The following is a 55495-nucleotide window of genomic DNA, read 5'->3' as shown; positions in this document are numbered from 1 at the left end:
CGCCTTGGACTCACCCTGCTCCGGCACGTAATTCCCGTTCGCGGCGTCCCACTTGGCCTTCGCCGCCGCCGGATCGGACAGTGCCTCGAACTCCCAGAGCAGGTCACGCCACTCCTGGGCCGGGCCGCCGTTGTTCCGTTCCATCTCGGCGATGTTCCGCTTGATCGCCGCCTTCTCGCGGGCCAGGTGCAGTGAACCGCCGGTGACCGGGAGGACGTTGATGCCGTGGATCTCCTCCGGGTTCGCGGTCCACCAGGTGGCGTACGCGCCGCCGCTGCCCCAGACCATGCCGACGGTGTCGTGGCCGAAGGAGGCGGGGAAGACCTCCTGCGAGGCGTCGAACCAGTACTGGGTGATCGCTTCCGACTCCGTCGTCAGCAGATAGCTGCCGAGGTCGCGCAGGGCGGTGTCGCCGGTCGCCGCGCCCCAGAGGACGAGTCCCGCGCTGAGGTTGACGGACTCCGACGAGGACTCCTGGTTGTTGCCCGCCGCGAAGCCCTGGTGGCCGGAGGCCCAGCTGTGGCCCGCGTACACGTCGAAGCCGCGCAGGAAGGGGTAGGCGGAGTCGTTGCGGCTGGGGTTGGCGGTGTCACGGATCAGGTGCTTGATCATCGTGCCCCAGGCCGAGTCGGCGGCCCAGCCCTGGTCGTACTGCGCGATGATCGCCGCCGCGTAGACGTAGTAGCTGTAGTGGAAGTGGTGGTCGTTGAGCTCGGTGTCGCTGCCGTACGAGGCCGGGTAGCCGGTGAGGGTCTTCCAGTCCTTGTCGTAGCTGAACTCACTGGCCCCGCCCGCCGTGAACCACTCCTGGAGCCGGCCCTTCATCAGGCCGAGGAGCTTGTCGCGGATGGCGGTCTCGCCGATCTGGTCGGCGACGGGCACCAGCTGGGCGAGACGGCCGAGCGCCTTGCCGGTCCAGTAGGTGTCCGTGGCCCCCGAGAACGGGTCGGACGCGTTCGCGACCTCGTTGAGGTACCCGGTCAGCCGCGCCTTGTCGACACCACTGGTCGCGGGCAGCGCGGGCACCACGCCGCTGGTGCGCTGGCTGGTGGTGAAGGAGGCGGACTCGCGCACCTTCATCGTGCCGCGCGGCGACACGTACGTGTACGGGGTCAGCGCGTCGGTGGTGTGCAGCCACTGGTGGCGGTAGAGGGCCTGGAGCGTGCCGCGCTCGGTGCCCTCCTCGGCCTCGGTGGTGAGCGTGTAGGTCGCCCGCACGTCGCCGCCGGTGGACTGCCACGCCACCCGGGAGCCGGTGACGAAACTGAACGCGTACTTCCGGTAGGTGGCGAGCGCGTCGGTGGAGGGCAGGACCGCGAGCGAGAAGTAGTCCTTCCCGCCGAGGCCCGCGGTGATCGTGGAACCGGAGATGTTCCAGTCGCTGCCGGTCGGGGCGAAGAGTGCGTAGTGGTGACCGGCGACCGTGATGCCGAGGACGTTGCCCTGGTCGGAGAAGACCGTGGGCGCGGAGGCGGTCGTGACGCGGGCGTCGCCGCCGGAGCCCTTGGCGTACACGAAGGGCATGCCGTGCCCGATGGTGGCCCGGAAGGTGCGGGAGCCGTCCGCCCAGTAGGGCGTCACCGTCCAGTCGGACCAGTCGTCGGCCTTGGTGTCGGGCGAGTTCAGGCCGCTCAGGCCGACGGTGAGGTCGGCTTTGTGGGCGTACTCGTACTGCCTGCCGTCGCCGACGATCGCGGGAGTGGTCGGGTAGCCGACCTCCAGTCCGCCGGAGGTCGCCTGATAGGTGAGCGGGTGGCCGTACATGGGGGTGGAGTACGGGTTGTCGCCGTAGCGCTGGAAGGCGAGCGAGGACCACCAGTCGTTGGTCGGGACCGGCTTGTCCTTCGCGGCCGCGGTGACCTTGGGGGTGACGGGCGTCCCGGTGTTGGTCGTCGGGCCCGAGGTGCCGGCGGGGCGGGAGTCGGTGTAGCTGCCGGAACCGGCGGGGATGGTGGCGGCCGCCGCGGGGGAGGCGGCGGGGCCCAGGCCCACGGCGGCCACGGCGACGGCGAGGAGTGCCGCCGCAGCGGGTCTGGTGGTGATTCTGGGAGCGCCTCTGGAGGCGAGTCCGGAGAGGGAGGTTCGCACGAGCAGCACCTCGATCATGGGGGGGGGCGAAGAGCGCATTCGAGAGCGCTCTCAAGTGCCAAGGAACGTAAAACTCCTGAAACGTGAGTGTCAAGAGAACGCACACGCCTGGCAGTTGGGCGTCGATGGGACGGGACGCCAAGCCGTTATGCGTTCGAGTCTTGACGGGGCGAGGGCGGTGGGGGACGCTCCAGATCAGGTTTTGAGAGCGCTCTCAACGCGCTCGGTTCATCCCGAAGCCAAGGGAGGCTTCCCATGCCCATCGCCCGAGCCGCCAAGAGAGCCACTGCCCGCCTCGGCGCGGTCGTCCTCGCCGGGGCGCTCCTCGCCGCCTGCGGGGCCGGCGACTCGCCGGACTCCGCCGACGGCGCGGGCGGAAAGGTCACGCTCACCGTCGACCTCTTCGGATCGTTCGGCTTCAAGGAGGCCGGGCTGTACGAGGAGTACGAGAAGCTCAACCCGGGCGTGAAGATCAAGCAGAGCGACACCCAGGACGAGGCGGACTACTGGAAGTCGCTCCAGACCCGCCTCGCGGGCGGCGGCGGTCTCGCGGACGTGCAGGGCGTCGAGGTGGGCCGGATCGCCTCCGTCACCCAGCAGCAGTCCGACAAGTTCCAGGACCTGAAGGAGTTCGGGGCCGACCGGCTCAAGGGCGAGTTCGCCGAGGCCAAGTGGTCGGCGGCGACCACGAAGGACGGCAAGATCCTCGGCCTCGGCACGGACGTCGGCCCCGAGGCGATGTGCTACCGCACCGACCTCTTCGAGCAGGCCGGGCTGCCCACGGACCGCGAGGAGCTCGCGAAGAAGTGGGCCACCTGGGACGGCTACCTGGAGCTGGGCAAGGAGTACAAGAAGAAGGCCCCCGCCAAGAGCGCCTGGCTGGACAGTGTCGGCTCGCTCTACGGAATCATGATCGGCCAGGAGGAGGAGCGGTACTACGACGCTTCCGGCGAGCTGATCTACGACAGGAACCCGGCGGTCAAGGAGGCCTGGGACACCTCGGTGGAGGCGGCCGAGGTGGGCCTGAGCGCCAAGCTCGACCAGTGGTCCCCGCAGTGGAACCAAGCGTTCTCCGCCGGTTCGTTCGCCACGATCCCCTGCCCTGCCTGGATGCTCGGTTACGTCAAGGGCCAGGCCGGTGACGGCGGCAAGGGCAAGTGGGACATCGCCGAGCTGCCCGGCGGCGCGGGCAACTGGGGCGGCTCGTACCTGTCGATCCCGCGTGCGGCCAAGCACAAGAAGGAGGCGTACGCGCTCATCGAGTGGCTGACCGCCCCCGAGCAGCAGGCGAAGGTCTTCCAGAAGCAGGGCAACTTCCCGTCCTCGACGGGCGCCATCGAGACGATCGCGGACGCCGAGGACGAGTACTTCTCGGGCGCGCCCATCGGCCGGATCTTCGGTGACGCGGCGAAGGAGTCCCCGGTGCAGGTGCTGGGTGTGCACGACCAGAACGTGATGCAGCAGATCACGAACGCGCTGAGCGAGGTCGAGCGCAAGGGGGTCTCGTCGGACAAGGCGTGGCAGACGGCGAGGAAGGGTGTGGACAACGTGATCGGCTGACGCCGGGACGCGCTGCCCTCCTCTTCCTTCCTCCCCGGGGCCGGTCCACCCGGTGCGCACTACGGTGGCCCGGCCCCACCCCCGTACCTCTCTCCCTTTCCGTAGCTCATCGCCCCCCACCCCCCTTTCCCTCCCCTCCCGACCCCGAAGGGCCGCACCGTGTCCCTCACCGCCACCGCGAAGGCCGGGCCCCGCAGCCCGGCCGGGACCGGGCCCGGTCCCGACGACGGACGGGCCGCCACGCTCCGGCGTACCTGGCGCAAGGCATCCCCGTACGCCTACATCGCCCCCTTCTTCACCCTGTTTCTCGCCTTCGGGCTCTTCCCCCTCCTCTACACCGCGTTCGTCTCCCTCTACCGGGTCGAGCTCCAGACGAGCGGCGAGATGGAGTGGCGGGGGATCGCCAACTACACGGCGCTGTTCACCGACGAGTACTTCTGGATCTCGCTGCGCAACACGTTCACCATCGGCGTGCTGTCGACGGTCCCGCAGCTGGCGATGGCGCTGGGCCTGGCCCACCTGCTCAACTACAAACTCCGCGGCCGGACGTTCATCAGGACCGCGATCCTGCTCCCGTACGCGACCTCCGTCGCCGCCGCCACGCTCGTCTTCGCGCAGCTCTTCGGCCGGGACTTCGGGCTGATCAACTACGCGCTGGGGCTGGTCGGTTTCGACCCGGTGGACTGGCAGACGGGCACCGTCGCCTCGCAGATCGCGGTGTCCAGCATCGTGGTCTGGCGGTGGACGGGGTACAACGCGCTGATCTACCTGGCGGGCATGCAGTCGATCCCGCACGAGCTGTACGAGGCGGCGGAGATGGACGGGGCCTCGCGCTGGCGCCAGTTCATCCACGTAACGCTTCCCGGCCTCCGCCCCACGATCATCTTCACCGTGATCATCTCGACGATCGGGGCCACTCAGCTCTTCGGTGAGCCGCTGCTGTTCGAGGGGTCGATCTCGGGCGGGATCTCGCACCAGTACCAGACGCTCGGCCTGTACATGTACGAACAGGGCTGGGGCTTCTTCCACTTGGGCCGGGCCGCGGCCATCGCCTGGGTGATGTTCGTCCTGATCGTGGTGCTCGTCGGGGCCAACGCCCTGATCGCGCGCCGCCGCGCACGCAAGGAGGCCGGCCGATGACCGCGCTCGCCGCACCGCCGACCGCCCCGGAAGCGGGCCGCCCGCCGCAGGACCCGCCGCCCGGTGAGCGGGGACGTGGGCGGGGACGCAAGGGGGGCGCGGGCCGCACCATGAAGGGCGGCTGGCTCTCCTACCTCATCCTCGGCTTCGCCCTCCTGATCTCGGCGTTCCCCTTCTACTGGACGATCGTCACGGCCAGCCGCTCCAACGCCGACATGGCGAAGGTGCCGCCGAGCCTGCTGCCCGGCCCGAACCTGATCAAGAACTTCGAGCAGGTCCTCGAAGAGGCGGACATCGGCAAGGCGCTGCTGAACTCGCTGATCGTGTCGAGTTCGATCACCATCGGCACGGTGCTGTGCTGCACACTGGCCGGATTCGCCTTCGCCAAGCTGAAGTTCAAGGGCCGGGGCGCGCTGCTGACGCTGACGATCGGGACGATGATGATCCCGCCGCAGCTGGGGGTCATCCCCCTCTTCATGCTGATCGCGAAGCTGGAGTGGGTGAACCAGCTCCAGGCGGTGATCCTGCCGGGCCTGGTCTCGGCGTTCGGGGTCTTCTTCATGCGCCAGTACCTGGTGCAGTCGCTGCCGGACGAGCTGATCGAGGCAGCACGGGTGGACGGGGCCTCGACGGCCCGGATCTTCTGGTCGATCGTGATCCCGATCGCGCGGCCGGGGATGGCGGTGCTCGGGATGCTCACGTTCATGACGGCGTGGAACGACTTCTTCTGGCCGATCATCGCGCTGTCCTCACAGGAGCCGACGGTGCAGGTCGCGCTGCGGCAGCTCGGCGGCGGTTACGTCAACGACCAGTCGGTGGTCATGGCGGGCACGCTGCTGGGCACGCTGCCGGTCCTGCTGGTGTTCGGGCTGCTGGGCCGACAGATCGTGGGCGGGATCATGCAGGGCGCGGTGAAGGGGTAACGGGACCCGGCACCGCACGGTGCTCGGTCATGGACTGACCGGACGCCCGGCTCCCCTCTCCTCCTCCCCTGCTCCCGTCTGTTCGCCTCCCTCCCTCCCCCTCCCCCTCCCTCCCCCTCACCTCTGGAGTGTCAGTCTCATGACCGCTGTCGATGCCCGCCCGGCGACCGCCACGCGTGACGCCGCGGGACTCCGCTTCCCCACCGCATTCCGCTGGGGGACGGCCACCGCCGCCTACCAGATCGAGGGCGGTGCCACGGAGGGCGGCCGCACGCCGTCCATCTGGGACACGTTCAGCCGGACGCCCGGCAAGGTGCGCAACGGCGACACCGGCGACACGGCCGCCGACCATCTGCACCGGATGCCGGACGACGTACGGCTGATGAAGGAACTCGGCGTCACGGACTACCGGTTCTCCGTCTCCTGGCCCCGCGTCCAGCCGACCGGCCGGGGCCCGGCGGTGGAACGCGGCCTGGACTTCTACCGCCGCCTGGTGGACGAGCTGCTGGCGGCCGGGATCAGACCGGTGGCCACGCTCTACCACTGGGACCTGCCGCAGGAACTGGAGGACGCGGGCGGCTGGCCGGAGCGGGACACGGCGCACCGGTTCGCGGAGTACGCGGGCCTCGTGGCGGGGACGCTGGGCGACCGGGTCACGACCTGGACGACGCTCAACGAGCCCTGGTGCGCGGCGTTTCTCGGGTACGGGAACGGGGTCCACGCCCCCGGCCGGACCAGCGACCTCGCGGCCCTGCGCGCCGCCCATCACCTGAACCTGGCGCACGGCGCGGGCGCGAGGGTCCTGCGCGACCGCCTCCCGTCGACGGCCGAGATCTCGTTGACCCTGAACCTCCACGCCCTGCGCCCGCTGACGGACACGGAGGCGGACCGGGACGCGGTACGCCGGATCGACGCGGTGGCGAACCGGATCTTCCTGGACCCGGTGTTCCACGGGCGGCTGCCGCAGGACCTGGTGGAGGATACGGCGGCGGTGACGGACTGGTCGTTCGTACGGGACGGGGACCTGGAGCTCGCGTCGACCCCGATCGACTCGCTGGGCATCAACTACTACTCCCCGAGCGTGGTTTCGGCGGGGAGGTCCGAGTCCCCCTCTCCCTGGGCGGGCGCGGAGGAACATGTGGCGTTCACCCCGGCCCCCGGTCCCCGCACCGCGATGGACTGGCCGGTGGACGCGAACGGCCTGTACGAGCTCCTGACCCGCCTCCGCGACGAACTCCCGGACCTGCCGCTCCTGGTGACGGAGAACGGCGCCGCGTACGACGACTACGCCGACCCGGAAGGCCGGGTCCACGACCCGGAGCGGGTGGCGTACCTGGAGGCGCACCTGACGGCGGTGCACCGGGCGATCGCGGACGGGGTGGACGTACGCGGGTACTTCCTCTGGTCGCTGCTGGACAACTTCGAGTGGGCGTACGGCTACAGCAAGCGCTTCGGCATCGTCCACATCGACTTCGCGTCCCAGCGCCGCACGGCGAAGGACAGCGCGCGATGGTACGCGGAGGTGATCGCACGGGGTGGGCTGGAACGGGGGTAACTGCCGGGCGGGGGTGACTGCCGGGCGGGGGCTGGTGCGCCTGACTCACCCCGCCCACCGCCCCGTGAGGAACGTCAGCGCGACCAGTGTGGTCAGCGGGGCGGCCACGCACAGGTACGCGGTCCTGAACCACGGGTGCCGCAGGCTCAGCGCCGCCAGGCCGATCCACAGCGGCCACCACAGCAGGGTCGCGCGGGGGATGGACGTGTACCAGTACGACGTTCCCAGCGCCCACAGGCTCAGCGCGACGTACACCGCCTCCGGCCAGCGGCGATACCGTACGAGCAGCGCGACCAGGGCCAGACCCACCAGCATCGCCGCCAACTCCGCCTGGAACATCGCCGCGTAGCCAGTCGTATGTACGCCGTCGAACGCCGCGTGCCACGTGTTCGCCCACGCCTCCCAAGGGGCGTGGAAGGTCCGGTACCAGCCGCGCTCCTGGGCGTGTTTCCACGCCATCCAGTCGCCCGTGTGCGCGTGCAGGTACCAGCTGTACACGGCCGGGGGCAGCGCCGGAAGCAGCGTCCAGCCCGCCGCCCGCCAGTCCCGGTGAGTCCGGGCGGACAGCACGAAGAGCAAGGCGACGGCGGCGGCGAGGAACAGGCCGCTGACGCGCACGGTCGTCGCCAACGCCACCAGAACGGCCGCGAGAGCCCACCGGTGCCGCAGCGCGGCGAGCCAGGCGGGCAGGGCGAAGGCGAGGAACAGCGCCTCCGTGTACCCGGCGGCCAGGAACACCGCGCAGGGAGAGAGCAGGAAGAGGACGACCGTACGGTGGTCGGCTCCGCCCTCGGGCAGGTACGTCCGCGCGATACGGGCCAGGGCAAGTACGGCCACCGCCCCCGCGACGAACGAGATCAGCAGCCCGGCCGCCGTCCAGTCGGGGACCACCGTGTGCACGGCACGCAGGAGCAGCGGGTACCCGGGGAAGAACGCCTCCCGGTTGTCCCAGCCGCTCACCCAGGGGCTCGCGCCGGAGGGGAAGTAGCCGTCGCGCGCTATGTGGAGATAGTGGTTCGCGTCCCACTGCTGGAAGGGGGCGAGGACCGGGGCCGCCTCCCGGTCTCCCGGGCGGGCGGGGAACAGCCAGCGGGCGAAGTGGGCCGTGATCCCCAGGGATATTCGGGTCAGGAGGTAGAGCCACAGCACCCTGCGGTCGGACGGGCTCAGGTATGCGGACAGCCTGCGGAATCGGTCGGTCCAGGGGGGCCGACTCGGCACAACGCACGCAGCGGCAGGGGTAGGAGTAGGGGCAGGCGAAGGGGAAGAGGAAGGGGAAGGTCGCAGGCCCGGCGAGAGTGTGAACATCGGGCACCTTTCGGACGCACCTCGGCGTGCAGGATCGCCCGGTGAGTCCGCCGGGGCACAGGAAGGAAAAGGGTCAGCGCTTACGGGAAAGCGGCACGGGGATCACGGGGGAAGCGTCGCCGCCTCCCCCGTCGACGTCGGCGTGGACGTCGGCGTGGACGTCGGTGAAGCCGACGCAGGTGGCCGCGTCGTCGGCACGCCCCCCTGCGTCGCGGGCCCGCCCTCCGGACCCGTCGTCGCCCCCGGCACCGTATTGCTGGGCACCGGTGGTGGCGGCTCGGTCGGTTGGCGGTCGGACGGTACGGGGGACGGGTAGCTGGGCGACGGGGTCGTGGCGGGGGCGGCCGGGGCGGGCCGCTCCGGCAGCAGGCCCACGCCGACCGCGCCGCCCCCGCCGACGATCAGGCACACCCCGACCGCCAGCGCGGCCATCCGGCGTCGCTGCGCCCGCATGCCGCGCTCGGTGATGCCGGACGCCGGGCCCGCCTCGGAGCGAGCCCGCCCGAAATCCCCCGCCTGCCGGAACAGCGATCGCAATGCGTCTTCGGACCCCTCGGCCCCCACGGGGTCCCGTGGTTCAGACATCAGGAGCCTCCTCCATGCGGGGGTCCTGCAAACGGACGGCGAGCGCCGCCCGTCCGCGAACCAGATGCGTCTTGATCGTGCTGCCGGAAAGCCCGGTCTCCCTGGCGATCTGCTCGACCGTGAGGTCGCACAAGTAGTGCAGGGTCAGCGTGCGCCGCTGCTGCGCGGGCAGCTCGCGGAGTGCGTCGACCAGCACCACGTGCTCCGGGTCCGGCGGCGCCACGTGCTCCGGCACACCGCTCCCCCGGCCCCAGGCGTCCGCCGACCTCCGCCGGAAACGCCAACGGCTCACCGCCAGACGCCACGCGACCGTACGGATCCACGCCTCGGGCTGCCCGTCACGCTCCAGCCGCCCGCGCCGGACCCACGCCTTGACGAACGCTTCCTGCACGACGTCCTGCGCCTCCTGGAGGTCGCCGGTCATCACGTACAGCTGGCCCGTGAGACGCGCGACCGCCTGGGCGTAGAACTCTTCGAACTCCTCGACGGTCAAATGTCGCTCCCGGGTCTTTCGCTTCACCGGGTATACGCCCGTCGCAGGTCATCCGGTCGACACCACCCACGAAGATTCGAGGGTGATCAGCGTCACGGAACCCGCATGCACGCCCACGAGCCAGGATCGGGAGGGATCAGTTGCCCGTACTCCCCACTTTCCTGAGGTAAAGAAGTCGAGAGTGCGAGAAAACTTGCCTTGATGGCTAACTTTCCTCGAACAGAAAACTTAGCCATCAAGGCAAGTTTTCCTGGGGCAGCGCATGCGGCCATGCGACTATAAGTGCATGACGGTCGACGAGCTGACCCAAGATGCCCTCTTTGAACAGGGTGCGGCCCGGCTGGCCGAGCTTCTCGGCCCCTCATGGCGGATCGACCGCCGCCCGGACGGCAAAGAGACGCACCGCAGTGGCAGCGACATCATCATGACCGTGCAAGGTGAGGGCGAGAGTTCCTACGGGCAGCTTCTGGTCGATGTGAAGCTCACCGGCGTGTCACCTCGCATGGTGGAAGAGGTCCTCCTGGCCAAGCTGGATCTGCTGCGGCAGCTCAACCACTACACGACCTTGCTGGTCATGGCTCCCTGGCTCTCGCGCCAGACCCAGAAGCTTCTGCGCAGACACGACATCAGCTACCTGGACCTGATGGGCAACGTGTCCCTACGCATCCCCCGGCCTGCCGTCGTCATCTACACCGAAGGGGCCACCCGGGCCCCACAGGCGCTGGCCAAGGAGCCGGGCAGGACCACACTGGCCGGACCGAAAGCGGGCAGGCTGGTACGACTCCTCACGGACGTGCACCCCCCGTACCGCGCGGGCGAGCTCGCCCAAGCCTCGGGGCTGAGTCTCGGCTACGTCTCGCGACTCCTGGACGCGCTGGAGGATCAGCTCCTCATCCGCCGGGACGGGCGAGTCATCACGTTCGTCGACTGGCCGAACCTGCTGCGGAGCCGCGCCGAGCGAGAAACGCTTCTCCGTAAGGGCTCGTACGTCGGCCTGCTGGCGCCGAACGGCATCCCCTCCGTGGTCGAACGCATCCGGCGCCTCCCGCCTTCGGGGCTCGACAAGATCGCGGTCACCGGCACCCATGCCGCTCACACCGTGGCCCCGCTCTCCGCGGGCGGGCAGCTCATGGTGTACGTCTCCCCCCTCCTGGACGAAGACGACCTCGGTGACGAACTCGGCCTCCTCCCGGTCGATGAGAACGCGGACGTCCTGCTGCTTCAGGCACGCGACCGGTCCGTCTTCGAACGCACCGAGACCGTGGAGGGCATTCCGCACGTGGCACTGAGCCAGGTCGCCCTGGACTGCCTGGCCGGGCCGGGCCGCATGCCCGCCGAAGGGGAGGCCGTCATCGAGTACATGAAGGGCCACCAGGACCTCTGGCGGATTTCCGGCATTCACGACCTGCTGACAACGCCTCAGCTCTAGGATTGCGCCACTGGCACTTTCACGGAGAGCATGAGGCACGGTGGCCAAGTTCCCTGACGACGTCGACCCCCGTCAGCTCACGGTCGTGGCCCGGCGTGTCCTCCTGGACGGACTCAGCGCACTGCGGGACCACCTTCCAGCACTGACCGTCGTCGGCGCCCAAGCCGTCCACCTCCGCTCTCCCGACGCGGCGATCAGCAACGCCCCCTTCACCTCGGACGGGGACCTCAGCATCGACCCGATGCTGCTGGGCGACCGCCCGCACCTGGACGCATCCCTCCGGGCAGCCGGGTTCGGCTTGAAGAACGGCCATCAGCCCGGACTCTGGGAGCGCCCCGAAACCATCGGAGACAAGGTGGTCCCCGTCGAACTGTACCTGCTCGTCCCTCGGCAGCTCTCTCCGAAGAACGGAAAACGCAGCGCCAAGGTCCCTCCGCACGGCACCATGTCCGCACGGTGGATCGACGGCCTGGAGGTCGCCGCGGTGGACCGCTCTCCCCTGCAAGTCGCCAGCCTCGACGCAGAGGACCCCCGCAGCATCATCGTGAACGTCGCAGGCCCCACAGCGCTCCTGGTCGCCAAAGCCTTCAAGATCAGCGATCGTCTGAGCGAGGCGGACAAGCGCCCCGACCGGCTGACCGACAAAGACGCCGGTGACGTGCTGCGCATCATGATGACCGCCTCACCCCGTCACATCGCCTCCCGGTTCGTCGAACTCCAGAAAGACGCCCGGATCGGCAACACGGCGACAGAGGGCCTCGAAAAGCTTCACGCCCTCTTCGGCGCCGCCGCCACCCCTGGTGTCGACATGGCTGTCCGCGCCTTGAGCGGAGACGTACCGGAACAGCGCATTCGTACCCTCGCACCCGCCTATGTCAGCCGCTTGCGATAGCGCCCGCGGGGTCGCCGTCTGTTGAGGGGCGCCCCTGCACGGGCGCCCCTCACTCCCCCAACCTCTTCTCCAACAACGTCACCCCGTACGTCCGCCCCCCGTCGCCGTTCTTCCCCGCCTGCTCGCCGACCACCACATACCCCGCGTCCTCGTAGTAGCGGCGGAGCCGGTCGTTGGACGTCAGGCAGTCGAGCCGGCACAACTCCCGCCCGTACGCGGCGATCCGGCGCTCGGCCTCGGCCAACAGCGCGCGGCCCGCGCCGGGCGGGGCGGTCCGGCGGTCGGTCATCAGGCGGTGGACGTAGCCCGCGACCGGCGGCTGCGGGCCCCAGGCGGGCTCGTCGTCCCACCACAGCTCCCAGGCCCCGGCGCTCGGCCCGTCCGGCCCGAGGGTGGCGATCCACACCTCGCCCGCCCGCAGCCTCGCCCGGAAGTGCTCGGCACCCAGATCGCCGGGCTTCCACTGCTCGATGCCGTGCGCGATCTGCCAGCGCGCGGCGGCATCCCGGAGGCGTACGAGCTCGGTCAGGTCACTCTCGGTCTCCTGCGCCCGGCGGAACGACAGGGTTGCGGGTATCAAGCTGGTGTTCGTCATACGGAGATGCTGCCGTACGCCGCGAGGCCACCGGTCGGCGGACCGGACCGCCCGAAGCTCAAGCCGTGAGATCCGAGCGCTCTTAACAAGGATGGGGTGGATGGGTCAGTTGTCCCACCCACCCACCCTGGCAATGAAGTTGACCGTTTGTGACCGACTTGCGACGCACGGTCGCCAGGCTCTAGCGTGCGGAAGGACCAGACACAAGAAAAGACGACCCCCGCCGGTGCTGAGAACACCGAACAGGGGTCTGACCAACGAAGACCACAAACAAGAAAAGACCTCCGTGGCTGACAACTACCTTAGTGCTGCCCCTACCACGCCGCACTCACCCCCGCACCCCATGGCCAACCCCGGCTACGGCAAGCGCTCCGCTCCCGGCGAACGACCGCGCACCGAACGCGACTTCGCCCACCTCCTCCCCCGCGACGCCGCCGTCGCCTCGTACATCGACCGGCTGCCCGACGGCTCCGACATCTCCGTGAAGACGCTGGCCAAGCACCTCCCGTACGGGCAGTGCGCCCTGGGCACCACCCTCAACCGGCTCCAGGCCGCCGGGCATCTGCGGCGCGGCAGCGAGTGCGTGATCACGGACAGGCAGATGTTCTGGGTCACCCGGACCTTCTTCTCCCGTACCGCCCGCGAGGACGCGTGGTGGAGCGCCTTCATCCGGGGCGACGTCCCGCCGGACGAACCCCGACGGCCCACCCGCTCAAGGGCGTTCATCCTGCTGGCCGCCCTGGGACGTACGGCCCCGGCGCTGACGCTGTCCGCCGCCGACTGCCTGCGCCTGGAACCCCGGGTCGGCGAGTGGTTCGCCCGGGGCGCGACGGAGGCCGAGCTGCTGCACGCCCTCACCGACGGACTGCCCGTACCCGTGCATCACCCCGCCCGCCTCGTCGAACGCCGCCTGCGCGACAAGCTGCCGCCCGAGCGGGTCCTGCCGGGCCCCCGGACCGTCCTGCGCACCCTGGAATGCGGCGAGTGCCGAGTCCCCGGACCGCCCGAAGCGCTGCTCGGCGGCCTCTGCCGACCGTGCCGGGGCGATTCCCCCGCTCCACCCGCCGGACCGCCCGGAGCAGTGCAGCCGCCGAGCGTACGGGACCGGATGAACGCGGTCCGTGCGGGCCTGGTCCCCCGGTCCGAGAGGACATACCGATGACCGTGCAGCTCGACCGCAGATCCGACGGGGCACGATGGAGGGGAGGAGGCGACGCCATGACCCCCAGCTCCGCCGATCACGCACCGCACGCCCAGATGTCCGTCGAGGAGTTCGAGCAGCTCGCCCGGACGGCCCCCGAGACCGTGACGCTTGAGCTCATCAACGGAAAGCTAGAGGTCAAGCCCGTGCCCGACGGCGACCACGGAACCATCTTCATGTGGCTGCTGCGTCAGTGCATGCAGCATCGCCCCGACCTCGACCTGCATCCGGAGCAGGGACTGATGGTGGAGGCGTACCGGCAGGGCCGCGCCCGCCCGGACGGTGTCCTCGCACCCCGCCGGCACTTCGCCGGACAAGGGGAATGGGCACCTGCCGAGGGCGTCCTGATGACCGTGGAAGTGACCTCCCACGACCACGACACCGACCGTCGCGACCGGAACGAGAAGCCTCACGGATACGCCGCAGCGGGCATCCCGGTCTACCTCCTGATCGACCGCGAGTCCGGGACCCTCCTCGTCCACAGCGAACCCGACAAGGGCCGCTACCGGCAGCAGCACTCCTACGACTACGGCGACGCCGCCGTCCTCCCCCACCCCGTCTCCATCACCCTGGACACCGAGGAGCTCAAGGACTACGCCCGCTGACCCTCAGCGCACCTCCGCCGCCAGCTGCGTAGTCGCCAGCTCGCGGTACAGGTCGTCCGAGGCCATCAGCTCCTCATGTGTGCCCGCCGTGCGGACCCGGCCCTCCTCCAGGACCACGATGCGGTCCGCGTGGCGGACGGTCGACAGCCGGTGGGCGATGACCAGCACCGTGCTCTGTGCGGCCAGTTCGAGGATGACATCGCGCAGCGCCTGCTCGTTGACCGCGTCCAGCTGCGAGGTGACCTCGTCCAGCAACAGCAGGCGCGGGCGGCGCAGCAGGGCGCGGGCGATGGCGATCCGCTGGCGTTCGCCGCCGGAGAGGGTGACGCCCCGGTGGCCCACCGCCGTGTCCAGGCCGTCGGGCAGCCGGGCGACCAGGGTGTCCAGCCGGGTACGGGCCACGGCCTCGGCCAGCGCCTCCTCCCGCGCGTCCGGGGCGGCGAAGAGCAGGTTCTCCCGCAGCGTCCCGGCCAGGACGGGCGCGTCCTGTTCCACGTACGCGAGGGAGGCTCGCAGCTCCGCCAGCGGCCAGTCCCGGATGTCCCGGCCATCCACGGTGATCGTCCCGCCGTCGTGGTCGTAGAACCGCTCCAGCAGGCTGAACACCGTCGACTTGCCCGCACCCGACGGGCCCACCAACGCCACCAGACCGCCCGTCGGTACGTCGAACGTGACGCCCTTGTGGGCCGGGGCGCGCTCGTCCCCGTACCCGAAGGTCACGTCCTGGAAGGTGACGCCCAGCGGGGTGCCCGCCCCCGGTACGCCCCCGGAGCCCGTCGCCGGTTCGCCCGGCAGCGACTCCACCTCGTCGATCCTCCGTACGGCGGCGAGGCCGCTCTGCAAGCCCGTCCAGCCCTCGACCAGGCCGCCGATCGGGCCCATCAGGTAGAAGAGGTAGAGCAGGAACGCGATCAGCGACGAGATCTCCAGCGAGCCCGACGCGACCCGCGCGCCGCCGACGCCCAGCACCGCCAGGAACGCCAGCTGGATCGACATCGTCATCGTGACGTCGGAGACCGAGGACCACTTCGCGACCGACACCCCCTGGTCGTACGCGTGCCGCGCCGCCTCCGCGACCGCCGCCGTCTCCCGCTCCTCCGCCCCGCTCGCCTTGACCGTACGGAAGGCCTGGAGCACCCGGTCCAGGGCCGCGCCCATCGCGCCCACGGACTCCTGCGCGCGGAGCTGCGCCCGCTGGATGCGCGGCATCAGCAAGGCTGTTACGGCCCCGATGGCGACGATCACGACGAGGGTCACGCCGAGCAGCGCCAGGTCCATGTACGCCATCAGCGCGACCGTGCCCAGCAGCATCAGAACGCTGTTGAACGCCTCGACGAGACCGCTGGACAGCACCGTGCTCAGCAGCGTCGTGTCGCTCGTGACCCGCGCCTGGAGGTCCCCGGGAGTCAGCCGGTCCACCGCCGGGACCTTCAACCGCATGATCCGGCCCACGAGTCGGCCGCGCGCCCGGAGCACGACGCCCTCCCCCGTACGGGCCATGAGATAGCTCCCGTACGCGGAAAGGTAAGCCCCTGCGAGGACGAGTGCGGTCAGCACGACGAGCGGCCCGGCGGGCGAGCGGCCGTCGGCGAACGTGTCCACCGCGTGCTTCGCCATCAGCGGCATCGCGAGCCCCGCCCCGGACCCGGCGAGCGACAGCAGCCCCGCCCCCAGCAGGACGCCCCGGTGGGGGCGCGCCCGGGCGAGGAGGAGACGGAGCGGGGAACGGCCCGGCACGGCCCTGGGGGCCGCCTTCTCGGAGCTGGGGGCCGCCTCGGTCCCAAAGGGCTCCTCGGGGGAACGTTTCGTCGCAGGTTCCGCCGCTCCCTCAGGCAGCCCGCCCGCTCCCGTCGCCCCCGTCGTCGTCCCCGCCGCCGCGCTCACCCGGAACCCCCTCGCGTACCGTCGTCACCACCATCAAGGGACGCAGATCCGCTGGTTCCGCCTGCTCCCCGACCGTGCGGCCCCCCGCCTGCACCCAAGCATGCGGTGAGAACGGCGGTGCCGTCCGGACCCCCGCGCACCAGTCGGGCCAGACCCCGGACATCCTGCACGCCAGGGCGATGGCGACCGAGCGCGGCAGACAGCCGTAACGGCCCGCGCAGCGGCGGCTGGTGGCGACGACCGCCTCGTACACCTCCAGCGTCTCCGCGTACGAGGCCGGGCGCGCGCCCCTGCTGCACCGGGTCAGCACCCGGCGCAGGCGGCCGGGCTTGAACCGGGCCAGGACGAACGCGGCGGCGATCGCCGTGCGCAGGCGCAGGCCGCCCGCTGCCGCGCCCCGGCGGGGCATGGTCATCTCTGTGGTCACGGGCGCAGGATCTTCGCGTCGACGAGCTGCCGGGTCAGCTCCGCCACGTCCGACTCCGCCTCGGCGCGCTCGACGTCGAACTCGGCGACGATCCGCTCGACGGCGGCCTCGGGGGCGTGTCCCGCCGCCAGGGTCTCGACGACGATGACGCTGGTGTCGTTCAACTGCCAGTAGCTGCCGTCCTTTTCGTCGAGGAGGACGCCGCCGTACTCGGTCGTCGTGACGGCTATGCCTTTTCTGAGCTTCACGGGGTCGCCTCGCTGGAGGGGGTGGTGGAATGGAGTGCGGGCCAGGCGTTCTCCGCCGTGCGCAGCCAGGTCTCCCCGGCCACGGTCGGGCTGATGGAGTGCTCGACCAGGACCGGTGAGAAGGGCTCGGCGGCGAGCCGGAGCAGACGGCGGGAGTCGACCAGGCCGTGGGCGGCGAGCCGGGAGTCCGCCCACAGCTCCGCGAGTTCCGGGGCGTGTTCACTCAGGCCCTGGTGTTCGTCGGAGGACATGTGGTCCTTCGTCGTCCGGGCCAGCAGCGCGTCCGGCACCACCCCGCGCATCGCCTCGGCGAGGAGTGGCTTGTAGCGCCAGGGGCTGATCCGCTCCGGCAGCCGGACGGCGAGGGTCGCCTCCAGGACCCGGTCGTCGTAGAACGGTGCGGCGACCGGCAGCCCGATCGTCATGCCGACGTCCTCCATCGCCTGGAAGTGCCGGGCCCCCATCCGTACGGCGTCGATGTCCACATGCCGCCCGCGCCACGGGTCGATCGGTTCGGCGTGCTCGGCGGCGGCCCGGAACTCCTCCATGATCAGGGCGCATCCGTGGTCCGTGAACCACGGGCGCAGGGACTGCCGTACGCCCCAGGAGAGCAGCGGGGTCCTGGCTACGGGCTGGGGTTCGGTGCTGACCGCGTCCGCGATCCAGCGGGGGAACGTGGAACGGCCCAACAGGGCCTTGAGCGTGGGCAGGAGGGGCCAGCCGAGCTGGTGGCGCAGACCGCTGAGGTGGTTCCAGGCGGTGAGGGGGTTGCCGTGGAAGAGGTCCTGGTAGGCGTGGGGCAGGCCGAGGAAGAGTTCGTCGCCGCCGTAGCCGGTGAGGTGGTAGCGGGAGCCGGTGGCGCGGGCGCGGCTCAGGAGCAGGTGCGCGCGGGCCCGGCCGGGGGCGACGGGGAGCGGTTCGTCGTTGAGCTCGGCGGAGGTGGCGGCGAGGTCGGCGTAGAAGTAGGGGGCGTCGTCGGCGGGGATGAGGTGGTGTTCCAGGGCGGAGGCATCCGCCGTGCGCTGCGCCGCCTCGGCTCCCCGCACCGCCACGCCCCGCTGCGCCGCCTCGGCTCCCCCCGCCGCCTCCACCGCCCTCCGCGCCCATGTCTCGTCCTCGCTGTAGCGGTCGCGGGCGGCCACCGTCAGCAGGGACAGGCTCGCCGGGCCGGTCTCCCGGGCGGCGAAGGTGAGGGCCGTGGAGTCCATGCCGCCGGAGAGCTCGCAGCTGATCCGGTCCAGGCCGCCGACATGGGCCCGTACGGAGGCGGCGACCGCGTCACCGAGTCTCCGGGCCCCCTCCGCCAGGGAGAGTTCGCCCGGCGGCGGCTCCCACCAGCGGTGCTCCGCGGGGCCGGGGACGGCGGCCGTGCCCGGTGCTGCGACGGGCAGGGCCAGGCCGTACCCGGCACCGGTCTCGTGGACGCCCCGCCACACGACGCGCCGGCTCAGGGGGTGCGGCACGAAGTCCAGCAGCCGCAGCGCGAGCGCGCCGTCGTCCAGGGGCGCGTCGATCAGGCGGGCCAGGACGGCGGGGCGGTCGGACGCGATGGTTCCGGCGTCCGGGTGCCGGGCGTGGTAGATCCGGCGCAGTCCGGTGGCGGTTCCCCGGACCCAGGTCTCCCCGGAGAGCCGGGCGACCACGTGGTAGAGGCCGGGCAGCCGGGCGAGGCGGGCCTCCAGGGCGGTCCGGCCCCGGGCGCCCTCCAGGAGCCCGGCGAGCACGGCGTCGGGGACCCGGTCCGGGCCGATGAGGACGAGGGCGTCCCCGCCCCGGGCGAGGTGGCTGACCTTGCGGACCAGCGGGCGGGCGACGACCCAGGGCCGGCCCGAGGGGTGGGCGACGGTCAGGGCGTCGCCCACCGGCGGGGCCGTCCCGGTCGCTCCCGGTGCGGGAAGCTGCCCGGCCGCCGCCGCTCCCGCCACGCTGTCCGGCAGGACGACGAAGTAGTCACGCAGCTGGCCGGGCATCTTCACCTTCCGGAAGTTCTCACACAGTGCAGGGGTAAGGGACCGGCGGATCAGACGATGCGCCGGGTCCAGTACTCCTTGTACGAGCCGACGAAGTAGCCGGCGGTCTTCTTCGAGAAGTCGCCCTGCTTGAACATCGACGGCTTCACGTAAGCCTTCTTCTGCTGCTTCATGAGACCTTCCCTTCTGCGTGATTGACGACCGTTATGCCCAACTTGGGTCCGCATAACTGAAGTTGTTCATGCGACTGGTGTTCATCACGTGAACACCAGAGCCATCATGTCCCGCTGCCGAACCGGTACGCATGATTCCGACTTGCCGCACGAAGTTGGCTGGATAGCGTGAGCGGCGAAGACCCGGGCCCGGTCGCCCCACCACGGCACGGGGCACCGACCGGTCGGCATGTGCAGTCGCACACCGACGACCCCCTACCAGCCGAGTGGACTGGACCAATGGCTGTACGCGGGGGTCGCATCGCGCAGTGAACTGCCCGGAGAGCGGACAGCGCCCGGCGTACCGGAAGAACCAGCCGGGGCCGCGCCGTCCACAGGCCCCGCGCCCGACCGCACCACGGCCGATCCGCGCGCCGCCGGGATCGACGGAACCGGGCGCACCCGTGCTGTCGCACGGCGTTGGGCGCTGGGAGCTACAAGTAAGCATTCGGCCATGCCGAACGGCCGCGGCGCCCTCCTCAGGCGCACTCCGGTGGGCTCAGGCGCACTCCGGTGGGCTCAGGTGCGCCTCCGGTGGACTCAGGTGCGCCTACGGTGGGCATCAGGCCCGCCGCCGGTGGCTCAGGCCCGCCACCGGCCCGCCTCGCGCACCCGGTAGCCGCCCCAGGCCGCCGTTCCCACGCCCAGCAGCAGCGGGATCATGCCGTCGCCGACGAGCTCCGACGAGTGCGCGAACCGCCGTCCGCCGTCGAAGACCTGCGTGGCCGTGATCGTCTCGGGGTCGGTCCTGCCGTCATGGCCGCCCCGCCCCCGTGTCCGTACAACCGTCCCCGCATTGTCCCAGCGGAACCTGTCCCGGGACACGCCACAGGGGCGGTACCTCCGGTGAGGGAGATACCGCCCCTGTGGGACGTACGCGGAACTACGATCGACCGGCGGACCGGACCCGATCAGAAGTCCATGTCACCGCCCGGCATGCCGCCCGGGGCGGCCGCGCCGGCCTTCTCGGGCTTGTCGGCGATGACGGCCTCGGTGGTGAGGAAGAGCGCGGCGATGGACGCGGCGTTCTGCAGAGCGGAGCGCGTGACCTTCGCCGGGTCGAGAATGCCCTCGGCGATCATGTCGACGTACTCGCCGGTCGCGGCGTTGAGGCCGTGACCGATCGGCAGGTTGCGGACCTTCTCCACGACGACGCCGCCCTCAAGACCACCGTTGACGGCGATCTGCTTGAGCGGGGCCTCCAGCGCGAGCTTCACGGCGTTGGCGCCGGTCGCCTCGTCACCCGTGAGGTCGAGCTTCTCGAAGACGGCCGAGGCCTGGAGCAGAGCCACGCCACCACCGGCGACGATGCCCTCCTCGACGGCGGCCTTGGCGTTGCGCACCGCGTCCTCGATGCGGTGCTTGCGCTCCTTGAGCTCCACCTCGGTGGCGGCGCCGGCCTTGATGACGGCCACGCCGCCCGCGAGCTTCGCCAGGCGCTCCTGGAGCTTCTCGCGGTCGTAGTCCGAGTCGGAGTTCTCGATCTCGGCACGGATCTGGTTGACGCGACCCTGAACCTGGTCGCTGTCACCGGCACCGTCGACGATCGTGGTCTCGTCCTTGGTGATGACGACCTTGCGGGCGCGGCCGAGCAGGTCGAGCCCGGCGTTCTCCAGCTTGAGGCCGACCTCCTCGGAGATCACGGTGCCACCGGTGAGGATGGCGATGTCCGCGAGCATGGCCTTGCGGCGGTCACCGAAGCCCGGGGCCTTGACGGCGACGGACTTGAAGGTGCCCTTGATCTTGTTGACGACCAGGGTGGACAGGGCCTCGCCCTCGACGTCCTCGGCGATGATCAGCAGCGGCTTGCCCGACTGCATGACCTTCTCCAGCAGCGGGATCAGGTCCTTGACGCTGCCGACCTTCGAGTTGACGATCAGGATGTACGGGTCGTCGAGCGACGCCTCCATACGCTCCATGTCGGTGGCGAAGTACGCCGAGATGTAGCCCTTGTCGAAGCGCATACCCTCGGTGAGCTCCAGCTCCAGACCGAAGGTCTGGGACTCCTCGACGGTGATGACGCCTTCCTTGCCGACCTTGTCCATCGCCTCGGCGATCTTCGCGCCGATCTCGGTGTCGGCGGCGGAGATGGAGGCGGTCGAAGCGATCTGCTCCTTGGTCTCCACGTCCTTGGCCTGCTCCAGCAGGGCGGCGGAGACGGCCTCGACGGCCTTCTCGATGCCCCGCTTGAGCGCCATCGGGTTGGCGCCTGCGGCGACGTTGCGCAGGCCCTCGCGGACGAGAGCCTGAGCCAGAACGGTGGCGGTGGTCGTACCGTCGCCGGCGACGTCGTCCGTCTTCTTGGCGACCTCCTTGACCAGCTCCGCACCGATCTTCTCGTACGGGTCCTCGAGCTCGATCTCCTTGGCGATGGAAACACCATCGTTGGTGATCGTGGGCGCGCCCCACTTCTTCTCGAGGACGACGTTACGGCCCTTGGGGCCGAGGGTGACCTTGACGGCGTCGGCGAGCTGGTTCATCCCGCGCTCGAGACCGCGCCGTGCCTCCTCGTCGAACGCGATGATCTTGGCCATGTGAAGTGGTCCTCCCGGACAGGGGTGGATTTCTCCGGACCGAGAGGCGCCCGCGACGGACGGCCTGCGTGCGTGGTGGTTCCTTGCCCCACCGCGCCTGCGGGCCTCACCGGCCCGGTCCAAGTTCTGTCACTCTCACCTGGAGAGTGCTAACGCCAATGATTAGCACTCGACCCCTGCGAGTGCAAGCGTCCCTGGTCGAATATGGACCGGACAGCGGACCGGATCCGGACAGCGGCCGCGCCGTCCACCCCGGCCCCGGCACGCGCGAAGGGCCCGGTCCCCCTGATCCGGGGGCCGGGCCCTTCGTGCGTGAGTGGTGTCGTCGGACGACCGCGCCGAGCTCAGCCGACGGCGAGCTTGACCATGTCGGCCTGGGGCCCCTTCTGGCCCTGCGAGATCTCGAATTCAACTCGCTGACCCTCTTCGAGGGTGCGGTACCCGTCCATCTGGATCGCGCTGTAGTGGACGAAAACATCCGCACCACCGTCGACCGCGATGAAGCCGTACCCCTTCTCCGCGTTGAACCACTTGACGGTGCCCTGAGCCATGCCTAACTCCCCTATTACTGGCCCTTGCACAGGACCGCACTTCGCGGGCCCGGGTCAGAACTCACCCTCCGACAGGAGAGGGTGTGCGGCGCCGTAGCGCGTCGACCGCGGCTGAATGTATCTGTCCAACTGCCCTCTGCAACAGGTCAATCGGACGAGAATTCTGGGCGCGACCGAACGCCCGAATATGTGGGATTGCTGAAAATTACGGGCAAGTCGGGCCAGGCAAAGGCCACTTATGCCTCAAGAGGTTCACGTACTTTGGCTGCTTCTTATCGGTCCGGGCGCATTCTCATATGCGGGCGGGCACGGGCAGCGGAGGGGGCTTCCCCAACTGTACCGCGCTCAACCATGCAGAATTGCCCCCTCCGCTTCTCTCGCGGAGGGGGCAACTGCGGGTGCTGCGGGTGTTGCGGAGTCAGCAGCCGCCGGCCACGGCCGGGATGATCGAGACCCCGGCGCCGTCGGGCGTGGCCGCGTCCAGGCCGCCCTCGAAGCGCACGTCGTCGTCGTTGACGTACACGTTGACGAAGCGGCGCAGCTTGCCCTGGTCGTCCAGGACGCGGGCGGCGATGCCGGGGTGGTTCTTCTCCAGGGACTCGATGACCTCGGAGAGCTTCGCGCCCTCCGCCGTGACCTCGGCCTGGCCGCCCGTGTACGTACGGAGGATGGTGGGGATGCGGACCTTGACGCTCATGGTGGTGCCCTTCTTCCTTCGTTCTGGGGTGGTCAGGCGGAGCCGAGGCCCGCGGCGCGGAACGCCTCCAGGCTCGGCTTGATCGTCGCCGTGGCCTGCGAGGTCGCGGAGACCGCGTCGAGCGTCTTGAGGCCGTCGCCGGTGTTGACCACGACGGTGGTGAGCGCCGGGTCGATGACGCCGGCCTCGATGAGCTTCTTCGTCACGCCGAGCGTCACCCCGCCCGCCGTCTCGCCGAAGATGCCCTCGGTGCGGGCCAGCAGCTTGATCGCGTCGACGACCTGCTCGTCGGTGACGTCCTCCACCGCGCCGCCGGTGCGGCGGGCGATGTCCAGGACGTACGGGCCGTCCGCCGGGTTGCCGATGGCCAGCGACTTGGCGATGGTGTTCGGCTTCTGGGGCCGCACGACGTCGTGACCGGCCTTGAAGGCGGCGGAGACCGGGGAGCAGCCCTCGGCCTGGGCTCCGAAGATCTTGTACGGCCTGTCCTCGACCAGGCCGAGCCTGATGAGCTCCTGGAGCCCCTTGTCGATCTTCGTCAGCTGGGAGCCGGACGCGATCGGGATGACGATCTGGTCGGGCAGCCGCCAGCCGAGCTGCTCGCAGATCTCGTACGCCAGGGTCTTGGAGCCCTCGCCGTAGTACGGGCGGAGGTTGACGTTGACGAAGCCCCAGCCCTCGCCGAGCGGGTCGCCGATGAGCTCGGAGCAGAAGCGGTTGACGTCGTCGTAATTGCCCTCGATGCCGACCAGTTCACCGCCGTACACCGCGGCCATGACGACCTTGCCCTGCTCCAGGTCGTGCGGGATGAACACGCAGGAGCGCAGTCCGGCGCGGGCGGCGGCGGCGCCGACGGCACCGGCCAGGTTGCCCGTGGAGGAGCAGGAGAGGGTGGTGAAACCGAAGGCGCGGGCGGCCTCGACGGCGATCGCGACGACGCGGTCCTTGAAGGAGTGCGTCGGGTTGCCGGAGTCGTCCTTCACGTACAGGCCGCCGGTGACGCCCAGCTCACGGGCGAGGTTGTCGGCCTTGACCAGCTTGGTGAAGCCGGGGGTGAGGTTGGGCTTCCGCGCCACGTCGGCGGGGACCGGCAGCAGCGGGGCGTAGCGCCAGATGTTGTCCGGACCGGCCTCGATGCGCGCCTTCAGCTCCTCGGGGGAACCGGTGGGCAGGTCGTACGCCACTTCCAGCGGCCCGAAACAGGACGCACAGGCGAAAAGGGGGCCGAGCTCGAAACGCTCGCCGCACTCGCGGCAGGAAAGCGCCGCGGCGGGACCGAGGTCCACGGAAGGCGTAGTGGTGGTGCCGGGGGTGGCGGCGTTACCTGCAACTGTCTGAACAGCCATGATGGCGGAGGCCCTTTCTCCTCATCTTCCTCGCGACGCATTTCGCCACAAGACGGAATTGGCACCTTCCCCACCGTGACCTCGCGGTCGGTAGGAGGGTTGCCGGGACTTCAACGGGCCGTTCCCTCAGTCCCTCTGGATGAGCTCTATGGCGCTGGATCTTCGATCCAGGCGTTTATGTGCGGTGTGACCCCGACATGCGACGGTCATCCGCGTTGTTCAAGACTGTAACCGAAGCACCGGACCGTTGAGATAGTCGTCCGAACCGCGAGATGGATCACACACAGGGAGTGCCGACCGTGCTCGAAGAGGTGGAGCGCTGGCTGACCAGGCGTTCCTGGTCGTGCGACGACCGCCCGCTGGACCGGCTCACCGACGCCCGGGCCGCCGACCCCCGCCGTACGTCGGTGAGCGTGGTGCTGCCCGCGCTGAACGAGGAGGCCACGGTCGGGGCGATCGTGACGACGATCCGGCGCGAGCTGATGGAGAAGGTCCGGCTGGTCGACGAGCTCGTGGTGATCGACTCCGGCTCCACCGACGCCACCGCCGCCGCCGCCCGGGCGGCGGGCGCCCGGGTGGTCCACCGGGACGCGATCCTCCCCCGTATCCCGGCCCTGCCCGGCAAGGGCGAGGTGCTGTGGCGGTCGCTCCTGGTGACCAGCGGCGAGATCGTCTGCTTCGTCGACGCCGATCTGAAGGACTTCTCGGCGGACTTCGTCTCGGGGACCGTCGGACCGCTGCTGACCGACCCCACCGTCCAGTTCGTCAAGGCGATGTACGACCGTCCGCTCGGCAACAGCGCAGGTCAGGGCGGCCGGGTCACCGAGCTGGTGGCCCGGCCGCTGCTCAATCTGCACTGGCCGCAGCTGGCCGGATTCGTACAGCCGCTGGGCGGGGAGTACGCGGTGCGGCGCTCACTGCTGGAGCGGCTGCCGTTCCCGGTCGGTTACGGGGTGGAGCTGGGGCTGCTGGTGGACGCGCTGCACACCGTGGGCCTGGACGCGCTGGGCCAGGTCGACGTCGGGGTGCGCGTCCACCGCCACCAGGACGGGCAGGCGCTGGGCCGGATGGCGGCGGCGATCTACCGCACAGCACAGCTGCGGCTCTCCCGGGGCCATCTGGTGCGGCCCGCACTGACCCAGTTCGAACGGAGCGCGGAGGGGTTCGTGCCGCACACCCATGCGGTGGACACGGAGGAGCGACCGCCGATGCGGGAGATCGCGGAGTACGCGGAGCGCCACGCGGCGTGAGGGGGTCCGCCGGGCTGTGTGCGGGCCGAGGCGTTTGGCGGCTTCCGTAACGGGCTAGGTTCCGCTACATGGTCTCCGAGCACGCACCCAACTCGACTGCCCAGGTTCTCGTCGCGTCCAACCGCGGCCCGGTCTCGTACACGCTCGGTGAGGACGGGACGCTCGACGCCAGGCGCGGCGGCGGCGGCCTCGTCTCCGGACTGAGCGCCGTGGACGACAAACTGTGGGTCTGCGCGGCCCTCGGCGACGGCGACCGCGAGGCCGTGCGGCGCGGGGTCGGTGAGCCGGGCGTCCGGATGCTGGACATCGACGCCGAGGTGCACGCCGACGCGTACAACGGCATCGCCAACTCCGTGCTGTGGTTCGTCCACCACCTGCTCTACCAGACCCCGGTCGAGCCGGTCTTCGACGCGGAGTTCCGCCGCCGGTGGGCCTCGTACGAGACGTACAACCGGGCCTTCGCCCGGGCGCTCGCCGAGGAGGCGGGCCCCGGGGCGGCGGTCCTCGTCCAGGACTACCACCTGGCCCTGGTCCCCGGGATGCTCCGCGAGCTGCGCCCCGACCTGAGGATCGGCCACTTCTCGCACACCCCGTGGGCGCCCGTCGACTACTTCCGGCTGCTGCCCGACGACATCGCCGAGCAGCTGTTGCGCGGCATCCTCGGCGCGGACCGGGCCGCCTTCCTGACCCGCCGCTGGGCGGACGCGTTCATCGGCTGCTGCACGGAGTTCCTCGGCGGGACCGGCGGGACCCGGATCGGGGTGCACGGGCTGGGGGCCGACGCGGACTTCCTGCGGCGGCGGTCCCGGGAACCGGACGTCGACGACCGGATGGCGGCGCTGCGGGAGCAGATCGGCGAGGGCCGGAAGACCATCGTCCGGGTGGACCGCACCGAGCTGTCCAAGAACATCGTGCGCGGCCTGCACGCGTACCGGGCCCTGCTGGACGCCCACCCGGAGTGGCGCGAGCGCGTCGTGCACATCGCCTTCGCCTACCCCTCCCGCCAGGACCTCGCGGTCTACCGGGACTACACGGCCGCGGTGCAGTCCCTGGCCACGGAGATCAACGGGGCGTACGGGACGGAGAGCTGGACGCCGGTCGTCCTCCACGTCAAGGACGACTTCGCCCGCTCGCTGGCCGCGTACCGGCTGGCGGACGTGGCGCTGGTCAACCCGATCCGCGACGGCATGAACCTGGTCGCCAAGGAGGTCCCCGTCGTCTCCGACCACGGCTGCGCGCTGGTGCTGTCGCGGGAGGCGGGCGCGTACGAGGAGCTGGGCGAGGACGCGATCGTGGTGAACCCGTACGACGTGACGGGCACCGCCGAGGCCCTGCACGAGGCGCTGACGATGAACGGGGACGAGCGCTCCGGCCGCACGAAACGACTGGCCGAGGCGGCGACCGCACTGCCACCGCAGCAGTGGTTCCTGGACCAGCTGGAGGCGCTGCGGGAGGGGTGAGGGCCCTTCAGAGGCGCTCGGCCAGCGCCGCCAGGAAGTCCACCACGGCGGCCGGGCCCGGCACCGACAGGTCGGCGCGCTCGGCCAGTTCGGGCACCTCGGTGCTGCCGCTGCACACCAGCAGGCCGGGGATGCCGTCCGGGCCCCCCGTCCGCAGCTTCTCCACCGCGGCGAACGCGGCGAGGTCCCCGAGGTCGTCGCCCGCGTACACCACGGACTCGGCGTCCAGCTCCGTCACGTAGTCCGCCAGGGCGACGCCCTTGTCCATGCCCGGCGGCCTCAACTCCAGGACGAGGCGTCCCGGTTCGACGATCAGCCCGTGCCGCGCGGCCAGCTCGCCCAGGGGGCCGCGCAGCGCCTCGAAGGCCGCCTGCGGGTCCTCGGCCCGCCGGGTGTGGACGGCGACGGCCTGCCCCTTCTCCTCGATCCAGGTGCCGTGCCAGGCTCCGAACTCGTCCAGTACGCCGGGGAGTTCGGCGCGCACGGCGCTGACGCCGGGGTGCGGGGCGGGGGCGTGGACGGTGCCGGTCACGGCGTCCCAGCGCTCGGCGCCGTAATGTCCGAGAACGACGAGGTGCTCCAGGCCGGGGACGCCCGCGAAGCCGCCGTGGCGCACCGCGACGCCCGCCGGGCGGCCGGTGATCACGGCGATGGAGGCGACTTTCGGCGCGAGCGCGGCGAGCGCGGGCACCGCGCCGGGGTGGGCCCGGGCCTGCTCGGGGTCCGGGACGATGTCGGCGAGCGTGCCGTCGAAGTCGAGGGCGATGACCGCGCGGTCGGGGCGGGCGAGGACGGCGCTCAGGCCCTCGCGGCCGGCCGGGGTGGTCGGGGTCGGCAGGTGTGCGGAGTGGCTGCCCATGCTGCGACCCTAACGCCGTGCGGCGAGTGGCGGCCTCCCTTCCGGTGACGGAAGCGCAAACACGTCGGCCAGAGCCTGGTCGCGGTGCGGCGGGTCCCGCCCACGGCCTGTCAGCGGAGGCCGCCGGCCGGGTCAGCGGCGGCCGCGTCGCGCGTCGCGCACACGCCGCAGCCTGTTCACCGTGACCGGGTCCTCCCGCAGGGCTCGCTCGTCGTCGATCAGCGCGTTCAGCAGCTGGTAGTAGCGGACCGGCGAGATCCCGAGCTCCTCCCGGATCGCCCGCTCCTTGGCACCCGGCCCTGCCCAGGACCGCCGCTCCAGGGCGAGCAGCGCCCGCTCCCGTACCGACAGCGCGGCGGAACCGGGGCCGGGCTCGGGCTCGGGCTCGGTGCCACGGTTGTCGCGATCAGGGGCGGTCATGTCAACCAACCTAACGCCCGCCCCCGACAACGACACCGACCGACTACTCCGCCGCCTCCGCCTGCGTCGCCTCGGCGGATATCCCGCCGAGCACGCTCTCGGGGTTGCTGCCCGGGGCGACCGCGTCGCCGATCTTCCTCTTGACCGCGTCGCTGACCGTGGCCCAGGACGTCTTGCCGAAGGGGGGCAGCGTCGAGTTCGGCAGGGCCGCCAGGAACTCGTGCAGCTTCTTGTGCTTCTTGTCCGACTCCATCGCGGCGGAGGCGCTGCCCGTGACCGGGAGCAGGTCGTACTCCTCGGCGAAGGCGAGGACGTTCTCGTCGGTGTAGGCGTAGTCGAGGAACTTGCCGATCTCCTTGCGGTGACCGTTCTGCTTGAAGCCCATCATCCAGTCGGCGACGCCCATGGAGCCGGTGGTGGGCCCGTCGACGCCGGGCAGCGGGACCATGCCGACCTTGACGCCCTTGGCCTCGGCCTCGTCCATCAGCGTGGGGTGGCCGTTGAGCATGCCGACCTTGCCCTCGGTGAACGCCTCGAACGCCTTCGCCCGGTCGAGCTTGGCCGGTGCGACGGGGCCGGTGAGGCCCTTGCCGACCAGGTTGTCCCGGAGCCAGCGGAAGGTGTTGATGTTCGCGGCCGAGTCGATGTCGTACGCGCCGACTTCGTCCGTGTAGCCGCCGCCACCGCTGAGCAGCCACATCAGGGTCTCGGCCTGGGCCTCCTCCTGCCCGAGCGGCAGGGCGAAGGGGTAGTCGACGCCCTTCGCCTTGAGCGCGGCGGCGCCGGCGGCGATGTCGTCCCAGGTCTCGGGGGCGTCCAGGCCCGCCTGGTCGAAGAGCTTCTCGTTGTAGAAGAGCAGCCGGGTGCTGGCGACGAAGGGCATCCCGTAGAGGGTGCCGTCGACCCTGCCGGCGTCGGTGAGCGAGGGGAGGAAGTTCGCCGTGGTGCGGATGGCGAGCGTCTCGTCGGCGGTGTAGAGCTTGCCGCCCTTGGCGTAGTCGGCGTACGCGCCGATCTGGGCGATGTCCGGGGCCTTGCCGGCCTTGACCATCTCGGCGACCTCGCGGTCGACGTCCTTCCAGGAGAGGACGGTGACCTCGACCTTGATGCCGGGGTGCTCCTCCTCGAAGCCCGCCGCGACCCCGCTCCAGTACTTCTCGGAGCTGTTGGCCGGGCCGGTGCCGTAGTCGGCGGCGACCAGCTTCAGGGTCACGTCGCCCGAGTCGCTCTCACCGCCGCCACAGGCAGACAACGTTGCCGTCATTCCCAGCGCGGCCACCACCGCGGTCAGACCCAAAAAGCGCCGCTGCACAGCCTCGCCCATCCTCGTCGATCGCCTTGCTCACGGGCGGTGCTCCTGGCGTCGCCCACGGCCGTTCCTGTCGGCCGTGGCACCACCAGCTGTCCTGGCACCGTCCGGATGAACTGCGATTTTCCCCCATCGCCGAGGCGGCGGTCTACACCATCGGAGTATCGCTTCGGCAACGTATACGGGCTCCGGAGGCCACAACTGGCGTGCGGTTACTGGCAGTCGGGGACCCGCACCCGTATCTTGGTCCAGACCTTTGGTCCGGATTCCCCCCGATCCTGGTTTCCATTTCGTCGCTTTACGGCACAAAAAGACCCGTCTTCACTCGTCCATCATTTTGTATTCATGCGCAACAAACAGCGCTAGTGGACTAGACCTTTTGGAGTCGGCGGGCGAAACTGTCTCCCGTGAGACATGTCATCGCCCTCGATGTGGGCGGCACCGGAATGAAGGCCGCACTGGTCGGGGCCGACGGCACGCTGCTCCACCAGGCGCGGCGGGCCACCGGCCGGAAGCGCGGCGCCGACGCGGTCGTCGAGACCATCCTCGGGTTCGCCGCGGAGCTGCGCGCCCACGGCGAGGAACACTTCGGCCAGAGCGCCGTCGCCGCGGGCGTCGCCGTACCCGGCATCGTCGACGCCGAGCAGGGCATCGCGGTCTACGCGGCGAACCTGGGCTGGCGCGACGTACCGCTGCGCGCCCTGCTCGGTGAGCGGCTCGACGGCATCCCTGTCGCCCTCGGCCACGACGTCCGCACCGGCGGGCTCGCCGAGGGCCGCATCGGCGCCGGGCGTGGCGCGGACCGCTTCCTGTTCGTCCCGCTGGGCACCGGGATCGCCGGGGCCATCGGCATCGCGGGCGCCATCGAGGCGGGTGCCCACGGGTACGCGGGCGAGATCGGGCACATCGTCGTCCGCCCGGACGGCCCGGAGTGCGGCTGCGGCCAGCGCGGCTGTCTGGAGACCCTGGCCTCCGCGTCCGCCGTGAGCCGGGCCTGGGCCACCGCCTCCGGGGACCCCGAGGCGGACGCCGCGGACTGCGCGAAGGCCGTCGAGTCGGGCGACCCGGCGGCGATCGAGGTCTGGCACAACGCCGTCGACGCGCTCGCCTCGGGCCTCGTCACCGCGCTCACCCTGCTGGACCCCCGCAAAATCATCATCGGTGGCGGGCTCGCCGAGGCCGGGGAAACCTTGTTCACACCACTGCGTGCGGCCGTCGAGGAACGCGTCACGTTCCAGAAGCTGCCCCACATCGTCCCGGCGGCCCTCGGGGACACCGCCGGATGCCTGGGCGCGGGGCTGCTCGCCTGGGATCTACTCTCCACGGAGGTTTCCGCCTGATGGCCGGACGCGCAGCAGACAGCACCGTTCTCGCCGGCGCCCGGGTGGTGCTCCCCACCGGCACCGTCGAGGACGGCCGGGTGACCGTCGAGGGCACCCGCATCGCCGGCTCCGCGCCGGAAGGCGCCCGGACCGTAGACCTCTCCGGCCACTGGGTGGTCCCCGGCTTCGTGGACATGCACAACCACGGCGGCGGCGGGGCCTCCTTCACCTCCGGCACCGTGGACGAGGTCCTCACCGGCATCCGTACGCACCGCGAGCACGGCACCACCACCCTGGTCGCCTCCACCGTGACCGGCGAGATGGACTTCCTCGCCCGGCGCGCGGGCGTCCTGTCCGAACTGGTCGAGCAGGGCGACCTGGCCGGAATCCACTTCGAGGGCCCTTTCATCTCGCCGTGCCGCAAGGGCGCCCACAGCGAGGCGCTGCTGCGCGACCCGGACCCGGCCGAGGTCCGCAAGCTGCTGGACGCGGCCCGCGGCACCGCCCGGATGTTCACCCTGGCCACCGAGCTGCCCGGCGGCATCGACTCGGTGCGGCTCCTCGCCGAGCACGGGGTCATCGCGGCCATCGGCCACACGGACGCGACGTACGAGCAGACCGTCGAGGCCATCGACGCGGGCGCGACCGTCGCCACGCACCTGTTCAACGCGATGCCCCCGCTCGCCCACCGCGAACCCGGCCCGATCGCCGCCCTCCTGGAGGACGACCGGATCACCGTCGAGCTGATCAACGACGGCACCCACCTGCACCCGGCGGTCCTGGAGCTGGCCTACCGCCACAAGGGCGCGGGCCGGGTCGCGCTGATCACCGACGCGATGGACGCGGCGGGCTTCGGCGACGGCGAGTACCAGCTCGGCCCGCTCGCGGTCGAGGTCACCGACGGGGTGGCACGGCTGGTGGAGGGCGGCTCGATCGCGGGCTCCACGCTCACCCTGGACACCGCGTTCCGGCGGGCCGTCACCATCGACGAGATCCCCGTCGAGGACGTCGTACGGTCCATCTCCGCCAACCCCGCACGGCTGCTCGGCGTCTACGACCGGGTCGGTTCGCTGGACCCGGGCAAGGACGCCGACCTGGTCGTCCTCGACGAGGACTTCGTCCTCAAGGGCGTCATGCGGCAGGGCGAGTGGATCGTCGAGCCCAAGTCCGACTAGTCCGCCCAGCCCGACGAGGCCGGCCGGGCCGACCAGGCAGACGGGTAACGAAGCGATGGCGGTCGGCGCCCGGCACTGGGCCGACCGCCATCGCTTTGACATGATCATCAGAAGCGCGTGCCGCAAGCGAAGGCGCGCACCACTGGGGCCATGCACCCGAGGGAGGGGCCGGCAGAGGTGATCCTGACCGTCACTCTGAACACCGCGCTGGACGTGACGTACACCGTCGACGCGCTCGTCCCGCACAGCAGCCACCGGGTCGGCGAGGTCATCGAACGCCCCGGCGGCAAAGGCCTCAACGTCGCCCGGGTCCTCGGCGCGCTCGGCCACGAAGCCGTCGTCACCGGCTTCGCCGGAGGCCCCACCGGAGACGTCCTGCGCTCCCTGCTCGCCCCGCTCCCCCCGCGCGACGAGCTCGTCCCGGTCGCCGGGAACACCCGTCGCACGCTCGCCGTCATTGACCGCTCGACCGGCGACACCACCCAGCTCAACGAGCCCGGACCGCAGGTGAGCCCCGCCGAATGGGCCGCCTTCCTGCGGACGTACGAGGAGCTCCTCGCGGAGGCCGACGCGGTCGCGCTGTGCGGCTCCCTGCCGCCCGGCATCCACGTCGGCGCCTACGCCGAGCTGGTCCGGGCCGCCCGCGCCGCCGCCGTACCCGTCCTCCTGGACACCAGCGGCGAACCCCTGCGCCGGGGCATCGCCGCCCGCCCCGACCTGGTCAAGCCGAACGCGGAGGAGCTGGCCCAGCTGACCGGCGCCCGCGAACCGCTGCGCGCCGCCGCGGACGCGCGCCGCCGCGGGGCCCACGCGGTGATCGCCTCCCTGGGCCCGGAGGGCGTGCTCGCCGTCACCCCCGAGGGCACCTGGCGGGCCGCCCCGCCCGCCCCGGTGCGCGGCAACCCGACCGGAGCGGGCGACTCCGCGGTGGCCGGTCTGCTGTCCGCCCTGGCCGAGGGGCTGGACTGGCCGCAGCGCCTGGCCCGCACGGCGGCCCTGTCGACGGCGACGGTGCTCGCCCCGACGGCCGGGGAGTTCGACGCGGCGGCCTACGTGGAACTGCTGCCGCGCGTGCGCGTGGAGCCGCACACGCCGACGCCCTGACCACCGGGGCGGTGATCAGGGCGTCGGTACGGCGGGTGGCGGTCAGCCGTTCTTCTTGATGGCTGCCGCTATTTGATGTGGCCCGACTTCAGCTCCAGCTGGTCGAGGTTGGCGTCGCACTCGTCGCCCGTCTCGCACGACAGCTTGAGGGTGTTGGAGCCCTTGTCGAGCTGGACGTACGCGTACGTGTTCGTCCAGCCCTTCTCCAGATCGCCCTCGGCGGCCCTCGCGAAGTTCTTCATGTTGATGGAGCGGGGCTCCTGCGCGTTGACGGTCAGGGTCGTCTTCGCGTCCTTGCCGGGCACGCCGTAGGTCACGTACAGGGTGTACGCGCCGGCCTCGGGAACCTCGACCGTCCAGGTCGCCGAGCGGCCGACCTCGTTGAGGTTGATGTAGTTCCCGTTCGCGCCCTTGGCGCCCTTGACCGTGTTGTCCAGGGAGGCCGTGCCGCCCAGCGTCAGCGTCGCCGCGTCCTGCTTCGGGAGCTCGACGGGGGTCGGGGTCGGCTCGGGCTTCTCCTCCGGCTGCTTCGACTCCTCGACCTGGCCCGCGGAGCCCTGCGAGGAGGAGGCCTCGTTGCTCTTGTCGTCCTTGTCACCGTCGTCGCCCGTGAGCAGGGCCGCGCCGATGCCGATGAGGACGACCGCGACCACGGCGACCGCCGCGATCAGGAGCGCCTTGGTGTTCGGGCCGCCGCGGCCGGGGCCGCCGTGACCGCCCTGGGCCGGGTGCTGCCCGGCGGGCGCGCCGCCGGGGTAGGTCTCGGGGGCCGCGTACTGCGGGTTCGGCCGGTTGTACTGCTGCGCGGGCTGGCCGTACGGCTGCTGGGGCGGGTAGCCGTACCCCTGCTGCGGGGGTGCCTGGGGGGGCGCCTGCTGCTGCCCGTACTGGCGCTCGCCGACGGCCCGCACCTGGTTGTACGACGTTCTGGGCACGCCCGGCTGCGCGGCCGGACCCGGGTAGCCGTAGCCGCCCTGGCCGGGCGCCTGGGCGCCTGCCGCCTGTCCGTCCGCGTACAGGTAGCCGAACGGATCGTCGTCCTCGGGCTTGCTCGCGCCGTTGTTTCCGGCCGTCATCCCTGGGTCACTCCTCACCATGTCGCCAGCCGTCGCCGACCGGCCGAGCCTACCTCGAACGGAGCAGGGCCCGAATTGCGATCACGGGCGGGGGCGGGGCCGGGAAACCGGTACGGGGTAGGGGAGGAACGGGGCCGTGAACGTCAGCCGGCCCTGCGGTGAACCTTCGACCGGGACCGCTTTTCCACGTACATCCGCTGGTCGGCGGAGCGCAGGACCTCTTCCACGGTCATCCCGCACTCGGCCCAGCCGATGCCGAAACTCGCCCCGACCCGGACGGCGCGACCATCGACCCTGATGGGCGGAATGATGGCATTTCGCAGGCGTACGGCCAGGTCAGCGGCGTCCGCCGATCCGAGGCCGTCGGCGAGAACGACGAATTCGTCACCCCCGAGCCGGGCGACGGTGTCACCGTCCCGCACACAGGTGCTCAGCCGCCGGGCCACCTCGATGAGGACGGCGTCACCGGTGTGATGCCCGAAACGGTCGTTGATGGACTTGAAGCCGTCGAGGTCGCAGAAGAGCACCGCGAGCCCCTTCGTCCCGTCGTCGTGCTCCGGGTCGGGCGCCACCGCGTGCACATGGTGGTCATAGGGGCCGCCGGGCAGCGCCTCTCCTTCGTACCCGTCGGCGCGGTAGCCGTGGGTGAGGGACGACTCGACGTCCCCGTACGCCGCGTCCAGCGCCTCGATCGCGGTCGCGGCCGGGGAGTGCGGACGCCCACAGAGCCGGGCGCTGAGCCGCGACTTCAGCTCGGCGCTGTTGGGCAGCCCGGTCAGCGCGTCGTGCGAGGCGCGGTGCGCGAGGTTCAGCTCGTGGCGCTTGCGCTCCTCGATGTCCTCGACATGGGTGAGCAGGAAGCGCGGCCCGTCGGCGGCGTCCGCGACCACCGAGTTGCGCAGGGAGACCCAGAGGTACGTGCCGTCCCGGCGGCTCAGCCGCAGCTCGGCCCGGCCGCCCTCGGCGGAGGTACGCAGCAGGGTGCCGATGTCCTCGGGGTGGACCAGGTCGGCGAAGGAGTAGCGGCGCATGACGGAGGCCGGGCGGCCGAGCAGCCGGCACAGGGCGTCGTTGGTACGCAGCAGCCTGCCCTGCTGGTCGCCGCCCATCTCCGCGATGGCCATCCCGCTGGGCGCGTACTCGAAGGCCTGCCGGAACGACTCCTCGCTGGCCCGCAGCGCCTGCTGTTCGCGTTCGAGCCTGACCAGGGCGCGCTGCATGTTGGCCCGCAGCCGGGCGTTGCTGATCGCGATGGCGGCCTGGGATGCGTACATCTGGAGCGCCTCGCGCCCCCACGCTCCGGGGCGGCGCCCGTTGCGCGGCCGGTCGACGGATATGACGCCGAGGAGGTCCCGGCCACCGCCGGATGCGTACATCGGGGCGTAGAGCCGGTCCAGCGGATGCCACTCGTCCTCGAACCTGGGCTCGGGCCCCTCGGTGTGCCACTGCGGCACGTCGTCGTCGAGAAGGACCCAGCCCTCGGTGTGCGGGATGAACCGGAGGTCGTCCCAGGCCTCGCCCATGGAGAGGCGGCGCTCCCAGGAGGCACGGGAGCCGACGCGGCCGGTGATGAGGGCTTCGGCGGCGGCGTTGCCCGCGAAGGCGGCGATGACGAGGTCGCCGTCGGGCCGGACCAGGTTGACGCAGCCCAGCTCGTAGCCGAGGCCCGTGACGATGCCGTCGGCCACGGACTGAAGCGTGTCCGCCAGGCTCCGCGCCGTGTTGAGATCAGCGACGGCCTGATGCAGCTGCCGCATGGTCGCAAGGCGGACGTACGGCTCCGACTCGGCCTCCATTGCTCGCACTCCCCGAGACCTCGACAGCAACTCCAGGTTTCATATCGACGTACTTGTTGCAGTGTCACCGCCACTGAATCACAGTGAGCTGTGCACCCGGTACACAGGGTCAGCAGAAAATGGACTCTGTGACTCAAGTCACAATAGGTGATCGTGGGTTGCCAGTGACCCGGAACGTCGACTGTCGTTCCGATCCCGTTCAGGGTCTCTTCAGGGGCCGTTCAGGGGCGCGTCCGGGGTCCGTTCAGGAGTCCGTCCGGGAGCCGTGCAGGAGCCCGCCCCCGGGGCCCGTTCACGAGCCGCCCCGGGGCCCGGGGGCCGGTCCGGAGCCGGTCCCGGAGTCCTAGGACCGGCTTGGTCCCTTGGCCCGATGCGGTCGCCCGGCCGCCACGGCTAGCGTTCCGGTGTGCTCCAGACGAAACCACCCACCCCGCGCCCCGAGCCCATCCCCCATGCTGAGGGAGTGAGCAACGACGAGTTCCGCGCCGCCCTCGCGCGGCTGGCAGCCGGGGTGGTGCTGGTCACCGCGCAGGAACCGCCCCTCGACGCGGACGGCCGGGGCGAGGACGTCGGTATGACGGCGACCGCCTTCATGTCCGTGTCCCTGGACCCGCCCCTGGTGATGGTGAGCCTGCGCAACGGCTCCAGGATGGACGACCTCCTCGACGAGCAGCCGCTGTGGGCGGTCTCCGTCCTGGCGGAGAGCCAGCGGCACATCGCGGGCCGGTTCGCCATGAAGGGCCGGATCAGCGACCGGCTGTTGTTCGAGGACATCGCGTACGTGCGCGGCGGGGTGACGCACGCGCCGCTGATCGGCGGGGCGCTGGCGACACTGGAGTGCCGGACCGAGCAGCGGGTGGCGGCCGGGGACCACACCCTGGTGATCGGGCGGGTGCTGACGGCGGAACTGCCGAGCCCGGACGGGGACCCCCTGACGTACTTCAAGGGGCGCTACCGGCAGCTGGGCTGACGGGCCCGACGGGGCTACCAGTCGCGGCCCGAGCGGCCGCGCTTCGTGTCGCCGCGCTGCTTCTTCTCGCGCAGCCTGCGCTCGTTGATCCCGCGCGGGATCTTCCGCTTGATGCGCGGCTTGGGCGGCGGCGCCGTGGCCTCGGCCAGCAGCGCGGCGAGCCGCACGGCGGCCGTCTCGCGGTTGCGCCACTGGGAGCGGTGCTCGGACGCCCGTACGGAGACGACGCCGCCCACCAGCCTGCCCGCGAGCCGCTCCAGCGCCCGCGCCTTCCACACCTCGGGGAGCGCGTCGGTCGCCGCCAGGTCGAAGCGCAGCTCCACCTGCGAGTCGCTGGTGTTGACGTGCTGGCCGCCGGGGCCCGAGGAGCGCGAGAAACGCCACATGAGCTCGGCCTCCGGGAGGGAGACCGAGCCGCGGATGACATAGGGCCCGGACATGACACCCATGGTCCCCTCCCCGCACCCCGCCCGTCACCTTCTTTTGCCGCCGCACCCCGGTCGCCACTTCTTGTGCCGCCGGAACCCGTCCGGTTCTTCGCCGCCGGATCCCGTCCGGAGGGAGTTCGGCAAAGAAAGTAAAGCGAACAGGAACCTCGTGGTCTGCTGCTTGCGTTATGACGGATGACGGTAGCTTCGTGATGGCACGAAGCCCGCACACGACGAGGAAAGGGACTTCCCATGGCAGTAAGCCTGTCCAAGGGCGGCAACGTCTCGCTCACCAAGGAGGCACCGGGCCTGACCGCCGTCACGGTCGGCCTCGGCTGGGACGTCCGTACCACCACCGGCACCGACTTCGACCTCGACGCCTCGGCGATCGCGGTCAACCCGGCGGGGAAGGTTGTCTCCGACGGCCACTTCGTCTTCTTCAACAACAAGTCGACGCCGGACCAGACCATCGTGCACACCGGTGACAACGTCACGGGTGAGGGCGAGGGCGACGACGAGCAGATCAACGTCAACCTGGCAGGCCTGCCGGCCGATGTGGACAAGATCGTCTTCCCGGTCTCCATCTACGACGCCGAGACCCGCAGCCAGAACTTCGGCCAGGTCCGCAACGCGTTCATCCGCATCCTCAACCAGGCCGGCGGCGCCGAGATCGCCCGCTACGACCTGAGCGAGGACGCCGCCACCGAGACCGCCATGGTCTTCGGCGAGCTCTACCGCAACGGCGCCGAGTGGAAGTTCCGCGCGGTCGGCCAGGGTTACGCCTCGGGCCTGCGCGGCATCGCCCAGGACTTCGGCGTCAACCTCTGACCCGAGCGGGCACGACAGCCTCACCCGAGCCCCCGGCCGCACTGCGCGGCCGGGGGCTCCGGCGCGCGACGGGTCGTCTGCTCGCGTGCGCAGGTCAGCCCTCCGTGGGCGGCCGGCTTTCGCCGTACAGCCAGGCGTCCCACAGCCCGGTCAGATCCCGGCCCGTCTCTTCCTCCACGTACGCGGTGAAGTCGTCAGTGGAGGCGTTGCCGTGCCGGTGGGCCTCGGTCCACCCCCTGACGAGGGCGAAGAACGCCGGGTCGTCGTCCATGGCGAGCCGGACGCGGTGCACGACCATGGCCCCGCGCCCGTACACCGGCGGATCGGACAGATCGACGGCGCTCGGCGGATCGGCGGGCGGGAAAGCCCAGTTGGCGTCGTCCTGGTACGCCTCCTGGAAGCTCTCCTCGACGGGCACGTCCTCGTGGTCGGCGGCCCAGAGCCACTCCGCGTACGTGGCGAAGCCCTCGTTGAGCCACATGTCCCGCCAGGTCGCGGGGGTGACGGAGTTCCCGAACCACTGGTGGGCCAGCTCGTGGACGAGGAGTGCGGTGTCGGGCGGGCCGGGGAAGACGGGCCGGTTCTGGGTCTCCAGGGCGTACGTCGAGTCACCCGTCCGCTCGACGATCGCCCCGGCGGAGGCGAAGGGGTACGGGCCGAACTTCCCGGCCGACCATTTCAGCACCGCCGGAATCCGCCCCAGCACGTCCTCGCTCGCCGCCGCCGACTCCGGATCCACGGCGGTGAACAGCCGGATGCCGTCCGGCGTCACCGACTCCTCCGTGGCGAACCGGCCCACGGCCACCGTCGCCAGATAGCTCGCCATGGGCTCGGCGGTCCGCCAGCGGAAGGCGGTACGGCCGTCTTCCGTACGCCGGGACACCAACTCCCCGTTGGAGACGGCGGTCAGCGGCTCGGGCACGGTGATCTCGATGTCGTACGCAGCCTTGTCGCTCGGGTGGTGGTTGCCGGGGAACCAGGCCATGGAGCCGGTCGGCTCACCGAGGGCCACCGCACCGTCCGCCGTCCGCAACCAGCCCTCCTTCTCACCGTCCGCGTCGGTGAGGGTCTTCGGAGCTCCGGAGTAGCGCACAACAGTGGTGAACGTGCGCCCCTTGCGCAACCGGTGCTCCACCGCCCCCGCCGGACGCAGCGTCATCTCCTTGCCCGCCCGGTTCACAGCAGCCGGGCTGCCCTCGACGGTCGCGCTCTCGACGTCCAGCCCGGCCAGGTCGAGGTGGAACGCGCTCAGGTCCTGGGTGGCGCGGGCCGTGATCGTCGCCGTGCCGCGCAGCCGGTCGGCGGCCGGGTCGACGTCGAGCTTCAGGCCGTAGTGCGTGACGTCGTAGCCGCCGTTGCCGAGCCCGGGGAAGTACGGGTCGCGCAGCCCGGCCGCGCCCGGTGTGCCCTCGACCCCGCCGGAACAGCCCGCGCCGAGGAGGGCGAGGGCGAGGAGCGAGGACGCGGTACGGGCCGGGGGGCGGAGTCTCACCCGGTCGATCCTAGGCGGGGCCTGCCGCCAGGGCCTGCCGCCAGGGCTTGTCGCCAAGGCCCGGTGCCAGGGCTTGTCGCCAGGGCCTTACATGGTCGACGTCGATGTCGGTGACGCGCAGCACCTCCCGTACGTACGCGACATGGCCGCGTTCGCCGGCAGGGATGAGGGAGACGCCGCCGAACCGGTTGCGCAGGGTCAGGTCCGGTCCGGCGGGCAGCAGCACGTGCAGCATCGCGACGCTGCCGGTGACCCCGGTGACCAGCCAGGGGCTGTCCTCACGGCGGTCCTGGGCGTTCGGGTCGGCCCCGGCCGCCACGAGCAGCCGGGCCACCTCGGCATGGTCACCGTGGACGGCGAGGAGCAGAGGGGTGCGCAGCTCGTCGTCGCGGACGTCGACCCGGGCACCGCCCTCGATCGCGGTGCGCACACGTTCGGCGTCACCGGTGCGTGCGGCGGTGAGCAGGTCGTGATCGAGGGCGTTCATGGGTACTCCGTACTCCGCTCTCGGCTGTGCCTGTGCGGACGCGACTACCGGGCGAGGGCGGCGACGCCCGCCCGGGCGAACTTCTCGTCGAGTTCGCCGCTCGGCGCGCCGGCCACGCCGATGCCCGCCACCGGGGCGCCCTTGACCTGGACCGGGGCGCCGCCGCCGAGGAACAGGGTGCCGGGGATGTCCTTCAGGTTCGGGGCCTGCTCCAGGCGCTCGACCAGCTCGGAGGTGGGGGCGTTCCAGGAGACGGCGGTGTACGCCTTCTTCACGGCGGACTCGGGGGACTGCGGGCCCGCGCCGTCGCCGCGCAGGGTGACGATGGTGTTGCCGTTGCGGTCGACCACAGCGACGGAGACGCGCTGGTTCTCCTTCTTCGCGGCGTTCAGCGTGGCCTGGGCGGCCTTGGTGGCGGCAGCCACGGTCAGGTGGGTGGTCTGCTGGAGGTTGCGGTTGTTCGTGTCGGCCTTGACCGCGGCGGCGGGGGCGGCCGCCGGGGAGGAGGCGCTCGCGGACATCGCGCCGAACGTCCCGGCCCCGAGGGCGGCGACGACTACGGCACCGGTGACGACACGGGTACCCAGCGACAGCTTCTTCATGGTGGCTCCTTGATGGTTTCCGGGGCGGCCCGGTGGTTCGTCCGAGCGGGCCGGGCGTTTCGCTCTCGTATCGATCCTCACGGCGCATCCGGCCCCGTACGGTCGACGTACCGGCTGGAAGCGGCGCGCGGGACGGCTGACGCCCCCATCAGCCGATCGGTTGATGCGGGGGTGGTCGGACCGGACCACCATGGAGGGATCTACGCAGGTCAACAGGGGCGGCGACACAGGGAACGCGAGGTACGAGGTGCACCACCCAAGCGGTCCGCGCGACGCGGAGAGGGGTGGCTCCGGTGCGCACGAGGGGGAGAAGGGCGCCCCCGGCCCACACGGCCCGGAGAAGGGCGCCCCCGGTCCACACGACCCGGAAAGAGGTGCCCCCCGTCCGCACAACGCGGAGAAGAATGCCCCCACCGGCCCGGACCCCGACGCCCGTTGGCTCGCGCTCCTCATGCACGCCGCGTTCTTCCTGCTGCTCGGCGCCTCGCTGACCCGCTTCCTGATGCGGCACCCCGGCGAGGCCCGCACCCCGTGGATCATCGCTCTCTCCATCACCCTCGCGGCGCTCTACCTCCTCGGCCCGGTCCTCGGCTCGCGCCCCACCCCGCGCCGGCTCACCTGGCTCGGGGTCCTCGTCGTCGTCTGGATGGTGCTGGTCGTGCTCGCGCCGAGCTTCGCGTGGTGCGCGGTGCCGCTCTTCTACACCGGGCTGCGCATCCTGCCGCCGCGTGCGGCACTCGCGCTCGTCGCCCTGCTCACGGCGTTCGTCGTCGCCGCGCAACTGCGCCTGGCGACCGGGTTCGACCCGAACCTGGTACTCGCCCCGCCCGCCGTGGCCGCCGTGGCGACCGCCGTCTTCGTCCATATGCAGCGCCAGGCGGTACGCCAACGGGAACTGGCCGCACGCCAGCGCGAGCTGATCGCCGACCTGCTGCGCACCCGGCGCGAACTCGCCGCCACCGAGCGGCGCGAGGGCACCCTCGCCGAACGCCAGCGGCTCTCCATGGAGATCCACGACACCCTCGCGCAGGGCCTGTCCAGCCAGCAGATGCTGCTCCAGGCCGCCGACCGCACCTGGACCGCCGACCCGGACGCCGCCCGCCGCCATGTCCGTACGGCCACGGGCATCGCCGAACGCAACCTCGCCGAGGCCCGCCGCTTCGTCCACGACCTGGCCCCGGCCGACCTCGCGGAGGGCGGCGGCCTGGAGGCGGCGCTGCACGCGCTGGCGGCCCGCGAGACGGCGCAGGCCCAGGGCGCCCTGACCGTCCGGTGCCACGTGGAGGGCACTCCGCACACTCCCCTGCCGGACCGGGTGCAGTCCGCCCTGCTGCGCATCGCCCAAGGGGCCCTGGCCAATGCGGGGGAGCACTCCGGGGCGACCGCCGCGGGCCTGACCCTGACCCACCTGGACGACCGGGTGGTCCTGGACATCGCCGACAACGGCCGCGGCTTCACCGTGGAGCCCGCAGGCGCACACGGCACCCCCACCGTCCGCGGCCACGGCCTCCCGGCGATGCGGGCCCGAGTGCACCAGCTCGGCGGAACGCTCACGATCGAGTCGGCGCCGGGCGAGGGCACGGTGCTCTCGGCCGAGGTCCCCCTCACCACGGCCCCGGACCCCACCGCCCCGGAGGAACCCGCATGACCAGCCGCCCGACAAATCCCGTACGCATCCTGCTCTGCGACGACCACGTCGTCGTGCGCGCCGGACTGCTCGCCCTCCTCGGCAGCGAACCGGACATCGAGGTCGTCGGCGAGGCGGGCAGCGGCGAGGAGGCCGTGGTGCTCGCCGCCCGGCTCACCCCGGACGTCGTCCTCATGGACCTCCAGCTCGGCGAGGGCATCGACGGCGTCGAGGCGACACGCCGCATCGCCGCCGACGGCACCGTCCACGTCCTGGTTCTGACCACGTACGACACCGACGCCGACATCACCCGCGCCATCGAGGCCGGTGCCACCGGCTACCTGCTGAAGGCGGAACGCCCCGAGGAACTGTTCGCCGCCATCCGGTCCGCCGCCCAGGGCCGCACCACGCTCTCGGCCCCCGTCGCCAGCCGCGTCATGGCCCGGATGCGCAGCCCCCGCCCCAGCCTCACCGACCGGGAACGCGACATCCTCGCCCAGCTCTCCCAGGGCCTCGGCAACCGCGACATCGCCCGCGCCCTGTTCATCAGCGAGGCCACGGTCAAGACCCACCTGGGCCGGATCTACGACAAGCTCGGCGTCGACACCCGCGCGGGCGCGGTATCGGTCGCGAAGGAACAGCGCCTGCTGCCGTAGGGCTCGGCCGGCGGCCTCGTTCTGATCGTCGAAGGCCAGCTCTCGAACCGGCCTTCGGCTCAGCTCTCGTCGAACAAGGCGTCGACACCCGATGCGGTGACCGCCCGCTCGAACCACACGTCGAGCACCGCAAGGTCGGTACACGTGGTGATGCGCTGCCGTGCCGCGTCCGGCACCTCCACACCGCGCACCGCGAGAATCCGCAGAATGTCCTCGGCCCGGCTTTCCAAGCGGCCTTCCACCCGACCCTCGTCGCGGAAGGATTCGGCGACGAAGCCCCGGAAGTGACTCAGCCCAGTGCCCATCAGGTTCCTCCAGATCTCACGGGCCGGGGTGGCTCCCAGACCCGCCTCGGTGAATTCGGCGAAGACCGCTGCGGCATCGGCGTCCGTGGCCCGGAGCGCCTCGGCGAGAGCTTCCAGTATGGCAGCGATACCGAGATCGTTACTATGGGTGATCGCGGAGAAGACAGCCATCGGCAGGTCCTCGGCGGCTCGCGCCGCATCCGTGACCATCGGCACGTTGTGCGGTCCGAGCACCAGGGGGAACACCACAAGGCTCGGGTGCTTCTCCAGGCCGATGCGGATGGGCTCGGCCGCCCACTCCGCCGTCCCCTTGTCCCGGCAGACGACCAGCAGCACCGGCGGGTACCGGAACTTCGCGTAGAGGTGGGCCAGGTAGTAGGCCCAGCTGCTCCGCTTGTCCGGGTCCTTCCTGCCCTGGGCCTCGATCGCCAGCAGGAGGCAGTCGCCACCGGCCACGTCGATCCGCAGCAGCGTGTCCACGTGCCGTTCGAGTGGTCTGATCTCCGTGAGGTCCGTGTCCATGAGCGAAACCGCGACCGGTTCAGGGAAGGGAATGCCCAGAGCGCGGAAGGCACTCGTGAACAGACCGGGATTCTCCTGGAAGATCCGATGATGAGCCTCATGCGGCGAACTGACCATATGCCGGACGCTAGAGGTCCACCGGCCGGTGCGCCCGGGAGAACCTGCGCCCTCACCCGATCGTGTCAGCCCCCGTGACCGGGCATGACACCATCGGTCCGTGCTCGACATCGGCTACTCCCTCTCCCGTCGCTTCCCCGACCCCCCGCAGACCGACTACCGCCGCGCGGACGTCCGCGCGCTGCGCCACGATCTGTTCTCCGGCGACGTCTACCTCGCGGACACCAAGGCGGACCGCGAGGTGTCCACAGCCTGGGGATGGGTGCCGGTGCTCGACTTCGCGTGGGCGCTGTGCGACATCGTCGAGCAGATCGACCAGGACCCGCGCGGCAACCGCTCGCACCGGCGGCAGTACGCGGAGCTGGACTTCACCGAGTCCTCGGACGTCATGATCTTCGAGCGTCGCTTCGGCTGGGTCGACGTCGAGGCGGACTGGATGCCCGGCGACGAGCCCCCGCTCACCTTCAGCCACTCCCTCCTGCGCCGCGAGGCCCGCGACTTCCTGCACGACCTGATCGCCGATCTGGCCGACATGCACGAGGGCCTCGCCGACAACCCCGTGATCTGGGACCTCCAGGCCCGCTTCCCCCGTATGTGAGCCGTCAAGCGAGTCCGCGGCGGCCCGTATCCGCCTCGCACGTCCCCCGCACCCTCGTACCGTGCCTCGCGCGTCCTGCGTACGTCCCTCACGCCTCATACGCGCCTCGTGCGCCCGCAACCCGCAACCCGTAGCCGGGAACCGATTACCGGCAACCAGGCAACCCGTACTTCCTGTACTGCCCGTACGAGATCACCTCCCCCGCCTCCCTCACGCCTCCACCCGCACCCCGATCTGCGCCGCGAACGCCGGTGCCAGCTCCATCAGCTGCGCCGGGCTGATCACCGCACCCGCCAACCGCTCCACGCCCCGCGCGATGTCCAGTTCGGCCACCGTCCGCAGGTCCACCGACTCCATCCGCACCGCGCTGAAGTCCGCCCGCTTCAGCACACACTCCCGGAACTCGACCCGGACCAGCTGTGCGTCCCCGAAGTCCGGCTCGGAGAGCACGCACCCCTCGAAGACGACGTCCTTCAGCCGGGCCTTGCGCAGATTCAGGTAGTCGATCTTCCCGCCCCGGATCACCACCCTCTCCAGCACCGCCCCGTGCAGCTGGACCCCGCCCAGGCGTGCGTCCACCACCTCCACGTCCCGCAGCGACGCCCCCGCGAGATCGGTGCCCACGCCCCGTACGCCGGTCAGGACCGAGTCGATGAAGCGGGCCCGCACCAGCTCCGTACGGTCGAGGCCGCAGCCCTCCAGCGCGCAGTCCATGAACCGCGCACCCGGCCCCGAAGCATCCGCCAGGTCCACCCCGGCGAACCGCACCCCGTCGTAGTCGCCGTCCGGCTCCAGGCCCTCCCCGTCGTACGGAACGAGCGGGGGAAGGCGCACCTCCGGCCGCCGCGCCGCCGCGATGCCGTCCTTCTTGCCCTTGTTGGTCCCGGCCGTCCTGCCCGTACTCGCTGCCATGCCCCCATCGTGACGCACACCACTGACAACGCCCCCGCAGACCGCGTCACGCGCCGCCTCCCCCGATCCGTCGCACCACCGACGATGCGTCGCATCACCGAAGAGTCGCATCACCGAAGAAGCGAAGGGTCGAAGGAGTTCCAGCTATGGACCACATCCACGTCATCGGGGGCGGGCTCACCGCCGCGATCACCGCCGCCGAGTCCGGTGCGCGGGTCACTCTGTACGAGGGTCACCGGACCCTGGGCGGCCGGGCCAGGACCGCGCGCAAGGCCCGGCAACCCGGCGACGAAAGCCCGCCCGGGCGGCTCCGTTGTACGTGGTCCGGGTGTCGATCAATTCTTCGGGAATGTCGATCGCACCCCCGATCGTAGGCACATGCGTCAATCGGGCCATGCCCCGAGAACAGCCGGGAATCCGCCCTCGCGCCCCCGGCACCCGCAGCCCCCGGTCCACAGCCGCGGCCGCCGTCCGCCACTGGATCGCCACCGCCCCCGGCACGTACATCTGGCTGGGCATCCTCTTCGTCACGGCCGTCGTCCTGCGGCAGATGTCGCCCGCCTTCGAGGACGAGTTCCTGCGGGACCGTTCCACCAACCTGCACGAGCTCTCGCGGAACCCCCTCCGCGTCCTGATCTCCAGCGCCCTGTGGATCGACGGCGGCCGCTGGCTCCCGTACGCCGTGCTGTTCACCGTCTTCCACGCCACCGCCGAACACTGGCTCGGCACCCTGCGCTGGCTGACGGTCGCGGTCCTCGCGCACGTACTGGCGACCCTCGTCAGCGAAGGCGTCCTGGCCTGGGCGATCCGGTACGGACACGCCCCGCCGTCGGCCGCCAGCACCCTGGATGTGGGCGTCAGTTACGCGCTGGCCGGGGTCATCGCCGTCCTCACGTACCGCGTACCGCACCCCTGGCGGTACGCCTACGCCTTCGCGGTCCTGGTGGCCTACGGCGTGCCGCTGATCGGCGAGGGCCGCACGTTCACCGATCTGGGCCACTTCACCGCCGTGCTGATCGGCCTCGCCTGCTACCCGCTGACCCGCCGCGGTACGGACCAGGAGACGCAGCGGTCCCCCGCGCAGTAACGTCCCGCCACACATACGCTCGGCATCAGTGGGTACCGGACACCGGAACAGGGACACCAGGGGCATCATGAGCACCGTCAGTACCGTCAACGGCGGCATATCGTTCTGGTACGCGCAGGAGGGCACCCCCGCCCCGCGCGAACCCCTCCCCGGCGACGCGAGCGCCGACGTCTGCATCGTCGGCGGCGGCTACACCGGGCTCTGGACGGCGTACTACCTGAAGAAGGCCGTCCCCTTCCTCAACATCACCGTTCTGGAAGCCAAGTTCTGCGGTTACGGGGCCTCCGGCCGTAACGGCGGCTGGCTCTACAACGGCATCGCGGGCCGCGACCGGTACGCGAAGCTGCACGGCCACGACGCCGCCGTAAGGCTCCAGAAGGCGATGAACGAGACGGTCGGCGAGGTCGTCCGGGTGGCCGCCGAGGAGGAGATCGACGCCGACATCCACCAGGGCGGTGTCCTGGAGGTGGCCCACACCCCGGCGCAGCTGGCCCGCCTCAAGGACTTCCACAGCGTCGAGATCGCGTTCGGCGAGAGCGACCGGGTCCTGCGCGGCGCCCGCGAGACCGCCGAACGTATCCATGTCACCGGCGCCGTCGGCTCCACCTGGACCCCGCACGGTGCCCGGCTGCACCCGGTCAAGCTGGTCAAGGGCCTCGCGGACGCGGTGGAGGCGCTCGGCGTCACGATCCACGAGTCGACGCCCGTCACCGAGATCAAGGCCAAGCACGCAGTCACCCCGTACGGAACGGTCCGCGCCCCGTACATCCTGCGCTGCACCGAGGGCTTCACCGCGAGCCTCAAGGGCCAGAGGCGCACCTGGCTCCCGATGAACTCCTCCATGATCGCCACCGAGCCGCTGCCCGCCCGCATCTGGGACACCATCGGCTGGGAGGGCCGCGAGACCCTCGGCGACATGGCCCACGCCTACCTCTACGCCCAGCGCACCGCCGACGACCGCATCGCGATAGGCGGCCGCGGCTACCCCTACCGCTACGGCTCCGCCACCGACAACGACGGCCGCACCCAGCCCGCCACCGTCGCCGCACTCCGCGACCTGCTGGTCCGCCTCTTCCCCACCACGGCCGGCGTCCGCATCGACCACGCCTGGTCCGGCGTCCTCGGTGTCCCGCGCGACTGGTGCGCCACGGTCACCCTGGACCGCTCCACGGGCCTGGGCTGGGCGGGCGGCTACGTCGGCTCCGGCGTCGCCACGGCCAACCTCGCCGCCCGCACCCTGCGCGACCTGATCCAGCAGGACTCCGGCCAGGCGGGCCCCACCGACCTGACGACGCTCCCCTGGGTGAACCACAAGGTCCGACGCTGGGAACCGGAACCCTTCCGCTGGCTCGGCGTCCACGGCCTGTACGCCGCCTACCGCGCCGCCGACCGCCGCGAGACGTCCTCTCCGCGCCCCGGCACCGACCCGATCGCGAAGACGGCGGACCGCATAGCGGGCCGCCACTGACGCCGGGCTGCAAAGCCGGGCCACGGAACCGGGCTACAGCGCCGGGCTACGGCGCCGGACGCTCCGCCACCAGCACGCCCACCTTGTCGATCCGGTGCTCGGGGTTGCCGAGGGCGTCCCGCCAGAAGTTCCCGGCCGCGTCGTCCTCGGGCGTCGCGCAGGTGGAGATCGTGATCATCGCCCGGGTCGGCTCGACACCGGGCTTGCCCGGCACCTCGGCCCGCTGCTCGGCGAGCGACCGCTCGCTGCGGAAGGAGGTCTGCCGCGTCTCGGTGATCTCATACGTGTAGCGGGTGCCGCCCTCGGTCACGTACACGGAATCGCCCTTGCCGAGATCCGGAAGATCACGCAACACGCCTCCGGCACTGAGCCGGTGCGCGGTGACCAGGTAATTGCCGACGTCTCCCGGCCCGACCCCGCCCTCCTCGCCGTACGGGCTGGAGGCGACGCCCCGGTCCTGGATCCGGCTGCCGGGCCGGTCGTCGGTCGTCCCCTCGTACGGCACGACGTCCAGGTCCTCGACACCGATGGCGGGTATCGCGAGGACGGCGGTGGCGGTGCGGGGATCGGTGCGATCGGCGGGGACGGGGGTGGAGGCGGGGGCCGGCACGGGGGCGGGTACGGGGGCAGGCCCCGAGGCGGGCGCCATCACCGAGCGCCCGGCCGCGGGGAGCGGGGCCTTGTCCTGCGTCCCCCCGCCCGGGCCGCCTGACAGCCCGGCCGCACACCCCAGGCTCAGTACGACGGCGGCACAGCCACCGGCGGCGGTACCGGCGGCGGTACGGGCGACACCACGAAAACGGCGCATGGGCGGCCCCTCCTTCTCCTCCCAGTACACCACCGCCCCCACGATCCGCATACGGACGCCCGTCGCCCGCCCCGCCCGTGAGGCGTGAGGGGCGGGCGACGGCCCGGGAAGCGATCGCCGCCAGGCCACTCCGCCGACAACCTGCCTCCTCAGCCCTCAGCCCCCGACGCTGAGAGCCAGCGTCCAGCGCTCAGCGCCTGAGCCCCGACAGCCGCCCCGCCTTGGCCGTCGCCACCAGTTCCTCCACGGTGGCGAGCTTCACCCGGGGCCGCCCGGCACGCCGGCCCCGCTCCCGTTCGGCGCGGTCGATCGCGGCCAGGCCGCGGGCGTCCACGACGCGGCGGTTGCGCTGCCGGGCGAGCCGGCGGAACGCCCTGGCGTCGCCCGTGGGCGTGGGCAGCACCCCGGCGACCGCGTCGGCCAGGAGCGCGCCGACCGTCTCGGCCGCGCAGGTGCGGTTGGCGCCGATCCCACCGGACGGCCCGCGCTTGATCCAGCCGACGACATAGCTGCCGGGGAGCCCGGCGACCCGGCCGCCCTCGTGCGGGACCGTGCCTGAGGCCTCGTCGAACGGCAGCCCGGGGACCGGGAGGCCCCGGTAGCCGATGGCCCGCAGCAGCAGCCCGGCGCGCAGGTCCGCCATGCCTCCGCCGCCACCACCGCCGTCGCCTCCGTCGCCTCCGTCGGTGACGCGTACCGCGTGCACCCCACCGCCGCCCAGGATCTCCACCGGCTCGGAGTGGAAGCGCAGCACGATGCGCCGGGCCGCCCCTTCACCGCACGCGGGGGACGCGGCCTCCGTCCGCACCCGGGCCAGCCCCCGCAGCACCCCGGCCCGGTCGCCCGCCCCCGCCGCGTCGATCGCCGCCGCCGTACGCGGGTCGTGGTCGTCCACGACCAGCTCCACGCCCTCCAGATGCTTCAGGGCCAGCAGTTCGGAACGGGTGTAAGCGGCGTCCTCCGGCCCCCGTCGCCCCAGCACCACCACCTCGCGGACCCGGCTCGCCCGCAGGGCCTCCAGCGCGTGGGTGGCGATGTCGGTCGCCGCGAGCGTCTGCGGGTCGGCGACCAGAATCCGGGCTACGTCGAGGGCGACGTTGCCGTTGCCCACCACGACGACCCGCTCGGCGGTCAGGTCGACGCCCTGCGCTACGGCCTCGGGATGGGCGTTGTACCAGGCGACGAACGAGGTCGCGGAGAGCACGCCGGGGCTCTCCTCGCCCGGGATGCCGAGCCGCCGGTCCGTGGAAGCGCCGACCGCGTAGATCACCGCGTCGTGGTGGGCGGTCAGCTCCTCGGCGGTGACGTCCCGGCCCACCTCGATGCCCAGGTGCATACGGACCCGGGGGTGGCTGTGGAAACGGGAGAAGGTGTCGCCGACCTTCTTCGTCGCGGGGTGATCGGGCGCCACGCCGTACCGCACCAGGCCGCCCGCCACCGGCAGCCGGTCGATCAGGGTCACCTCCGCACCGGTGTGCAGCAGCAGGTCCTGAGCGGCGTACATCCCCGCCGGACCGGTGCCAACGACGGCCACCCGCAGCGGCCCGAAGTCGGACGGCAGGCTCCGCTCGAAGACCGGCTCGCCCCAGACATGGAAGTTGGGCCCGTCGACACCGGCCCCGGCGGAAGGGAGCTCCTCCCCCTCGTGAAGGGCACCCTCGTAATAGGCGGCGTTGATGTCCGCGTACTCCCGCTGCCCGGCGGGCAGCACGTCCACCGGGAAGATCGCGTCCACCGGGCAGGCGTCCGCGCAGGCCCCGCAGTCGATGCACGCCCGGGGGTCGATGTGGAGCATCTCCGTACGGCCGAAGGCGCGTTCCTCCGGCGTCGGATGGATGCAGTTGACCGGGCACACGGCCACACACGTGGCGTCGTTGCAGCAGGTCTGGGTGATGGCGTAGGTCATGTCCCCGGCTCAGATCAGGTTCGCGCGCTTGTAGAAGGCGAGGGCGGGCTTGGTGAGCAGCCGGGCGGAGGCGAGGAAGTCCATCAGTCCCGAACAGCTGGACCGCATCATCGACTTGTGGTGCTCGTTGCCCTTCGCGGCGGCCAGCGCACGCTTCCGGTCGAGCCCGGCCCTCCGGTAGACCTCCGGGTTCACCATGCTGGTCACGATGAAGTACGAGGCGACGGCGACGACGAACGCGTTGATCTGCCGCCGCGCCCACCCCGCGCCCTCCAGCCGCTTGAGGGTCTCGTCCCGGGCGAACTTCATGTGCCGGGACTCCTCCACCACATGGATGTTGTTGATGGTGCGGACGAACGGCACGACCCGCTCGTCACGCATCCAGTCCCGCTGCATCACGTCGAGGACTTCCTCGGCGACCAGGATCGCCGCGTACGCGGCCTCGCCGAACGCGAGCGTCTTGAAGGCCCGGCCCAGCTCCATCACCCCGCGCCGGGGCCGGTAGTGCGGGGCCCCGAGCTTCTGCGCGCCGCGCGCGAACATGATCGAGTGGCGGCACTCCTCGGCTATCTCGGTCAGCGCCCACTGGAACTCCGCGCCCGCCGGGTTCTTCATGTAGATGTCCCGCAGCACCATCTGCTGAAGGATCATCTCGAACCAGATCCCCGTGCTGGCGACCGAGGCCGCCTCCTGCCGGGTGAGCTCCTTGCGCTGCGCCTCGGTCAACTCACGCCAGTACGGCGTGCCGTAGAGCGTGCTCCACTCGGGGCTCGCGCCGTGGAACTCCTTGTCCAGCGGCGTCTCCCAGTCGACCTCGGTGGCCGGGTCGTACGCCAGCTGCGCGGCCGAGCCGAGCAGCCGCCGCGCGACATCGTCACCCTCGGGACTGTCCTGGACCTTCGACGGAACGGTGCTGCCGGCCATGCTGCGGCTCCTCTGGGTCGAGTGCGGTGATCCTTGATCGTGGCGATGTGTGCGTACAGGGGGCTGCTGTTGGCGTACAGGGTGCTGCCGTGTGCGCACAGGGTGCTGTTGCGGGCGTACAGCGTGGCGATGCGCACGTACAGCGTGGTGGCGCGCGCACTGAGCGGCGGAGTGCGTACGACAACAGCCCCCTGCTGCCCGGGCAGCGGCCGGATGCCCCACCCCCTTGTTAGACGCAAGGTATAACAAGGAGCCCGGGCCGCCTACCCCTCGGTAGAAATCGGCCCGGGCCCCTCACCGCACCTCCCCGTCGACTACCGGGGGTCCTGGCCGAACTTCGAGGTCGACCAGAGGTAGCCGAGCACCACGAGCCCGAGACTCCAGCCGACGGTCAGCCAGCCGTTGTGGCCGATCTCGCTGCCGAGCAGCAGGCCGCGCAGGGTCTCGATGGCGGGCGTGAACGGCTGGTACTCGGCGATCGGCTGGAACCAGCCCGGCATCGTCCCGACCGGGATGAAGGCGCTGGACAGGAGAGGCAGCAGGATCATCGGCAGGGCGTTGTTGCTGGCGGCCTCGGCGTTCGGACTGATCAGGCCCATGCCGACCGCGACCCAGGTGAGGGCCGAGGCGAAGAGCACGAGCAGCCCGAACGCCGCCAGCCACTCCAGGGCGGTGACGCCCGTCGGCCGGAAGCCGATGGCCACGGCGACGGCGCCCACCAGGACCACGCTCAGAACGCTCTGCAGCACGCTGCCGACGACATGTCCGACGAGCACGGAGCCGCGGTGGATCGCCATGGTGCGGAAGCGGGCGATGATGCCCTCGGTCATGTCGTTGGAGACGGAGACAGCGGTCCCGACCACGGTGGAGCCGACCGTCATCAGCAGCAGCCCCGGAACGATGTAGGCGATGTACTCGGCGCGATCGGCGCCCCCGCCGCCGAGGCCCGCGCTCATCACATCGCCGAAGATGTAGACGAAAAGCAGCAGGAGCATGACAGGCGTGAGCAGCAGGTTCAGGGTGAGGGAGGGGTAGCGCCGGGCGTGCAGGAGGTTGCGGCGCAGCATGGTGTTCGAGTCGCGGACGGCGAGGGCGAGGGAGCTCATCGGAGTGCCTCCTTGGGCTGGTCGTTCCGGGCGGGAGCGCCGGATCCGGTGAGGGCGAAGAACACGTCGTCGAGGTCGGGGGTGTGGACGGTCAACTCGTCGGCCTCGATCCCGGCCGAGTCCAACCAGTCGAGAATGGAGCGCAGTTCGCGCTGACTGCCGTCGCTGGGAAGGCGCAATGCCAGCGCCTGGTCGTCGCGCGCGGCCTGGTGCAGGGCGGAGGCGGCGGACCGGTAGGCGTCCGGGTCGGTGAAGCGGAGCCGGACGTGCCCGCCCGGAACGATCCGCTTCAACTCCTCGGCGCTGCCCTCGGCGGCGATCTTCCCGTCGTTGAGCACGGCGATACGGTCGGCCAACTCGTCGGCCTCCTCCAGGTACTGGGTGGTGAGGAAGACGGTGACGCCGCCGGCGACCAGCTCGCGGATGATCCCCCACATGGTGTGGCGGGAACGCGGGTCGAGACCCGTGGTCGGTTCGTCGAGGAAGATGATCCGCGGGGAGCCGACCAGCGTCATGGCGATGTCCAGGCGGCGCTTCATGCCGCCGGAATAGCCCGCTACCGTCTTCTTCGCCGCCTCCGCGAGGTCGAAGCGCTCCAGCAGTTCGGCGGCGACCCGTCGGCCCTCGCGGCGCGGAAGACGGTGCAGGTCCGCCATCAGCAGCATGTTCTCCTCACCGGTGATCAGGCCGTCCACGGCGGAGAACTGCCCGGTGACACCGATCGCGCCACGCACGGCCTGGGGATCGACGGCCAGGTCATGGCCGCCGACGCTCAACCGGCCGGCATCGGCGGTGATGAGGGTGGACAGAATCTTGACGGCGGTGGTCTTGCCCGCGCCGTTGGGGCCGAGCAGGGAGAAGACCGTGCCCTCGGGCACCGACAGGTCGATGCCGTCGAGCACGAGCTTGTCGCCGTAGGACTTGCGCAGTCCGGTGGCGGTGATCGCCTGCGTCGCAGCCTTCTCGGCAAGCGGCGCGGAGGCCCGGATGACAGTCATGCTGGTTCCCTTTCGTCAGCGGTGAGTCGGGCGTGGGGCGGCGAGGCGTACATGACCGGTGAGGCGGACATGACTGGTCAGTCCGACGTGACCGGTCAGTCGGGCATGGGTGGGTAGCCGGGCATGGGGCAGTGAGGCGGGCGTGGGCCGGTCAGGCGGACGTGGGCGGGGTCAGGCGCGGCGGACGATGATGTCGCCGGCCCCGCTCCGGGCGTGCACCTCGACGGTCTCGTCGGAGCCCTCGGGACCGGCGGCGGCGCCGAGCGAGTTGCGTACGGTGCCGAACTTGGGGTTCAGGTCGAGCCAGGCGGCGGTGCCCTCGTGGATGCCCACTTCGAGGTCGCCGACGGAGGTACGCAGAGCGATGCGGCCACGCATCACATCGCCGACACGGATGCGCCCGTTGGAGGAGGTCGCATCGACCCCCGCACGGGCGACGCCGATCTCGATCCGCCCGTTGGCGGACTTGGCGACGACACTGCCGTGCGCGACGCCCACGGAGATGTCGCCGTTGGCCGCGTTGACCTTCAGCTCACCACCGACCTCGTCGATCCCGGTCGCACCGTTGCCGTTCTTGACGGCAGCCGCCCCGCCGACCGCGCCGACCTCGACCCGGCCGGATCCGACGATTTCGGCGTCCCCGGCCGAGCGGACCAGCCGGATGTCGCCGTGGTCGGTCCTGAGCTCGGCGCGGGCGGCCTCGGCCACCTGAAGATCTCCGAGCGAGGTCGTGAGCTTCACGTCCCCGAGGGGACCTTCGCAGACGAAGCCACCCAGGGCGGACGTGCCCCGGACGTCGGAGCCCGCGGGCAGTTCGACGCTCACGACGACGGTGCCGGGCCTGCCGAACAGGGACCGCTTCCTGGGGGTCTTGACGGTGAGCCGCCCGCCCGAGCAGGAGACCTGGGTCTGCCGCACGGCGCGTACGTCGTCCTCGTCGGATCCGTTGCCCGGCAGCACCTCGACGACCGTGTCGGTGCGCTTGCCGGCAGCGATACGGGCAGTGCCGGCGTCCAGCTCGATGACGGCGGAGATCGGCTCAGGAGTATCGAAAGAAGGCATGGCGGTCCCGTCCTCTTGGCTCGGTGGATGATGAGTGATCGGTGACGTCGGCCGGATCGGCGATCCGCCGGTGAAGGTGGGACTGGGGTCCGGCGAGGCCGGAGGGTCCCGGTGCCGGGGCCTGTCGTCGAACTGCCGCCTGCCGGGCGACGACTGCAGTTCGACGACAGGCCCTAGCGGACCCAGCCGGTGAAGCCGCGACCGCCGTAGTCCTCGCCCCGGCCCGGGGCGCTCGCACGCCCCCCACCGTCGAGGGAGACGGACACGGCCCGCACGAGCCAGGCGTTGACGGACAGCCCCTCCGCCGCCGCCGCGCTCTCGGCGCGGCCCTTGAGATGGGCGGGGAGGCGGAGGTTGATCCGCACCATGGTGCCGTCTTCGCCCTCCCCGGCCGGCGGCGCGGCCACGACGGGAGCCGAGACCGGCTCCCGCGCCTCCTGCGCCGGCTCGGGCATGGGCGGCGGCGTCACCACGAACTCGGGATCGAGCCCGCGCAGCCGCACATCGACCGAACCGGGCGCCAGCTCCCGAGTGACCTCACCCATGGCCGCGGAGAGCACATTGAGCAGGGTCAGCCG

The 55495-nt window shown here is 71.2% G+C and carries 52 protein-coding genes, 2 pseudogenes and 1 riboswitch (2 of these 55 running past the window's edge); of the genes and pseudogenes, 21 read left to right on the top strand and 33 right to left on the bottom strand.

Annotation, left to right across the window (positions count from 1 at the left end; genetic code table 11):
- Positions 1 to 2106, bottom strand: partial view of a glycosyl hydrolase gene (locus ACZ5WC_RS26715; protein ID WP_468543170.1) — the 5' portion only. Its footprint begins 729 nt before the window's first position; only the first 2106 of its 2835 coding nucleotides appear in the window; its start codon is at positions 2104 to 2106; its stop codon lies beyond the left edge, outside the window.
- A 237-nt stretch (positions 2107 to 2343) separates the two neighbouring features.
- Between ACZ5WC_RS26715 and ACZ5WC_RS26710 the strand changes: the two genes are divergently transcribed.
- The 4 genes from ACZ5WC_RS26710 (at position 2344) to ACZ5WC_RS26695 (ending at position 7266) form a co-directional block, all read left to right on the top strand.
- On the top strand, positions 2344 to 3648 hold the full coding sequence (locus ACZ5WC_RS26710) for an ABC transporter substrate-binding protein (protein WP_468543169.1): 1305 nt from the start codon (positions 2344 to 2346) through the stop codon (positions 3646 to 3648).
- Between the two features lie 159 nt (positions 3649 to 3807).
- The gene (locus ACZ5WC_RS26705) at positions 3808 to 4788 is read left to right on the top strand and encodes a carbohydrate ABC transporter permease (RefSeq protein WP_468543168.1); all 981 of its coding nucleotides are present in this window, start codon (positions 3808 to 3810) and stop codon (positions 4786 to 4788) included.
- On the top strand, positions 4785 to 5711 hold the full coding sequence (locus tag ACZ5WC_RS26700; RefSeq protein WP_468543167.1) for a carbohydrate ABC transporter permease: 927 nt from the start codon (positions 4785 to 4787) through the stop codon (positions 5709 to 5711). The genes ACZ5WC_RS26705 and ACZ5WC_RS26700 overlap by 4 nt, the downstream gene beginning before the upstream one ends.
- A 139-nt stretch (positions 5712 to 5850) precedes the next feature.
- Positions 5851 to 7266: a GH1 family beta-glucosidase gene (locus ACZ5WC_RS26695; RefSeq protein WP_468543166.1), complete on the top strand. Its 1416-nt coding sequence runs from the start codon at positions 5851 to 5853 to the stop codon at positions 7264 to 7266.
- Positions 7267 to 7311: 45 nt separating this feature from the next.
- Here ACZ5WC_RS26695 and ACZ5WC_RS26690 read toward each other — a convergent pair whose 3' ends face one another.
- The 3 genes from ACZ5WC_RS26690 to ACZ5WC_RS26680 form a co-directional block, all read right to left on the bottom strand.
- Positions 7312 to 8574 carry a mannosyltransferase family protein gene (locus ACZ5WC_RS26690; protein WP_468543165.1) on the bottom strand — a complete coding sequence of 421 codons (1263 nt, stop codon included), beginning with the start codon at positions 8572 to 8574 and terminating at the stop codon, positions 7312 to 7314.
- A gap of 102 nt (positions 8575 to 8676) precedes the next feature.
- A complete protein-coding gene (locus ACZ5WC_RS26685; protein ID WP_468543164.1) occupies positions 8677 to 9159 on the bottom strand; it encodes a hypothetical protein in 483 nt (160 codons plus the stop codon).
- Positions 9152 to 9652: a SigE family RNA polymerase sigma factor gene (locus tag ACZ5WC_RS26680; RefSeq protein WP_468543163.1), complete on the bottom strand. Its 501-nt coding sequence runs from the start codon at positions 9650 to 9652 to the stop codon at positions 9152 to 9154. The genes ACZ5WC_RS26685 and ACZ5WC_RS26680 overlap by 8 nt, the downstream gene beginning before the upstream one ends.
- Before the next feature lie 286 nt (positions 9653 to 9938).
- Here ACZ5WC_RS26680 and ACZ5WC_RS26675 point away from each other — a divergent pair, with 286 nt between their 5' ends.
- Positions 9939 to 11081, top strand: a complete 1143-nt coding sequence (locus tag ACZ5WC_RS26675; RefSeq protein WP_468543162.1) for a helix-turn-helix domain-containing protein — start codon at positions 9939 to 9941, stop codon at positions 11079 to 11081.
- Between the two features lie 40 nt (positions 11082 to 11121).
- Positions 11122 to 11973 (top strand): hypothetical protein, encoded by an 852-nt coding sequence (locus ACZ5WC_RS26670; RefSeq protein ID WP_468543161.1) that lies wholly within the window; start codon positions 11122 to 11124, stop codon positions 11971 to 11973.
- A gap of 49 nt (positions 11974 to 12022) precedes the next feature.
- On the opposite strand, the gene ACZ5WC_RS26665 is transcribed toward ACZ5WC_RS26670, so the two are convergent.
- Positions 12023 to 12568 carry a GNAT family N-acetyltransferase gene (locus ACZ5WC_RS26665; protein WP_468543160.1) on the bottom strand — a complete coding sequence of 182 codons (546 nt, stop codon included), beginning with the start codon at positions 12566 to 12568 and terminating at the stop codon, positions 12023 to 12025.
- Positions 12569 to 12911: 343 nt separating this feature from the next.
- Here ACZ5WC_RS26665 and ACZ5WC_RS26660 point away from each other — a divergent pair, with 343 nt between their 5' ends.
- Both ACZ5WC_RS26660 and ACZ5WC_RS26655 read left to right on the top strand, forming a co-directional pair.
- On the top strand, positions 12912 to 13730 hold the full coding sequence (locus tag ACZ5WC_RS26660) for a hypothetical protein (RefSeq protein ID WP_468543204.1): 819 nt from the start codon (positions 12912 to 12914) through the stop codon (positions 13728 to 13730).
- Between the two features lie 56 nt (positions 13731 to 13786).
- Complete coding sequence (locus tag ACZ5WC_RS26655; RefSeq protein WP_468543159.1) at positions 13787 to 14374, top strand: Uma2 family endonuclease; 588 nt, start codon at positions 13787 to 13789, stop codon at positions 14372 to 14374.
- Positions 14375 to 14377: 3 nt separating this feature from the next.
- Here the strand turns inward: ACZ5WC_RS26655 and ACZ5WC_RS26650 are convergent, their stop codons facing one another.
- The 10 genes from ACZ5WC_RS26650 to thrC form a co-directional block, all read right to left on the bottom strand.
- Positions 14378 to 16111 carry an ABC transporter ATP-binding protein gene (locus ACZ5WC_RS26650; RefSeq protein WP_468543158.1) on the bottom strand — a complete coding sequence of 578 codons (1734 nt, stop codon included), beginning with the start codon at positions 16109 to 16111 and terminating at the stop codon, positions 14378 to 14380.
- 91 nt (positions 16112 to 16202) lie between these two features.
- On the bottom strand, positions 16203 to 16685 hold the full coding sequence (locus ACZ5WC_RS26645) for a lasso peptide biosynthesis B2 protein (RefSeq protein ID WP_468543157.1): 483 nt from the start codon (positions 16683 to 16685) through the stop codon (positions 16203 to 16205).
- Positions 16682 to 16933 carry a lasso peptide biosynthesis PqqD family chaperone gene (locus ACZ5WC_RS26640; RefSeq protein ID WP_096628995.1) on the bottom strand — a complete coding sequence of 84 codons (252 nt, stop codon included), beginning with the start codon at positions 16931 to 16933 and terminating at the stop codon, positions 16682 to 16684. Before ACZ5WC_RS26640 ends, ACZ5WC_RS26645 begins: the two co-directional genes overlap by 4 nt.
- Positions 16930 to 18903 (bottom strand): asparagine synthase-related protein, encoded by a 1974-nt coding sequence (locus tag ACZ5WC_RS26635; RefSeq protein WP_468543156.1) that lies wholly within the window; start codon positions 18901 to 18903, stop codon positions 16930 to 16932. Before ACZ5WC_RS26635 ends, ACZ5WC_RS26640 begins: the two co-directional genes overlap by 4 nt.
- Before the next feature lie 50 nt (positions 18904 to 18953).
- Positions 18954 to 19076, bottom strand: a complete 123-nt coding sequence (locus tag ACZ5WC_RS26630; RefSeq protein ID WP_107470971.1) for a keywimysin-related RiPP — start codon at positions 19074 to 19076, stop codon at positions 18954 to 18956.
- 621 nt (positions 19077 to 19697) lie between these two features.
- Positions 19698 to 19940, bottom strand: coding sequence for a hypothetical protein (locus tag ACZ5WC_RS26625; protein ID WP_468543155.1), 243 nt, complete (start codon positions 19938 to 19940; stop codon positions 19698 to 19700).
- Between the two features lie 86 nt (positions 19941 to 20026).
- The gene (gene groL, locus ACZ5WC_RS26620; protein WP_047177982.1) at positions 20027 to 21649 is read right to left on the bottom strand and encodes a chaperonin GroEL; all 1623 of its coding nucleotides are present in this window, start codon (positions 21647 to 21649) and stop codon (positions 20027 to 20029) included.
- 344 nt (positions 21650 to 21993) lie between these two features.
- Positions 21994 to 22200 (bottom strand): cold-shock protein, encoded by a 207-nt coding sequence (locus ACZ5WC_RS26615; protein WP_003967346.1) that lies wholly within the window; start codon positions 22198 to 22200, stop codon positions 21994 to 21996.
- Between the two features lie 418 nt (positions 22201 to 22618).
- Positions 22619 to 22897, bottom strand: coding sequence for a MoaD/ThiS family protein (locus tag ACZ5WC_RS26610; protein ID WP_468543154.1), 279 nt, complete (start codon positions 22895 to 22897; stop codon positions 22619 to 22621).
- Between the two features lie 32 nt (positions 22898 to 22929).
- On the bottom strand, positions 22930 to 24243 hold the full coding sequence (gene thrC / locus ACZ5WC_RS26605) for a threonine synthase (protein WP_468543153.1): 1314 nt from the start codon (positions 24241 to 24243) through the stop codon (positions 22930 to 22932).
- An 18-nt stretch (positions 24244 to 24261) separates the two neighbouring features.
- Positions 24262 to 24389, bottom strand: a riboswitch (SAM riboswitch).
- Positions 24390 to 24542: 153 nt separating this feature from the next.
- On the opposite strand from thrC, the gene ACZ5WC_RS26600 reads away from it, so the two are divergent.
- Together ACZ5WC_RS26600 and ACZ5WC_RS26595 are read left to right on the top strand one after the other, a co-directional pair.
- Positions 24543 to 25493: a glucosyl-3-phosphoglycerate synthase gene (locus ACZ5WC_RS26600; protein ID WP_468543203.1), complete on the top strand. Its 951-nt coding sequence runs from the start codon at positions 24543 to 24545 to the stop codon at positions 25491 to 25493.
- A 68-nt stretch (positions 25494 to 25561) separates the two neighbouring features.
- Positions 25562 to 26953, top strand: coding sequence for an alpha,alpha-trehalose-phosphate synthase (UDP-forming) (locus tag ACZ5WC_RS26595; RefSeq protein ID WP_468543152.1), 1392 nt, complete (start codon positions 25562 to 25564; stop codon positions 26951 to 26953).
- A gap of 7 nt (positions 26954 to 26960) precedes the next feature.
- Here the strand turns inward: ACZ5WC_RS26595 and otsB are convergent, their stop codons facing one another.
- The 3 genes from otsB to ACZ5WC_RS26580 all read right to left on the bottom strand — a co-directional run bounded on the left by otsB (position 26961) and on the right by ACZ5WC_RS26580 (position 29556).
- Positions 26961 to 27812, bottom strand: a complete 852-nt coding sequence (otsB, locus tag ACZ5WC_RS26590; RefSeq protein ID WP_468543151.1) for a trehalose-phosphatase — start codon at positions 27810 to 27812, stop codon at positions 26961 to 26963.
- A gap of 132 nt (positions 27813 to 27944) precedes the next feature.
- Entirely contained in the window at positions 27945 to 28232 is a 288-nt protein-coding gene (locus ACZ5WC_RS26585; protein ID WP_468543150.1) for a DUF3263 domain-containing protein, read from the bottom strand.
- Between the two features lie 43 nt (positions 28233 to 28275).
- Positions 28276 to 29556, bottom strand: a complete 1281-nt coding sequence (locus tag ACZ5WC_RS26580) for an ABC transporter substrate-binding protein (RefSeq protein WP_468543149.1) — start codon at positions 29554 to 29556, stop codon at positions 28276 to 28278.
- 431 nt (positions 29557 to 29987) lie between these two features.
- Between ACZ5WC_RS26580 and ACZ5WC_RS26575 the strand changes: the two genes are divergently transcribed.
- From ACZ5WC_RS26575 to ACZ5WC_RS26565, 3 genes are all read left to right on the top strand, one after another.
- On the top strand, positions 29988 to 30881 hold the full coding sequence (locus ACZ5WC_RS26575) for an ROK family protein (RefSeq protein ID WP_468543202.1): 894 nt from the start codon (positions 29988 to 29990) through the stop codon (positions 30879 to 30881).
- Positions 30881 to 32038 carry an N-acetylglucosamine-6-phosphate deacetylase gene (gene nagA, locus ACZ5WC_RS26570; RefSeq protein WP_096629012.1) on the top strand — a complete coding sequence of 386 codons (1158 nt, stop codon included), beginning with the start codon at positions 30881 to 30883 and terminating at the stop codon, positions 32036 to 32038. The genes ACZ5WC_RS26575 and nagA overlap by 1 nt, the downstream gene beginning before the upstream one ends.
- Before the next feature lie 177 nt (positions 32039 to 32215).
- The gene (locus ACZ5WC_RS26565; protein ID WP_468543148.1) at positions 32216 to 33142 is read left to right on the top strand and encodes a 1-phosphofructokinase family hexose kinase; all 927 of its coding nucleotides are present in this window, start codon (positions 32216 to 32218) and stop codon (positions 33140 to 33142) included.
- 68 nt (positions 33143 to 33210) lie between these two features.
- Here ACZ5WC_RS26565 and ACZ5WC_RS26560 read toward each other — a convergent pair whose 3' ends face one another.
- Both ACZ5WC_RS26560 and cdgB read right to left on the bottom strand, forming a co-directional pair.
- On the bottom strand, positions 33211 to 34218 hold the full coding sequence (locus tag ACZ5WC_RS26560) for a carbohydrate-binding protein (protein ID WP_468543147.1): 1008 nt from the start codon (positions 34216 to 34218) through the stop codon (positions 33211 to 33213).
- Between the two features lie 143 nt (positions 34219 to 34361).
- Positions 34362 to 36014 carry a diguanylate cyclase CdgB gene (gene cdgB / locus ACZ5WC_RS26555; protein WP_468543146.1) on the bottom strand — a complete coding sequence of 551 codons (1653 nt, stop codon included), beginning with the start codon at positions 36012 to 36014 and terminating at the stop codon, positions 34362 to 34364.
- Between the two features lie 463 nt (positions 36015 to 36477).
- Here cdgB and ACZ5WC_RS26550 point away from each other — a divergent pair, with 463 nt between their 5' ends.
- Positions 36478 to 36984, top strand: coding sequence for a flavin reductase family protein (locus ACZ5WC_RS26550; RefSeq protein ID WP_468543145.1), 507 nt, complete (start codon positions 36478 to 36480; stop codon positions 36982 to 36984).
- 14 nt (positions 36985 to 36998) lie between these two features.
- Here the strand turns inward: ACZ5WC_RS26550 and arfB are convergent, their stop codons facing one another.
- Positions 36999 to 37433: an alternative ribosome rescue aminoacyl-tRNA hydrolase ArfB gene (arfB, locus tag ACZ5WC_RS26545; protein WP_030088019.1), complete on the bottom strand. Its 435-nt coding sequence runs from the start codon at positions 37431 to 37433 to the stop codon at positions 36999 to 37001.
- Between the two features lie 231 nt (positions 37434 to 37664).
- Between arfB and ACZ5WC_RS26540 the strand changes: the two genes are divergently transcribed.
- Entirely contained in the window at positions 37665 to 38240 is a 576-nt protein-coding gene (locus tag ACZ5WC_RS26540) for a TerD family protein (RefSeq protein WP_073771136.1), read from the top strand.
- A 94-nt stretch (positions 38241 to 38334) separates the two neighbouring features.
- Here ACZ5WC_RS26540 and ACZ5WC_RS26535 read toward each other — a convergent pair whose 3' ends face one another.
- From ACZ5WC_RS26535 to ACZ5WC_RS26525, 3 genes and pseudogenes are all read right to left on the bottom strand, one after another.
- The gene (locus ACZ5WC_RS26535) at positions 38335 to 39732 is read right to left on the bottom strand and encodes a M1 family metallopeptidase (protein WP_468543144.1); all 1398 of its coding nucleotides are present in this window, start codon (positions 39730 to 39732) and stop codon (positions 38335 to 38337) included.
- An 88-nt stretch (positions 39733 to 39820) separates the two neighbouring features.
- Positions 39821 to 40219 (bottom strand): annotated as a pseudogene (locus ACZ5WC_RS26530) (ankyrin repeat domain-containing protein); the annotation flags it as partial.
- A gap of 44 nt (positions 40220 to 40263) precedes the next feature.
- Positions 40264 to 40821: a GlcG/HbpS family heme-binding protein gene (locus ACZ5WC_RS26525; protein WP_468543143.1), complete on the bottom strand. Its 558-nt coding sequence runs from the start codon at positions 40819 to 40821 to the stop codon at positions 40264 to 40266.
- 190 nt (positions 40822 to 41011) lie between these two features.
- Between ACZ5WC_RS26525 and ACZ5WC_RS26520 the strand changes: the two genes are divergently transcribed.
- The gene (locus ACZ5WC_RS26520; protein WP_468543142.1) at positions 41012 to 42469 is read left to right on the top strand and encodes a sensor histidine kinase; all 1458 of its coding nucleotides are present in this window, start codon (positions 41012 to 41014) and stop codon (positions 42467 to 42469) included.
- On the top strand, positions 42466 to 43104 hold the full coding sequence (locus ACZ5WC_RS26515) for a response regulator (RefSeq protein ID WP_468543141.1): 639 nt from the start codon (positions 42466 to 42468) through the stop codon (positions 43102 to 43104). The genes ACZ5WC_RS26520 and ACZ5WC_RS26515 overlap by 4 nt, the downstream gene beginning before the upstream one ends.
- Positions 43105 to 43163: 59 nt before the next feature.
- On the opposite strand, the gene ACZ5WC_RS26510 is transcribed toward ACZ5WC_RS26515, so the two are convergent.
- A complete protein-coding gene (locus ACZ5WC_RS26510) occupies positions 43164 to 44048 on the bottom strand; it encodes a hypothetical protein (protein WP_468543140.1) in 885 nt (294 codons plus the stop codon).
- Between the two features lie 100 nt (positions 44049 to 44148).
- On the opposite strand from ACZ5WC_RS26510, the gene ACZ5WC_RS26505 reads away from it, so the two are divergent.
- Entirely contained in the window at positions 44149 to 44646 is a 498-nt protein-coding gene (locus ACZ5WC_RS26505; protein ID WP_311120776.1) for a hypothetical protein, read from the top strand.
- 210 nt (positions 44647 to 44856) lie between these two features.
- Here ACZ5WC_RS26505 and ACZ5WC_RS26500 read toward each other — a convergent pair whose 3' ends face one another.
- On the bottom strand, positions 44857 to 45558 hold the full coding sequence (locus ACZ5WC_RS26500) for a pentapeptide repeat-containing protein (protein WP_468543139.1): 702 nt from the start codon (positions 45556 to 45558) through the stop codon (positions 44857 to 44859).
- 146 nt (positions 45559 to 45704) lie between these two features.
- Here ACZ5WC_RS26500 and ACZ5WC_RS26495 point away from each other — a divergent pair.
- The 3 genes and pseudogenes from ACZ5WC_RS26495 to ACZ5WC_RS26485 form a co-directional block, all read left to right on the top strand.
- Positions 45705 to 45824 (top strand): annotated as a pseudogene (locus ACZ5WC_RS26495) (NAD(P)-binding protein); the annotation flags it as partial.
- 128 nt (positions 45825 to 45952) lie between these two features.
- Positions 45953 to 46645, top strand: a complete 693-nt coding sequence (locus ACZ5WC_RS26490; RefSeq protein WP_468543138.1) for a rhomboid-like protein — start codon at positions 45953 to 45955, stop codon at positions 46643 to 46645.
- A gap of 67 nt (positions 46646 to 46712) precedes the next feature.
- Positions 46713 to 48113 carry an NAD(P)/FAD-dependent oxidoreductase gene (locus tag ACZ5WC_RS26485; protein WP_468543137.1) on the top strand — a complete coding sequence of 467 codons (1401 nt, stop codon included), beginning with the start codon at positions 46713 to 46715 and terminating at the stop codon, positions 48111 to 48113.
- A gap of 46 nt (positions 48114 to 48159) precedes the next feature.
- Here ACZ5WC_RS26485 and ACZ5WC_RS26480 read toward each other — a convergent pair whose 3' ends face one another.
- From ACZ5WC_RS26480 to ACZ5WC_RS26450, 7 genes are all read right to left on the bottom strand, one after another.
- Complete coding sequence (locus tag ACZ5WC_RS26480; protein WP_468543201.1) at positions 48160 to 48762, bottom strand: class E sortase; 603 nt, start codon at positions 48760 to 48762, stop codon at positions 48160 to 48162.
- Positions 48763 to 49111: 349 nt separating this feature from the next.
- The gene (locus ACZ5WC_RS26475; protein WP_468543136.1) at positions 49112 to 50827 is read right to left on the bottom strand and encodes an FAD-dependent oxidoreductase; all 1716 of its coding nucleotides are present in this window, start codon (positions 50825 to 50827) and stop codon (positions 49112 to 49114) included.
- Between the two features lie 9 nt (positions 50828 to 50836).
- Positions 50837 to 51751 (bottom strand): AurF N-oxygenase family protein, encoded by a 915-nt coding sequence (locus tag ACZ5WC_RS26470; RefSeq protein WP_468543135.1) that lies wholly within the window; start codon positions 51749 to 51751, stop codon positions 50837 to 50839.
- Positions 51752 to 52065: 314 nt separating this feature from the next.
- Positions 52066 to 52857 carry an ABC transporter permease gene (locus tag ACZ5WC_RS26465; RefSeq protein WP_468543134.1) on the bottom strand — a complete coding sequence of 264 codons (792 nt, stop codon included), beginning with the start codon at positions 52855 to 52857 and terminating at the stop codon, positions 52066 to 52068.
- Positions 52854 to 53855: an ATP-binding cassette domain-containing protein gene (locus ACZ5WC_RS26460; protein WP_468543133.1), complete on the bottom strand. Its 1002-nt coding sequence runs from the start codon at positions 53853 to 53855 to the stop codon at positions 52854 to 52856. Before ACZ5WC_RS26460 ends, ACZ5WC_RS26465 begins: the two co-directional genes overlap by 4 nt.
- Positions 53856 to 54026: 171 nt before the next feature.
- Positions 54027 to 54917: a DUF4097 family beta strand repeat-containing protein gene (locus ACZ5WC_RS26455; protein ID WP_468543132.1), complete on the bottom strand. Its 891-nt coding sequence runs from the start codon at positions 54915 to 54917 to the stop codon at positions 54027 to 54029.
- 173 nt (positions 54918 to 55090) lie between these two features.
- Positions 55091 to 55495, bottom strand: partial view of a toxin-antitoxin system HicB family antitoxin gene (locus ACZ5WC_RS26450; RefSeq protein WP_468543131.1) — the 3' portion only. 120 nt of this gene lie beyond the right edge of the window; the window shows 405 of its 525 coding nt (coding positions 121–525); the start codon falls outside the window, past its right edge; the stop codon is at positions 55091 to 55093.

This window comes from Streptomyces sp. NPDC033165, assembly GCF_055577965.1.
The sequence above is the reverse complement of the archived record's forward strand: the minus strand, read 5'-3'. Positions and strand labels throughout refer to the sequence as shown.

What these genes read in the sequence shown, in the direction of transcription:
- thrC (WP_468543153.1), bottom strand. Translation starts at nt 24,243, where the DNA reads ATGGCTGTTCAGACAGTTGCAGGTAACGCCGCCACCCCCGGCACCACC.
- ACZ5WC_RS26465 (WP_468543134.1), bottom strand. Translation starts at nt 52,857, where the DNA reads ATGAGCTCCCTCGCCCTCGCCGTCCGCGACTCGAACACCATGCTGCGC.
- ACZ5WC_RS26700 (WP_468543167.1), top strand. Translation starts at nt 4,785, where the DNA reads ATGACCGCGCTCGCCGCACCGCCGACCGCCCCGGAAGCGGGCCGCCCG.
- arfB (WP_030088019.1), bottom strand. Translation starts at nt 37,433, where the DNA reads ATGGGTGTCATGTCCGGGCCCTATGTCATCCGCGGCTCGGTCTCCCTC.
- ACZ5WC_RS26560 (WP_468543147.1), bottom strand. Translation starts at nt 34,218, where the DNA reads ATGACGGCCGGAAACAACGGCGCGAGCAAGCCCGAGGACGACGATCCG.
- otsB (WP_468543151.1), bottom strand. Translation starts at nt 27,812, where the DNA reads ATGGGCAGCCACTCCGCACACCTGCCGACCCCGACCACCCCGGCCGGC.
- ACZ5WC_RS26655 (WP_468543159.1), top strand. Translation starts at nt 13,787, where the DNA reads ATGACCCCCAGCTCCGCCGATCACGCACCGCACGCCCAGATGTCCGTC.
- ACZ5WC_RS26525 (WP_468543143.1), bottom strand. Translation starts at nt 40,821, where the DNA reads ATGAAGAAGCTGTCGCTGGGTACCCGTGTCGTCACCGGTGCCGTAGTC.
- ACZ5WC_RS26490 (WP_468543138.1), top strand. Translation starts at nt 45,953, where the DNA reads ATGCCCCGAGAACAGCCGGGAATCCGCCCTCGCGCCCCCGGCACCCGC.
- nagA (WP_096629012.1), top strand. Translation starts at nt 30,881, where the DNA reads ATGGCCGGACGCGCAGCAGACAGCACCGTTCTCGCCGGCGCCCGGGTG.
- ACZ5WC_RS26540 (WP_073771136.1), top strand. Translation starts at nt 37,665, where the DNA reads ATGGCAGTAAGCCTGTCCAAGGGCGGCAACGTCTCGCTCACCAAGGAG.
- ACZ5WC_RS26480 (WP_468543201.1), bottom strand. Translation starts at nt 48,762, where the DNA reads ATGGCGCCCGCCTCGGGGCCTGCCCCCGTACCCGCCCCCGTGCCGGCC.
- ACZ5WC_RS26685 (WP_468543164.1), bottom strand. Translation starts at nt 9,159, where the DNA reads ATGTCTGAACCACGGGACCCCGTGGGGGCCGAGGGGTCCGAAGACGCA.
- ACZ5WC_RS26510 (WP_468543140.1), bottom strand. Translation starts at nt 44,048, where the DNA reads ATGGTCAGTTCGCCGCATGAGGCTCATCATCGGATCTTCCAGGAGAAT.
- ACZ5WC_RS26460 (WP_468543133.1), bottom strand. Translation starts at nt 53,855, where the DNA reads ATGACTGTCATCCGGGCCTCCGCGCCGCTTGCCGAGAAGGCTGCGACG.
- ACZ5WC_RS26520 (WP_468543142.1), top strand. Translation starts at nt 41,012, where the DNA reads ATGGAGGGATCTACGCAGGTCAACAGGGGCGGCGACACAGGGAACGCG.
- ACZ5WC_RS26665 (WP_468543160.1), bottom strand. Translation starts at nt 12,568, where the DNA reads ATGACGAACACCAGCTTGATACCCGCAACCCTGTCGTTCCGCCGGGCG.
- ACZ5WC_RS26660 (WP_468543204.1), top strand. Translation starts at nt 12,912, where the DNA reads ATGGCCAACCCCGGCTACGGCAAGCGCTCCGCTCCCGGCGAACGACCG.
- ACZ5WC_RS26475 (WP_468543136.1), bottom strand. Translation starts at nt 50,827, where the DNA reads ATGACCTACGCCATCACCCAGACCTGCTGCAACGACGCCACGTGTGTG.
- ACZ5WC_RS26515 (WP_468543141.1), top strand. Translation starts at nt 42,466, where the DNA reads ATGACCAGCCGCCCGACAAATCCCGTACGCATCCTGCTCTGCGACGAC.
- ACZ5WC_RS26575 (WP_468543202.1), top strand. Translation starts at nt 29,988, where the DNA reads ATGAAGGCCGCACTGGTCGGGGCCGACGGCACGCTGCTCCACCAGGCG.
- ACZ5WC_RS26455 (WP_468543132.1), bottom strand. Translation starts at nt 54,917, where the DNA reads ATGCCTTCTTTCGATACTCCTGAGCCGATCTCCGCCGTCATCGAGCTG.
- ACZ5WC_RS26615 (WP_003967346.1), bottom strand. Translation starts at nt 22,200, where the DNA reads ATGGCTCAGGGCACCGTCAAGTGGTTCAACGCGGAGAAGGGGTACGGC.
- ACZ5WC_RS26580 (WP_468543149.1), bottom strand. Translation starts at nt 29,556, where the DNA reads ATGGGCGAGGCTGTGCAGCGGCGCTTTTTGGGTCTGACCGCGGTGGTG.
- ACZ5WC_RS26500 (WP_468543139.1), bottom strand. Translation starts at nt 45,558, where the DNA reads ATGGCAGCGAGTACGGGCAGGACGGCCGGGACCAACAAGGGCAAGAAG.
- ACZ5WC_RS26695 (WP_468543166.1), top strand. Translation starts at nt 5,851, where the DNA reads ATGACCGCTGTCGATGCCCGCCCGGCGACCGCCACGCGTGACGCCGCG.
- ACZ5WC_RS26585 (WP_468543150.1), bottom strand. Translation starts at nt 28,232, where the DNA reads ATGACCGCCCCTGATCGCGACAACCGTGGCACCGAGCCCGAGCCCGAG.
- ACZ5WC_RS26630 (WP_107470971.1), bottom strand. Translation starts at nt 19,076, where the DNA reads ATGAAGCAGCAGAAGAAGGCTTACGTGAAGCCGTCGATGTTCAAGCAG.
- ACZ5WC_RS26635 (WP_468543156.1), bottom strand. Translation starts at nt 18,903, where the DNA reads ATGCCCGGCCAGCTGCGTGACTACTTCGTCGTCCTGCCGGACAGCGTG.
- cdgB (WP_468543146.1), bottom strand. Translation starts at nt 36,014, where the DNA reads ATGGAGGCCGAGTCGGAGCCGTACGTCCGCCTTGCGACCATGCGGCAG.
- ACZ5WC_RS26710 (WP_468543169.1), top strand. Translation starts at nt 2,344, where the DNA reads ATGCCCATCGCCCGAGCCGCCAAGAGAGCCACTGCCCGCCTCGGCGCG.
- ACZ5WC_RS26470 (WP_468543135.1), bottom strand. Translation starts at nt 51,751, where the DNA reads ATGGCCGGCAGCACCGTTCCGTCGAAGGTCCAGGACAGTCCCGAGGGT.
- ACZ5WC_RS26675 (WP_468543162.1), top strand. Translation starts at nt 9,939, where the DNA reads ATGACGGTCGACGAGCTGACCCAAGATGCCCTCTTTGAACAGGGTGCG.
- ACZ5WC_RS26485 (WP_468543137.1), top strand. Translation starts at nt 46,713, where the DNA reads ATGAGCACCGTCAGTACCGTCAACGGCGGCATATCGTTCTGGTACGCG.
- ACZ5WC_RS26610 (WP_468543154.1), bottom strand. Translation starts at nt 22,897, where the DNA reads ATGAGCGTCAAGGTCCGCATCCCCACCATCCTCCGTACGTACACGGGC.
- ACZ5WC_RS26595 (WP_468543152.1), top strand. Translation starts at nt 25,562, where the DNA reads ATGGTCTCCGAGCACGCACCCAACTCGACTGCCCAGGTTCTCGTCGCG.
- groL (WP_047177982.1), bottom strand. Translation starts at nt 21,649, where the DNA reads ATGGCCAAGATCATCGCGTTCGACGAGGAGGCACGGCGCGGTCTCGAG.
- ACZ5WC_RS26690 (WP_468543165.1), bottom strand. Translation starts at nt 8,574, where the DNA reads ATGTTCACACTCTCGCCGGGCCTGCGACCTTCCCCTTCCTCTTCCCCT.